General features: G+C 50.3%; 53 protein-coding genes, 2 tRNA genes, 1 other RNA gene and 1 pseudogene (1 of these 57 cut by a window edge). 28 read left to right on the forward strand and 29 right to left on the reverse strand.

Annotated features, from left to right (window positions below; genetic code table 11):
• The first annotated feature begins 240 nt into the window (after nt 1-240).
• From B3K89_RS11280 to murJ, 13 genes are all read left to right on the forward strand, one after another.
• On the forward strand, nt 241-705 hold the full coding sequence (locus B3K89_RS11280) for a ribosome assembly cofactor RimP (RefSeq protein ID WP_293895076.1): 465 nt from the start codon (nt 241-243) through the stop codon (nt 703-705).
• Entirely contained in the window at nt 695-2,188 is a 1,494-nt protein-coding gene (gene nusA, locus B3K89_RS11285) for a transcription termination factor NusA (RefSeq protein WP_293895079.1), read from the forward strand. The genes B3K89_RS11280 and nusA overlap by 11 nt, the downstream gene beginning before the upstream one ends.
• Before the next feature lie 19 nt (nt 2,189-2,207).
• Nucleotides 2,208-5,069 carry a translation initiation factor IF-2 gene (infB, locus tag B3K89_RS11290; protein ID WP_293895082.1) on the forward strand — a complete coding sequence of 954 codons (2,862 nt, stop codon included), beginning with the start codon at nt 2,208-2,210 and terminating at the stop codon, nt 5,067-5,069.
• The gene (gene rbfA, locus B3K89_RS11295; protein WP_293895085.1) at nt 5,066-5,428 is read left to right on the forward strand and encodes a 30S ribosome-binding factor RbfA; all 363 of its coding nucleotides are present in this window, start codon (nt 5,066-5,068) and stop codon (nt 5,426-5,428) included. Before infB ends, rbfA begins: the two co-directional genes overlap by 4 nt.
• Entirely contained in the window at nt 5,412-6,308 is an 897-nt protein-coding gene (gene truB / locus B3K89_RS11300) for a tRNA pseudouridine(55) synthase TruB (RefSeq protein WP_293895087.1), read from the forward strand. Before rbfA ends, truB begins: the two co-directional genes overlap by 17 nt.
• 53 nt (nt 6,309-6,361) lie before the next feature.
• On the forward strand, nt 6,362-7,141 hold the full coding sequence (locus B3K89_RS11305) for an FAD synthetase family protein (protein ID WP_293895089.1): 780 nt from the start codon (nt 6,362-6,364) through the stop codon (nt 7,139-7,141).
• Nucleotides 7,138-7,404: a 30S ribosomal protein S15 gene (gene rpsO, locus B3K89_RS11310; RefSeq protein ID WP_293895091.1), complete on the forward strand. Its 267-nt coding sequence runs from the start codon at nt 7,138-7,140 to the stop codon at nt 7,402-7,404. Before B3K89_RS11305 ends, rpsO begins: the two co-directional genes overlap by 4 nt.
• A gap of 120 nt (nt 7,405-7,524) precedes the next feature.
• Nucleotides 7,525-9,633, forward strand: a complete 2,109-nt coding sequence (gene pnp, locus B3K89_RS11315; protein ID WP_293895093.1) for a polyribonucleotide nucleotidyltransferase — start codon at nt 7,525-7,527, stop codon at nt 9,631-9,633.
• Between the two features lies 1 nt (nt 9,634).
• The gene (dut, locus tag B3K89_RS11320; protein WP_293895095.1) at nt 9,635-10,084 is read left to right on the forward strand and encodes a dUTP diphosphatase; all 450 of its coding nucleotides are present in this window, start codon (nt 9,635-9,637) and stop codon (nt 10,082-10,084) included.
• A gap of 2 nt (nt 10,085-10,086) precedes the next feature.
• A complete protein-coding gene (locus tag B3K89_RS11325) occupies nt 10,087-11,349 on the forward strand; it encodes an LptF/LptG family permease (RefSeq protein WP_293895097.1) in 1,263 nt (420 codons plus the stop codon).
• Nucleotides 11,346-12,431 (forward strand): LptF/LptG family permease, encoded by a 1,086-nt coding sequence (locus B3K89_RS11330; RefSeq protein WP_293895099.1) that lies wholly within the window; start codon nt 11,346-11,348, stop codon nt 12,429-12,431. The genes B3K89_RS11325 and B3K89_RS11330 overlap by 4 nt, the downstream gene beginning before the upstream one ends.
• Before the next feature lie 9 nt (nt 12,432-12,440).
• A complete protein-coding gene (gene tgt, locus B3K89_RS11335; protein ID WP_293895101.1) occupies nt 12,441-13,562 on the forward strand; it encodes a tRNA guanosine(34) transglycosylase Tgt in 1,122 nt (373 codons plus the stop codon).
• Nucleotides 13,563-13,590: 28 nt separating this feature from the next.
• Complete coding sequence (murJ, locus tag B3K89_RS11340) at nt 13,591-15,129, forward strand: murein biosynthesis integral membrane protein MurJ (RefSeq protein WP_345907422.1); 1,539 nt, start codon at nt 13,591-13,593, stop codon at nt 15,127-15,129.
• Here the strand turns inward: murJ and B3K89_RS11345 are convergent.
• Both B3K89_RS11345 and greA read right to left on the reverse strand, forming a co-directional pair.
• Nucleotides 15,064-16,767, reverse strand: coding sequence for a glycoside hydrolase family 2 protein (locus B3K89_RS11345; protein WP_345907423.1), 1,704 nt, complete (start codon nt 16,765-16,767; stop codon nt 15,064-15,066). The genes murJ and B3K89_RS11345 overlap by 66 nt on opposite strands.
• Before the next feature lie 65 nt (nt 16,768-16,832).
• Complete coding sequence (gene greA, locus B3K89_RS11350) at nt 16,833-19,553, reverse strand: transcription elongation factor GreA (protein WP_293893812.1); 2,721 nt, start codon at nt 19,551-19,553, stop codon at nt 16,833-16,835.
• Between the two features lie 227 nt (nt 19,554-19,780).
• Between greA and rpe the strand changes: the two genes are divergently transcribed.
• The 10 genes and pseudogenes from rpe (at nt 19,781) to B3K89_RS11400 (ending at nt 28,377) form a co-directional block, all read left to right on the forward strand.
• A complete protein-coding gene (gene rpe / locus B3K89_RS11355) occupies nt 19,781-20,449 on the forward strand; it encodes a ribulose-phosphate 3-epimerase (protein WP_293893815.1) in 669 nt (222 codons plus the stop codon).
• Nucleotides 20,446-20,883, forward strand: a complete 438-nt coding sequence (dtd, locus tag B3K89_RS11360) for a D-aminoacyl-tRNA deacylase (protein ID WP_293893818.1) — start codon at nt 20,446-20,448, stop codon at nt 20,881-20,883. Before rpe ends, dtd begins: the two co-directional genes overlap by 4 nt.
• 68 nt (nt 20,884-20,951) lie before the next feature.
• Nucleotides 20,952-22,027 (forward strand): annotated as a pseudogene (recA, locus tag B3K89_RS11365) (recombinase RecA).
• Nucleotides 22,028-22,089: 62 nt separating this feature from the next.
• Nucleotides 22,090-23,049, forward strand: coding sequence for a segregation and condensation protein A (locus tag B3K89_RS11370; RefSeq protein ID WP_345907424.1), 960 nt, complete (start codon nt 22,090-22,092; stop codon nt 23,047-23,049).
• A gap of 11 nt (nt 23,050-23,060) precedes the next feature.
• Complete coding sequence (gene scpB, locus B3K89_RS11375; protein WP_293893827.1) at nt 23,061-23,666, forward strand: SMC-Scp complex subunit ScpB; 606 nt, start codon at nt 23,061-23,063, stop codon at nt 23,664-23,666.
• Nucleotides 23,663-24,415 (forward strand): pseudouridine synthase, encoded by a 753-nt coding sequence (locus tag B3K89_RS11380; RefSeq protein ID WP_293893830.1) that lies wholly within the window; start codon nt 23,663-23,665, stop codon nt 24,413-24,415. Before scpB ends, B3K89_RS11380 begins: the two co-directional genes overlap by 4 nt.
• The gene (gene cmk / locus B3K89_RS11385; protein WP_293893832.1) at nt 24,409-25,053 is read left to right on the forward strand and encodes a (d)CMP kinase; all 645 of its coding nucleotides are present in this window, start codon (nt 24,409-24,411) and stop codon (nt 25,051-25,053) included. The genes B3K89_RS11380 and cmk overlap by 7 nt, the downstream gene beginning before the upstream one ends.
• 30 nt (nt 25,054-25,083) lie before the next feature.
• Nucleotides 25,084-26,799 carry a S1 RNA-binding domain-containing protein gene (locus B3K89_RS11390; protein WP_293893834.1) on the forward strand — a complete coding sequence of 572 codons (1,716 nt, stop codon included), beginning with the start codon at nt 25,084-25,086 and terminating at the stop codon, nt 26,797-26,799.
• 70 nt (nt 26,800-26,869) lie between these two features.
• On the forward strand, nt 26,870-27,559 hold the full coding sequence (locus tag B3K89_RS11395; protein WP_293893836.1) for a tetratricopeptide repeat protein: 690 nt from the start codon (nt 26,870-26,872) through the stop codon (nt 27,557-27,559).
• 53 nt (nt 27,560-27,612) lie between these two features.
• Nucleotides 27,613-28,377, forward strand: coding sequence for a hypothetical protein (locus B3K89_RS11400; RefSeq protein ID WP_293893839.1), 765 nt, complete (start codon nt 27,613-27,615; stop codon nt 28,375-28,377).
• A gap of 112 nt (nt 28,378-28,489) precedes the next feature.
• Here the strand turns inward: B3K89_RS11400 and glmS are convergent, their stop codons facing one another.
• From glmS to B3K89_RS11420, 4 genes are all read right to left on the reverse strand, one after another.
• Nucleotides 28,490-30,289 carry a glutamine--fructose-6-phosphate transaminase (isomerizing) gene (gene glmS, locus B3K89_RS11405; protein WP_293893842.1) on the reverse strand — a complete coding sequence of 600 codons (1,800 nt, stop codon included), beginning with the start codon at nt 30,287-30,289 and terminating at the stop codon, nt 28,490-28,492.
• A gap of 72 nt (nt 30,290-30,361) precedes the next feature.
• Entirely contained in the window at nt 30,362-30,970 is a 609-nt protein-coding gene (locus B3K89_RS11410) for an ABC-2 transporter permease (protein ID WP_293893845.1), read from the reverse strand.
• Nucleotides 30,967-31,818, reverse strand: a complete 852-nt coding sequence (locus B3K89_RS11415) for an ABC transporter ATP-binding protein (RefSeq protein WP_293893848.1) — start codon at nt 31,816-31,818, stop codon at nt 30,967-30,969. Before B3K89_RS11415 ends, B3K89_RS11410 begins: the two co-directional genes overlap by 4 nt.
• Before the next feature lies 1 nt (nt 31,819).
• The gene (locus B3K89_RS11420; RefSeq protein WP_293893851.1) at nt 31,820-32,197 is read right to left on the reverse strand and encodes a GntR family transcriptional regulator; all 378 of its coding nucleotides are present in this window, start codon (nt 32,195-32,197) and stop codon (nt 31,820-31,822) included.
• 105 nt (nt 32,198-32,302) lie between these two features.
• Between B3K89_RS11420 and mazG the strand changes: the two genes are divergently transcribed.
• Nucleotides 32,303-33,121: a nucleoside triphosphate pyrophosphohydrolase gene (mazG, locus tag B3K89_RS11425; protein ID WP_293893854.1), complete on the forward strand. Its 819-nt coding sequence runs from the start codon at nt 32,303-32,305 to the stop codon at nt 33,119-33,121.
• A gap of 3 nt (nt 33,122-33,124) precedes the next feature.
• A complete protein-coding gene (locus B3K89_RS11430; protein ID WP_293893856.1) occupies nt 33,125-33,772 on the forward strand; it encodes a TrkA C-terminal domain-containing protein in 648 nt (215 codons plus the stop codon).
• Here B3K89_RS11430 and B3K89_RS11435 read toward each other — a convergent pair.
• From B3K89_RS11435 to B3K89_RS11470, 8 genes are all read right to left on the reverse strand, one after another.
• Entirely contained in the window at nt 33,761-36,220 is a 2,460-nt protein-coding gene (locus B3K89_RS11435) for a TIGR03936 family radical SAM-associated protein (RefSeq protein WP_345907425.1), read from the reverse strand. The genes B3K89_RS11430 and B3K89_RS11435 overlap by 12 nt on opposite strands.
• 14 nt (nt 36,221-36,234) lie before the next feature.
• A complete protein-coding gene (locus B3K89_RS11440; protein WP_345907426.1) occupies nt 36,235-37,002 on the reverse strand; it encodes a hypothetical protein in 768 nt (255 codons plus the stop codon).
• A 25-nt stretch (nt 37,003-37,027) separates the two neighbouring features.
• Nucleotides 37,028-37,368, reverse strand: an RNA gene (gene rnpB, locus B3K89_RS11445) — RNase P RNA component class A.
• A gap of 8 nt (nt 37,369-37,376) precedes the next feature.
• The gene (locus B3K89_RS11450; RefSeq protein WP_293893863.1) at nt 37,377-38,195 is read right to left on the reverse strand and encodes a zinc ribbon domain-containing protein; all 819 of its coding nucleotides are present in this window, start codon (nt 38,193-38,195) and stop codon (nt 37,377-37,379) included.
• A 17-nt stretch (nt 38,196-38,212) separates the two neighbouring features.
• Entirely contained in the window at nt 38,213-40,270 is a 2,058-nt protein-coding gene (rpoD, locus tag B3K89_RS11455) for an RNA polymerase sigma factor RpoD (RefSeq protein WP_293893865.1), read from the reverse strand.
• A 22-nt stretch (nt 40,271-40,292) separates the two neighbouring features.
• A complete protein-coding gene (gene dnaG, locus B3K89_RS11460) occupies nt 40,293-42,089 on the reverse strand; it encodes a DNA primase (RefSeq protein ID WP_293893867.1) in 1,797 nt (598 codons plus the stop codon).
• A gap of 8 nt (nt 42,090-42,097) precedes the next feature.
• Nucleotides 42,098-42,556 (reverse strand): YkgJ family cysteine cluster protein, encoded by a 459-nt coding sequence (locus B3K89_RS11465; protein WP_345907427.1) that lies wholly within the window; start codon nt 42,554-42,556, stop codon nt 42,098-42,100.
• Between the two features lie 44 nt (nt 42,557-42,600).
• A tRNA-Tyr gene (locus B3K89_RS11470) sits at nt 42,601-42,682 on the reverse strand.
• A gap of 132 nt (nt 42,683-42,814) precedes the next feature.
• On the opposite strand from B3K89_RS11470, the gene B3K89_RS11475 reads away from it, so the two are divergent.
• Nucleotides 42,815-42,886: transfer RNA gene (locus B3K89_RS11475), tRNA-Thr, on the forward strand.
• 42 nt (nt 42,887-42,928) lie between these two features.
• Here B3K89_RS11475 and B3K89_RS11480 read toward each other — a convergent pair.
• The 5 genes from B3K89_RS11480 to B3K89_RS11500 form a co-directional block, all read right to left on the reverse strand.
• Nucleotides 42,929-43,987, reverse strand: a complete 1,059-nt coding sequence (locus B3K89_RS11480; protein ID WP_293893872.1) for a LacI family DNA-binding transcriptional regulator — start codon at nt 43,985-43,987, stop codon at nt 42,929-42,931.
• Nucleotides 43,984-45,282: a 3-phosphoshikimate 1-carboxyvinyltransferase gene (gene aroA, locus B3K89_RS11485; protein ID WP_293893875.1), complete on the reverse strand. Its 1,299-nt coding sequence runs from the start codon at nt 45,280-45,282 to the stop codon at nt 43,984-43,986. The genes B3K89_RS11480 and aroA overlap by 4 nt, the downstream gene beginning before the upstream one ends.
• Nucleotides 45,283-45,525: 243 nt before the next feature.
• On the reverse strand, nt 45,526-45,894 hold the full coding sequence (gene aroH / locus B3K89_RS11490) for a chorismate mutase (protein WP_293893696.1): 369 nt from the start codon (nt 45,892-45,894) through the stop codon (nt 45,526-45,528).
• 14 nt (nt 45,895-45,908) lie between these two features.
• Nucleotides 45,909-46,250, reverse strand: coding sequence for a hypothetical protein (locus B3K89_RS11495; protein ID WP_293893693.1), 342 nt, complete (start codon nt 46,248-46,250; stop codon nt 45,909-45,911).
• Between the two features lie 16 nt (nt 46,251-46,266).
• Nucleotides 46,267-46,899 carry a thiamine diphosphokinase gene (locus B3K89_RS11500; RefSeq protein WP_293893690.1) on the reverse strand — a complete coding sequence of 211 codons (633 nt, stop codon included), beginning with the start codon at nt 46,897-46,899 and terminating at the stop codon, nt 46,267-46,269.
• Between the two features lie 78 nt (nt 46,900-46,977).
• Between B3K89_RS11500 and B3K89_RS11505 the strand changes: the two genes are divergently transcribed.
• The gene (locus B3K89_RS11505; RefSeq protein ID WP_345907428.1) at nt 46,978-48,297 is read left to right on the forward strand and encodes a DUF1015 domain-containing protein; all 1,320 of its coding nucleotides are present in this window, start codon (nt 46,978-46,980) and stop codon (nt 48,295-48,297) included.
• On the opposite strand, the gene B3K89_RS11510 is transcribed toward B3K89_RS11505, so the two are convergent.
• Nucleotides 48,288-48,863, reverse strand: a complete 576-nt coding sequence (locus B3K89_RS11510) for an L-threonylcarbamoyladenylate synthase (protein WP_293893702.1) — start codon at nt 48,861-48,863, stop codon at nt 48,288-48,290. The genes B3K89_RS11505 and B3K89_RS11510 overlap by 10 nt on opposite strands.
• A complete protein-coding gene (locus tag B3K89_RS11515; RefSeq protein WP_293893684.1) occupies nt 48,856-49,308 on the reverse strand; it encodes an FtsB family cell division protein in 453 nt (150 codons plus the stop codon). The genes B3K89_RS11510 and B3K89_RS11515 overlap by 8 nt, the downstream gene beginning before the upstream one ends.
• Before the next feature lie 75 nt (nt 49,309-49,383).
• Between B3K89_RS11515 and B3K89_RS11520 the strand changes: the two genes are divergently transcribed.
• A complete protein-coding gene (locus B3K89_RS11520) occupies nt 49,384-50,274 on the forward strand; it encodes a hypothetical protein (protein WP_293911404.1) in 891 nt (296 codons plus the stop codon).
• Here the strand turns inward: B3K89_RS11520 and B3K89_RS11525 are convergent.
• From B3K89_RS11525 to prfB, 8 genes are all read right to left on the reverse strand, one after another.
• Nucleotides 50,271-51,194 (reverse strand): ribonuclease Z, encoded by a 924-nt coding sequence (locus B3K89_RS11525; RefSeq protein WP_293893678.1) that lies wholly within the window; start codon nt 51,192-51,194, stop codon nt 50,271-50,273. The genes B3K89_RS11520 and B3K89_RS11525 overlap by 4 nt on opposite strands.
• Nucleotides 51,195-51,220: 26 nt before the next feature.
• Nucleotides 51,221-52,393 (reverse strand): ABC transporter permease, encoded by a 1,173-nt coding sequence (locus B3K89_RS11530; RefSeq protein WP_293893675.1) that lies wholly within the window; start codon nt 52,391-52,393, stop codon nt 51,221-51,223.
• The gene (locus B3K89_RS11535) at nt 52,390-53,088 is read right to left on the reverse strand and encodes an ABC transporter ATP-binding protein (protein ID WP_293893673.1); all 699 of its coding nucleotides are present in this window, start codon (nt 53,086-53,088) and stop codon (nt 52,390-52,392) included. Before B3K89_RS11535 ends, B3K89_RS11530 begins: the two co-directional genes overlap by 4 nt.
• Nucleotides 53,072-54,301, reverse strand: coding sequence for an ABC transporter permease (locus tag B3K89_RS11540; protein ID WP_345907429.1), 1,230 nt, complete (start codon nt 54,299-54,301; stop codon nt 53,072-53,074). The genes B3K89_RS11535 and B3K89_RS11540 overlap by 17 nt, the downstream gene beginning before the upstream one ends.
• Complete coding sequence (locus B3K89_RS11545) at nt 54,243-55,205, reverse strand: hypothetical protein (protein WP_345907430.1); 963 nt, start codon at nt 55,203-55,205, stop codon at nt 54,243-54,245. The genes B3K89_RS11540 and B3K89_RS11545 overlap by 59 nt, the downstream gene beginning before the upstream one ends.
• A gap of 1 nt (nt 55,206) precedes the next feature.
• Nucleotides 55,207-56,082, reverse strand: coding sequence for a signal recognition particle-docking protein FtsY (ftsY, locus tag B3K89_RS11550; protein ID WP_293893664.1), 876 nt, complete (start codon nt 56,080-56,082; stop codon nt 55,207-55,209).
• 20 nt (nt 56,083-56,102) lie between these two features.
• Complete coding sequence (locus B3K89_RS11555) at nt 56,103-57,359, reverse strand: hypothetical protein (protein WP_293893661.1); 1,257 nt, start codon at nt 57,357-57,359, stop codon at nt 56,103-56,105.
• 3 nt (nt 57,360-57,362) lie between these two features.
• Nucleotides 57,363-57,671, reverse strand: a protein-coding gene (gene prfB, locus B3K89_RS11560) for a peptide chain release factor 2 (RefSeq protein WP_293893658.1); it runs 796 nt beyond the window's last position. Within the gene, nt 57,363-57,671 belong to an annotated coding region that runs on past the window's edge; the region does not span the whole gene.

Here is a 57,671-nt window from a genome sequence, read left to right on the forward strand (position 1 = left end):
TTCCCGTCTTGCTTTTCTCTTTGAATGGCAACTAGTTGCTATTCATTTATAGTCGTTTGATGCGTAACTCCTATTAAGGCAATCTTCCATGGTTGTTCGGTTGACAAACATCAAGCAAGTGCTTACTATGCTAATCAGGATGTGTTTGATTATTGGGGGATCGCCGGTTGGCGCATCCCTTTTTTATGAATTTTTAGGAATGGTATGTTAGCAACAGGAATACAAAAAACAAATTTGTTCATGGAGTATGAGCCACTGCTCAATGCGATGGGAATCGCTCTGGTGGACATCAATCGGGTTGAACGGGGAAAAAACGTCGCCGTTACCATGGTGATACTCGCAAAAGATGATGAGGTGAGCGTCGACCACTGTGCAAAGGTGTACCGTCTTGTCTATCCCCGCATGGAGTTGCAGCTCGGTGAACGTGATTTGCAACTTGAAGTGAGTACACCTGGTCTGCAGCGCAACTTCAAGGACGTATATGAGTTCAGCTTGTTTACGGGCAAGCGAGTAAGAGTATATGATACGAGCAAGGATGCGTGGGTCAGTGGAATCATAGCACAGGCCGACCCAACGTCTGTACAGCTCACCCAGGTATATATCGAGGATGCAAAAGAGATGATTGAGACTATGTCTGTAGCTTATGCTGATATTCAGAAGGCGAAGCTTGACTATAGATGGGAGGACGATTCACATGGCAACTGAAATAGGTGACGCTATCCGGAGTATGGTAGCGGAAAAGAACATTTCCGAAGAGCTGGTCATCAGCACCATCGAGGACATACTTCGCGCAGCGTATAAGCGTAAATTCGGTACCGATGAGAATGCAGTCATTGAGTTCAGCGAGGACTACATGACGGTCGAGCTATCCAGCCGCAGGAAGATTGTGGATGACGATAATTGGTATAATGAAGTTACTGAGATTCCTCTCAGTGAAGCCAAGGAGATCCATGAGGAGTGTGAGATCGGCGACGAACTGCTTATTCCGGTGGATCTCAAAGAGTTTGACCGCATCAGCGTCCAAAGCGCCAAGCAACGCGCCCATCAGAGCTTCAGAGACATCCAGAAGGATACGCTGTACAGTGAGTACAAGGCCAAGGAAGGCCAGCTGATCATCGGATACTATCGCCGTCAGCTTCCCAACGGTGATATCTATGTGGATATAGGCACAACCGAAGGGTTGCTTCCCAGACGAAACCAATCCAGCCGTGAAAGTTATGGCAGCAATGACAAGATCAAATGCTATGTCGAAAAGGTTGAGAAAGCTGAACGCGGACTTCGTGTTGTTCTCTCCAGAACCAGCCCTGAGTTGATTCGCAAGCTTTTTGAAGTCGAGGTTCCCGAAATTGCACAGAACCAGATCGACATCATCAAGATTGTTCGAGAGGCCGGGTATCGGACAAAGGTGGCCGTTGCCAGCCGCAACGACGATATTGATCCGGTTGGAGCTTGTGTCGGGTTGAAGGGAAATCGAATTCAGACTATCATGAGCGAGATCGAGGGAGAGAAGATCGATATTCTGCGCTATGACACGAATCCAGCCAACTATATCCGCAATGCCCTGTCACCAGCCCAGGTCAAGGATGTCGTGATAATCGACAAGAATATTTATCATGCAGTAGCCATTGTCGAGGATAGTCAGCTCTCCCTGGCAATTGGAAAACAAGGTCTTAATGTCCGATTGGCAAACAAGCTGGTTGACTGGATGATTGATGTAAAAACACAAGCCCAGTTCGATGAGATGGATATCGCAAAGGAAGCCAGATCCAGGGCTGAAAGCATCTTCAGTACCGATGAGCCCATGTTTGAGCCACAGATTGCCCAGTCGGAGTTTGAGGAGCATGAAGTTGCTGTTGAGTCGGAAGTCGCGGGCTTTGTCGATGAGGACGAGATTGCACTTTCTGAACTTCCCCTTGATTCCATGCTGCTCAGAAAGCTTCAATTCCACGATGTATATAGTGTTGAAGAGTTCATCAACCTCAGTGATGAGGAGCTGGCCGGATTCGGCGACCTGAGTGAAGAGGAGATCATTGCGATCAAGGACACAATCAACGAGTATGTCGATATCGTTGAGAACGAAGAAGATGGAGAGACCGAATATGTCTGCCCCAATTGCGGTGGCTCCATCACCATGGATATGACCGTGTGCCCCAGCTGTGGAACAGGTCTGGCATTTGAGGTAGAGTAAAACCATCCAAGAGGAAATAATGACGGAAGAGAATAATAAGCCTAAAGCAACGTTGATCAAACATGTAGTAACTCCCTCAGGGCAGAAGGAAGAGAACAAGAGCCCCGCCAAGGAACAAGATACAAAACCCAAAGTTACGGAAAAACGCCGGGTGGTGGTGGTAAAAAAGAAAGTGGTTGTGGTCAAGCCCCAACCCAAGAGTGACTCTGAGCAGGTTGAATCGGAAAGTGTTGTTGAAACACCCAAAGTGGATGAAAGTCCCAAGTCTCATGAAAAACAAGGCACCCAGCAACGCCTCGGTGGTGTGCGCAGAACTCAGCGTCCTGCTTCAGACAAGCTTTCCGCTTCCCCTCTGCATAATGGTCCGGTTGTAATCAGACCGACCAATCTTCCGCCGGTGCCGAATCAGGGACTTACCGTCAAGGACCACGCCGAACTGCAAAATCGTGGACCGGAGAGCGTCAGCGCCCAACAGGCTCCCGTGCCTTCCAGTGGACCGCGTATTGCAGGTACGGTAGGCGGGAGACCTGCTCCAGGAACCAGACCTCCGTATCAGGGCAATAGGCCTGCATCCGGCTATCAGGGACAGAATCCCCGGTATCAAGGCCAAGGTGGCGCACCTTCAGGCCAGGGCTACCAAGGTCAGAATCCCCGTTACCAAGGACAAGGTTATCAGGGACAAAATCCCCGTTATCAGGGCCAGGGTGCTCCTTCCGGTCAGGGCTATCAGGGTCAGAATCCCCGTCCTTCAACTCCTTATCAAGGAACACAGCCTCCCCGTCAGGGTGGTTATCAGAGTCGGCCTCCGTATCAGGGACGTCCTGCCGGCGGTGCACCCGGACAAAGGCCTGCCGGTCAAGGCGGCTTCAGGGGGCAAGGTGCCGGTGGGGCGAGACCTCCCTTCGGACAGCGCCCCGGTGCCGGTCAACGACCCGGCTCAGCTCCCGGATCGCAGGATATGGACACGCTGAATCAGCGCACACCCAAGAAGACCTTTACCAAAAAGAAGGACCAGGCTTCCTATAAGAAGCGGAATGCCGAGGAAGAGAAGGAATTCCAGATCCAGAGAAGGAAGGAACAGGCTGCAGCAAAGCTGGCATCCGTTCCCAAGACCATTGATATGATGGAAGTCATCACAGTCAGTGACCTTGCCAAGAAAATGAATCTGAAAGCGAGTGAAATCATTGCCAAGCTGTTCAAGATGGGAATGATGGTCACCATAAACCAACAAATCGACTTCGAGACTGCTGAAATCATCTGCAGTGAGTACAACTGCAAGGTTCATCTTGTTTCGTTGTACGATGAGACGTTGATCGCCAGTGAACCGGATAGTGAAGAGAATTTGGTTGATCGCGCCCCCATCGTTACCGTCATGGGTCACGTTGACCATGGAAAGACCAAGCTGCTTGATGCCATCCGTTCCACCAAGGTGGCGGAAGGGGAGTTCGGAGGAATCACCCAGCACATTGGTGCATACAAGGTCAACCTTCCGGGCAAGGGAGAAGTGGTGTTCCTCGATACTCCTGGTCACGCTGCATTCTCCATGATGCGTGCCCGCGGTGCACAGGTTACCGATATCGTCATCCTGGTGGTTGCCGCCAATGACGGTGTCATGCCCCAGACCCGTGAAGCCATCGACCATGCAAGAGCTGCAAATGTTCCCATCATTGTAGCGATAAACAAGTGCGACCTTCCCGAGGCAAAACCTGAGCGCGTTATGCAGCAGCTCTCGGATCTCGGATTGATGCCTGAAGAGTGGGGCGGCCAGACGTTGTATTGCCAGATTTCTGCATTGAAGAAACAGGGAATCGATGAACTGCTGGATACCGTTCTACTTCAAGCCGAGATGCTTGAACTGAAAGCCAATGCTGATTGCAGGGCTGAAGGCAAGATCATCGAAAGTCGAATCGACCAAGGACGCGGTATTGTCGCCTCTGTCTTGATCGAGAGGGGAACCTTGAGGCAGGGCGACTACTATGTCGCCGGCATATACCCTGGCAGGGTGCGGGCGATGTTCGACGACAAAGGCCGCAAGATCGAGGAAGCCGGTCCGTCCACACCTGTCGAGATCATCGGCTTGAGTGACATCCCCGGCGCCGGCGATCCGTTCCAGGTAACCGAAGATGAGCGTCAGGCCCGTCAGGTTGGTGCAAAACGACAGGAACTGGAACGCCTGGGAGACAGCCGCAATGTGAAGAAGGTCACCCTTGACAACCTCTATTCGAAGATCAAGGAAGGAGCCATACAGGAGTTCAACGTCATCATCAAGGGTGACGTCCAGGGTTCCGTCGAAGCGTTGCAGGGTTCTCTTGAGAAACTTTCCAATGAAGAGATCCACCTCAATGTCATCCGTGCAAGCGCCGGTGCAATCATCGAGAGTGATGTCACCTTGGCCAGCGCCTCTGATGCATTGATCATCGGTTTCAACGTAAGGCCTACGCCCCGTGCACAGGCTTTGGCCGACCAGGAAAAGATTGAGATCCGCAAGTACAACATCATCTATGATGTGGTGGATGATATCCGCTTGGCAATGGAAGGCATGCTGAGTCCTGAAGTACGGGAGGTTGAGATTGGAACCGTTGAGGTCCGCGACACCTTCAAGGTACCCAAGGTGGGAACCATTGCCGGTTGTATGGTTACCAAGGGCAAGATCAAGCGCAACAGTCTGGTCAGGGTCATCCGTGATTCCATCCAGATCAACAGCGAGATGATCAGGATTTCGAGCTTGAAGCGTTTCAAGGACGATGCCAAGGAAGTAGCTGAAGGCTTCGAATGTGGCGTTGGTCTTGAGAACTTCAACGACCTGCATGTAGGTGATATTCTTGAGGTTGTCGAAACCGAGGAAATAGCCCGCAAGCTGGAGAGCAATGAAAGAATATGAGTGAATACAGTCAGAAACGCATAGAAGCAAGACTCTCCGAGGCGATCAGCACGCTGATCGTCACCGGGGAGATCAAGTCTCCCATGGTGAGCACCTTGTGCTCGGTCAGCAGGGTGCAACTTTCGGTGGATAATGCATTTGCCACCGTCTATATCTCGAGTGTCCTGGATGATGATTCTTTGCAGGCAAGTGTTGAAGCCCTGCAAAAGGCAAGTGGATTCATCCAAAAACGGGTAGGGGCCTTTCTGAAGACCAGGAATACCCCGGTATTGACGTTCAAGGCCGATGTCTCCCTCAAGGAGGGGCAGAAAATCAATGCCCTGATTGATACACTGGTGGAAGATGGGAACAAACGCTAGCATTCTTCTCATCAACAAGAAACCTGGCATTACCAGTTTTTCGTCCCTCAATGATATCAAGCGTACCATCGAAGCCAAAGTGGGCCACGCCGGTACGCTTGATAAGTTTGCCCAGGGACTCTTGATAGTTTTGACGGGAAGCATGACGAGATTGAATGTGTTGTTCTCCTCAATGGACAAGACATATCGGGCAAAGATTGCCTTCGGCTCGGAGACCGACACCCTCGATCCGGAGGGACAAGTCATCGCCGTCGCCGATGTTCCCGGGTATGAGCGGATACAGAAGTCGATTCCCTCTTTCATCGGCAGCCTCGAGCAACAACCCCCACAGTACAGTGCGCTGCATATCAACGGGAAAAGGGCGAGCGATCTGGCCCGCAGGGGCCATGAGGTGCAGATGGCCAAGCGTCCCATCACCGTCTACAGCTTTGAACCGGTTTCTTATGAACAGGGAATACTTGTTGCCGACATCCATGTATCGAAAGGCACCTATATTCGTTCACTGGCCCGCGATTTAGGCTTGGCAGCAGGCAGCCGGGCTCATCTTGTCGGCCTTACGCGCACCGCAATCGGTCCGTTCCACCTCAGTGAGGCGGTGGACGCCAAACAGAGGGAAAGCCTTCTTGCCTCGATGGGGCAAACCGATGCATTGTTGAAACGTGTAGCATCGGTGAGTATCTTTGAAGTAGAGGATGAGCAGGAGCTCTTCCGCCTTGCAAATGGTTCTTTTCCTCGCGCTGTCAAGGTGATTCGCCAAAGTGATGAGGAAACCTATGGCGCCCTGTATAGCACAGATGGAGTGCTTCGGGCCGTTGCAGATATGAAAGAAGGACGGATTATTGCTCAAATCCATCCATATCGCAAGGAGATAGTAGGGTGAAACGATACGATTTCATGCATCTTTCAGCTCATCCCGTACTGTGGCAGCAGAACATGTCTGTATGCATCGGCGTGTTCGATGGGCTACACAGAGGCCATCAGGCAATCATCAAGCGTTGTGTCGAACTTGCCAAAGTCCAGGACTATCAAAGCATGGTAATTACCTTCAATAAGAATCCAAAGATGCTTATGAAATCCCAACCCTACCATTCCAAGCTGGCAAGTGATGCCCAAATTGAGGAATTACTTGAAAATATCGGGGTTGATCACCTTGTTGTCATTGACTTTTCTGCTGATTTCAGTAAACTCACAGCTGAGGAGTTCCTCACTTTGGTTTGTGCGTTTTGCCAAGTCAAAGTGATGGTTGTCGGTGAGGATTTCCGCTGCGGTGCCCCGGCTTCAAGTGCCGGACCTGTTCAGCTGCAGGAATATCTATCCCGATTGTCGCCTGGGGCATATGTTGAGATTCCACCGTTTGTATTGAATGCAGATGGAGAAATCACCTCAAGCACCATGGTGCGTAAAAAACTTCTTGAGGGCGCTTTGGAAGAGGTCCAAAGTATGCTCGGCAGGCCTTATGAATTGGATTTAGTGGCGTATCCCTCTAAGTTCACTGAAGAAGGCTTGCTGTACAGAACTGCATCCTTCATGCAACTGTTGCCTCCGGCCGGTGTGTATGATGCCTTGCTTTCGCTTTCAGACGGGTCTGTCGTAGAGGTTCATGCACACCTTGGTGAGGATGACTTGTTGATAGTACCGGCAAAAGCGATGTGGGATTGGCTTGCTGTTCGTACAAAAAGACTTAGCTTTCAGGCTAAGGGGAGTATTTCATGATTTCCAAGGAACAGAAACAAGAGATCATTGCCAAGTTTGGCGGTGATGAGAAGAACACCGGTTCGACCAAGGCTCAGATTGCCCTGCTTACCGCCCGCATCAATGACCTGCAGCCGCACTTCAAGAAGAATCCGAAGGACCATGCAGGAACCAGAGGCTTGCTTCTGATGGTCGGTCAGCGCAGACGGTTGCTCAAGTATTTGAGGAATACCGATATCGAAGCCTACCGTTCTCTGATTGCCGAACTCGGCCTGAGAAAGTAGTCGTGGTGTTGCATTCGTAAAAATGTATGAATAGCTCCGATGGCTTTTCAGGCCGTTGGAGCTATTTTATTTCAATAGTGTCTAAGAAAGAACGTAAAGAACAAAGAAAGGAACAAGAAGATGGAAGTAAAAAAAGTATCTGTACGGATAGGTGATTCCGATCTGGTGTTTGAAACCGGAAAAATCGCCAAACAGACCAGTGGTACCGTGTATGCCCATTATGAGGGTAGTGCCGTTATTGCAACTGTATGCTGCGGGAAAGAGCCGAATGAAGCTCTGGATTATGTCCCCTTGAGTGTTGAATATAATGAGAAATACTATGCCGCCGGCAAAATCCCCGGTGGGTTCCTCAAGCGGGAAGCCCGCCCCAAGGATAAGGAAATATTGGTTAGCCGCCTCATCGACCGCCCGATGCGCCCTCTCTTTGACAAGGCGTTCGGCCGTGAGATCCAGGTGGTTCCCACCGTCGTCTCCTCCGATATGAACAACACCCCTGATATCATTGCCATCAATGCTGCCAGCGCTGCGGTTACCATCAGTGACATTCCCTTCAACGGGCCCATCGCTGCAGTTCGCATCTCCATGGTGGATGGTGCTTATGTTGTCAACCCTACCTTCAGCCAGATTGAGCGTGCAACCCTGGACATCGTCGTAGCTGGTACACGCGATGGTATTACCATGGTTGAAGGCGGAGCGAAGGAAGTGAGCGAGGAAGTGATGCTTGCAGCAATTGCCGCCGCACAACCGGTCATCACCAAGCTCTGCGATGCACAGCTTGAGCTTCGCAAGATTGCAGGCAAGGAAAAACTCCCTGTCCTGACCCCCACTGTCGATCTCTCCTGGATCGAGCCGGTTCGCCACTATGCGTATCCCTTGATCAAGGAAGCCTCTTTCGTAAAAGGAAAAATGGAACGCTATGCCGCTCTTGCCAAGGTTCAGGCTGAAGTACGGGAGAAGTTCCAAGACCTGATTGATGAGGATTCCAAGCGCGATGGTCAGCTCGCAACCCTGTTCGAGGACCTTGAGTACGAAATTCTTCGCTCCTCGATCCTCAACGACGGCAAGAGAACCGACGGACGCAAAGTCGATCAGATCAGACCCATCAGCTGCGAGGTAGGGGTACTGGAACGAACCCATGGTTCCGCCCTATTCACCCGTGGAGAGACTCAGGCATTGGCAGTAACCACCCTCGGTACCGCAAGTGACGAGCAGATGTTCGATACCATCGATGGTGAGAAGAGTTACAGCTCCTTCATGCTGCATTACAACTTTCCTCCGTACAGTGTCGGTGAGTGTGGAAGGTTGAGCACCGGAAGGCGTGAAATCGGTCACGGTCACTTGGCCCAGCGTGCACTGGAAGCAATCGTTCCCACCAAGGAGTCCTTTCCCTATACCATTCGGGTAGTCAGTGAGATCTTGGAATCCAACGGATCCTCCTCCATGGCATCGGTTTGCGGTGGTTGTCTCTCCCTGATGGATGCAGGTGTTCCCATCAAGAAGCCGGTGGCAGGCATTGCCATGGGTCTTATCACCGAAGGTGCAGATTACTCCAAGTATGTCGTTCTCAGCGATATTCTGGGTGAAGAAGACCATCTCGGCGACATGGACTTCAAGGTTGCAGGCAGCCGTGACGGCATCACCGCTTTCCAGATGGACATCAAGATTGCAGGAGTAACCCCTGAAATCATGAAGAAAGCTCTTGAGCAGGCCAAGCAGGGCAGAATGCACATTCTTTCCATTATGGAAGGAGCTCTGGCCACTTCCCGGGAGGAAATCAGCGAATATGCTCCCAAGATCCTTACCATGAAGGTGGATGAAGAGAAGATTGGAGCTGTCATCGGAACCGGTGGAAAGACGATCAAGGCCATCGCCAGCCAGAGCGGTGCCGAGGTCAATATTGCAGATGACGGAACCATCACCATCTATGGCAGGAACAATGCTTCCGCCCAGTTGGCGAAGGAACTGGTCAAGTCAATCGTTGAGGAACCGGAAGTCGGCCGTATTTATGAGGGAACCGTGAAGCGGATCATGGACTTCGGTGCCTTTATTGAAATCCTGCCTGGCAAGGAAGGACTTTGTCATATTTCCAAGCTTGCGAAGACTCGTGTGCAGAATGTAGAGGATGTACTGAAAGTAGGCCAGGTTGTTCCGGTGAAGCTCATTGAGATTGACCGTCAGAACCGTCTGAACCTCAGCTACATCGATGCCATCGAGGCAAAGTCGAAGTAAGATGGAAATTGTTTCGATCACGGTGCCTGTAGTCAAGCTACGACCGGAAGCACTGCTTCCGGTCTATGGGACTGCAAACAGCGCCGGTGCCGACCTTTCCGCCTGCCTTGATGAGGATGTAGTGATTTGCAGCGGCTGCTATGCCAAGATCCCCACAGGCCTGAGCATTCAGCTGCCGACCGGGTACGAGGCTCAGGTGAGACCGCGAAGCGGGCTGGCTGCCAAGCATGGCTTGACTGTGCTGAACAGTCCCGGCACCATTGATGCTGATTACCGTGGTGAAGTCTGTGTACTTCTTATCAACCATGGAAAGCAGGACGTACGCATTCATCACGGCGATCGTATCGCCCAGATGATCATCGCACGATGTGAACAAGCTTCCTTCACTGAAACGATCAGCTTGGATGTAACAGAGCGGGGAAGTGGAGGTTTTGGTTCGACGGGAGTATAGCTTTGGCTTCATCCGCTCGTTTTTCACTTGTATATCGCCACGTTGGAAGAGAGTATGTGCTCTCTTTTGTCGTGGCGTTCTTTTTCTTCTTTTTCATTTTTTTCATCAACCAGATTCTCTTGATCGCCCAAAGGATCCTGCTCAAGCAAGTAGATTATCTTGCGGTGTTTCAGCTGGTGTTGCTCTCCATTCCCCAATTTCTTTTGTACACCTTTCCGTTCAGCTCGTTGACTGCCAGCAGCATGGTCATCGGCGACCTCTCAGGAAATAATGAAATCTTGGCGATCCGAAGCAGCGGCATCTCCCTCAAACATGTATTCTTCCCGATCATTGTCATCTCCCTAGTGTTTTCCCTTTTGACATTTCTTACCGCCGATAAAGCCCTTCCTTGGAGCACCAAGAAGTATCGTGAGCTCTACACCGACCTGATGCGCGACCTTCCCACCCTCGAGCTTCGGGCGAACAGCACAAATACCATTGCCGATACCGTGATGGTCAACAAGCAGGTGGAGGGGAATATTGTACATGACGTTGTTCTCTTCGAAACCTCATCATCCAGGGAAGGACAAATCATCAGTTCTCCAAAGGCGGAGGTCTCCCTGTATGACCTGCAGTCCTTCATCTACCAGCTCAAGCTGGATGAACCGATAATTCTGAAAAGCGAATCGAACCAGGGTTGGGCTCTTTCAAAAGCCGAATCTGCCCAGTTCTACCTGAATTTCTCCAATCAGATTGCCAGTATTGCATCGGCTTTGCCTTCCCAGCTTTCCATCAAGGAGCTGCAACAGAATATCGAGATACACAAGGCTGCATTTCTTGAAGAAAAAAAACGGTATGAAGAGAAGATCAGGGCACTCGAGCTCTCGCTTTCTCTCTTGCTTGAAGAGACAAAAACTGATGCAAACGTGGATGTCTCGCAGATGGAAAAAGTGCAGGAGGAGCTGAAACAGCTCAAAGCGCAAAAGCCGATCAATTTTTATTACCAATATTACCGGGCTGAACTGCATAAAAAGTATGCACTCAGCGCTGCTTGTTTCATGCTTGTTTTTCTTACCTTCTCGCTCTCCTTCTTCCGCGTCAAGCATGGACGGCTCATAGGATTCGGCTTATCCATGCTGGTTGCAGTCCTGTACTGGTACCTGTTGTTCTTCGCACAGATGCAAATATTCTCCCTTTCCATTACACCGGCCATCCTGATCTGGTCACCGAACCTCATCATGTTCATCAGCGGCCTTGTGCTTTTGCTGCATGCGAGGCGCCTATGAAGCTGATAGACCGACACATCATCAGCAGTATCACCATGGTCGCTTTTGCAACCTTGCTGCTCTGCACACTGATGCTGCTCAGCGTTGACTTGTTCGCAAATCTCGACTCCTACCTTACCCGTAGCATCTCTTATCCGGTAATAGCAAAACTCACCCTGCTTTATGCCCCGGAGGCTGTTCTCTTCGCCCTCGGACCTTCATTGTTGTTCTCGGCATCGTTCTTTCTATCACAGATGCAAGCCAACAACGAAATGATCTGCCTTTTGGGCAGCGGTCACTCATACCGAAGAATCGTCGTCCCCATCCTGGCACTCGGCCTGGTATTTTCTGGGATGCAATTCTTCTTTTCCGAGTATGTCCACATACCGCTCAGCAAAGAGCGGGAAGCTTTGGAAGACTCGCTGTTTGGACTACGCAGCACCTACGATAATCGAAACATCACCTTGCGTGACCCGGAGGGTTCCTATGTGGTTCATGCCCTTCAATACAGTGAAAAGGAGAAGCGTCTGGCCCAGGTAATGCTGGTTCTTATCGATGAAAATGGCTCGCTGAAGACCCGAATCGATGCTGTATGGGCATATTGGGAGGAGGAACAGGGCATTTGGAGATTGGAACAGGTGCGAGAGCAGGAGATAGACACTGCAACCATGGTAGTCAACCAAACCGAGAACCCTACGATGTATGTACCGAGTTTCACGCTTCAGCCATCGTACTTCAGAAACCTTTCCAACGACATCAAGACCATGGAATTAAGGACAGCCATGCACTACCTTGCCAGAATCAAGGAGCTGGACCCCAATCGGTATCCTGAACTCGCCACCGATTTTGCCAAACGGCTCATGGAGTCTCTGACTCCCTTGGTGATGCTGTTCATCGCCTGTGCCATCAGCTACAAATACAAGAAAAATGTGCTGCTGTTCTCCATCATCACCAGCCTTGGCCTGGCGGTCATCTATTATGTCGTGCAAATGGTGACCTTGATCATGGCAAAGCAAGCGGTGATCGGCCCGTTTTGGGGTATGGCAATCCCCATGATTGTGATAGTATGCATAGCACTGGCGGAACGAGTCGCTATACGATAGAGGATACCAATGAAGATATTTCAGCAGTTGCACCAGGATACCACCAGTAAAGCCCGTCTCGGTCTCTTGACGCTCGGCCATGGTCAGGTGGAAACCCCTGTTTTCATGCCTGTCGGTACCAATGGTACGGTCAAGGGCATGTTTCATGAAGATGTCGAAAAAATCGGGTACAATTTGATTCTCGGCAATACCTACCACCTGTATTTGCGTCCTGGACTCGAGGTTCTTTCCCAATTCGGAGGGTTGCACTCCTTCTCCAACTGGAGCGGAAACCTGTTGACCGACAGTGGAGGCTTTCAGGTATTCAGCCTTTCAGGGCTCAGGAAGATCGGGGAGAAGGGGGTGACCTTCCAGAGCCATGTTGATGGATCGAAGCATGTATTCACGCCCGAAAGTGTCGTCGACACCCAAAAAATCATCGGCTCAGACATAGCCATGTGCCTGGATGTATGCACTCCGCCACAGATCGACCACCGTGCCGCGACCGAAGCAATGCATATCACCCATGCCTGGGCGAAACGGGCGTGGGAACATCGGCTTCTTTTGGGTGAAGCATTCAAGGGGAATTTGTTCGGCATCGTGCAGGGCAATTTTTATGAGGACTTGCGAAAACAGAGTGCAGAGTTCTTCAACGAGATGGACTTCCCCGGTATTGCAATCGGAGGCCTCAGCGTAGGGGAGACTGCAGAGCAGTTCGTACACTATCTGCAGTACACTGCGGATTTGGTCACCCGTGACAAGCCCAGGTATGTAATGGGCATCGGAAGCCCCGACTACATCCTGGAGGCTGTTGAGAACGGCATCGATATGTTCGACTGCGTCCTGGCGACCAGGATGGCCCGCAACGGTGCCGTATTTACCGATGATGGGGTGGTGACGCTGAAAAAGGCGATCCATAAGTTCGACCAACGTCCCATCGAGGAGGGATGTACCTGCCGCGCATGTACCCAGTACAGCCGGGCATACATGCACCATATGGTCAAGACCGGTGAGATGCTCGGGGGCATGCTTGCAACCCAGCACAACCTCACGTATTTCTACCGCCTCATGCAGCAAGTCAGGCAGGCCATCAGGGAGAACAGATTTGCATCCTTCAAGAGAGACTACCTTGCACGATTCTACACAAAGTAGCAGGACAGCAAGAAACAGCCTGTTGATCATGGTCTGCACATTGCTCAGCAGGCTGCTGGGCATTGTCAAGGCACGGGTGATCGGCTCGGTATTTGGCGCCACCGGCGTTGCCGATGTGATCAACTTCACCTTCAACATCCCCAACAACTTTCGCAAGCTCTTTGCCGAAGGCACAGTCAATGCAGCCCTGATCCCTGCATTTTCATCGCTGTTGGGCCGAAACGAGAAGCAACGCTCATTCCATCTCTTTGCCCTCTTGTGCACGTTCCAGAGCATACTCCTCATCCCCCTGGTGGTGGTCTCATACTGCTATGGAGAGCCATTGATCGCGTTTCTCAGCGACTTCGATGCCGATCAAATCCGATTGGGTGGACAATTGCTGCCATTCTTCATGGTCTATCTCGCCACCATCAGCCTGGCTTCCATATTCAACGGGGTCCTGCAAGCGCATCAGAATTTTTTGCATGCCTACCTCTCTCCCTTGTTTTTTTCCCTGTGCGTCATATTCGGGGTATGGTTTTTGTCAGAGCGTTTCCAAGCGATGAGCATGGCGTATTCTGTGCTTGCCGGAGGGCTGTTGCAAGGCAGTTACTCCTACTTGATGGTCAGGCGATACGGGTATCGGTTCAAACCGACCCTGCGGACCCGGAACGCCCCCTTCAAGGAGGTTTTTGGTGCATGGGCATTGGTTTCGTTGGGCATGGGGATGCAGATTGTCACCCAGATGGTGAGTTTCCTGTTCGCCTCGCATTTGAGCGAGGGGAGTGTGACGGCTTTCAGCAATTCCACGATTTTCTACCAGACACCGTATGGCATTTTCTTCAATGCAATCGCTGCAGTGAGCCTGCCTTTGATGAGCAGGGCATCTGCAGCACACGATGTGCCTGCATTGAGAACCTATACCCGCAACGCACTGCTCAGCTTGCTGGCACTGTTGCTCCCCAGTTCCATACTCCTGTTCTTTCTCAGCCAGGAGAGCGTCAGTGTGGTGCTGCAGACCGGAAACTATACGTTGGAGGATGCACACCTGACTGCCTTGGTACTCAGGCCGTATCTGGTTTTCATGGTATTCAGCGCTTGGTACGCCCTTTTATTGCGACTCGGGTACAGTGCCAACCGCCATGCACTGATGACTCGCATCGTATTCTTGCAGAACCTGCTCGATATCGTCTTGATGTGGATATTCCTCAAACTTGGCTTGGACATCGTTTCCCTTCCGCTTGCAAACGGAATCTCCTACACCATTGGTGTATGCGTCCTGCTCTTCCTCCTCAGGGACCTCTACCCATTGACAAAGGATGCACAGTTATTCAAAGGTCTTTTCACAATCATTCTTGCCAATGTCCCGATTCTGGCATTCTGCGTTTTCTACCACAACCTCGGATTGACCTGGCATGAGCGTGGTTCAAATCTTGTAAATCTGGCCTATCTTGTTCTTATCGGAGTTGCAGCTCTCTGCATTCTCCTGCTCTCCTACAAAGCTGCGCGGATTCCCTTGTTTTCACTCTTGCGTACCAAGAAGAAGGGCGGCGACCTGCAGGGCGACAACCTCATCAACCTTGACTGAGAGCCGGTCGAATGTCACCAGTCCGTTGAGTTCCTGCTGTACATCGGAAAACTGAGTGTACACGGAAGCTGCAAGTCCTTTTTTCTTTGCCGGCACCACCTGGTCGGCGTACAGGTTGAAGAAAGCGTCAGCGAATGTTTTGCGGTCGGTGAATTTTTTGTAGCCAAAGATTTTTGTTTGGTCATCGTGTCCGTCCTCCCGATAGGCATACCCGCCGAACTCAGAGAGGATGACCACCCTGCCCAAAGGGTCGGGGGTGTGCCGATAGGCTTTGAAGTAGACATGTCGCGAACTGAAGCTGCCGATTTTCTGGTCATACCATCCGCTTGTTGGATCGATGGTACGGCTGCCGTCCAGCGACTGGACCAGGCTCAGCATGCGTTGTGTGTCGAATTGCCCCCAACCTTCATTGAAAATCACCCACATCGCGATGCTCGTACAATTGGACAAGGTTTGAATCATCTGTGTCAATTGTTCCTCAAAATCCTTGCGATACTGTTCATCCTGACTGCCGAGCAGCGTGTAGCAAGAATCGGGGACGGAAAATCCTTTGAGAAAGAGAGGGCCGCTCATGATCGGCTGGAATGGCTTTCTTCCCCCGCTTACCATATCCTGCCAAACAAGCAGGCCGAGCCGGTCACAGTGATGGTACCAGCGCAGGTTTTCCACTTTGGCATGCTTGCGAACCATGTTGAAACCAAGCTTCTTGATCAGCAAGAGATCGTCGATCATGGCTTGGTCGGTAGGAGGAGTGTAGAGGCTGTACGGCCAGTAACCCTGGTCGAGAATGCCGTGATGGTAGTAGGGCTTGCCATTCAGGCACAACTTCCCGTCCTCGACACAGAAGCTGCGGATTCCTACATAACTCTCTACTACATCCTCACCAAGGGTTACGGTGAAAGGGTAGAGATAGGGGTCTTCAGGAAGCCAGGGATGCACCTCGTCGACTTGGCAATGGAGTCTTTGGCCGCTCAGGCCCTTGACCTTTCTTTTCCCGTCGAGGTAGGAAATCACGACTTCCAAGCCGTCTTCGTCGGCTTCTACGGTTACATGCCAGCACCGCTGCTCGAGGTTGCTTGCAATAATCAAACGCTTGATATAGTGCTGGCTCACCTGTTCCAGCCAAACACTCTGGTATATTCCGCTTTGTCCGCTGTAGAAAATTCCACTAGCCGTTCGAGCTTGTTTTCCTCGGATGATGCTTTGACTGTCACAAGGATCCTGAACTTGGACGATCAGCTCATTTTCCTGTTTGACCGCGTCGCTGATATCAAATGAAAAGGGAAGGTATCCGCCCCGGTGGCTGCCGATGCACATCCCATTAAGATATACGATACAGAAGTGATCCACCGCCTCGAAGTGCAAAATGGTTCGTTTCCCGCTATCAAGGGGGATGGTGAACGTCCGTCGGTAACTTATGGTCTGGTCGATTCCGACACGCTTCTCCAATCCGGAAAGTTTGGTTTCCGGGGAGAAGGGCACTACGATTGAATATGGATAGAGGTCGGGAAGGCTCGGGTCGTTGGCGATGGCACACTCCCAAATGCCATTGAGGGAGAAGTAGGAGGAGCGTACCATTTGCGGGCGGGGATACTCCGGCAATATCTGATCGGCATCGATTGGATAACGGTTTTGCATGCAATCATACTACCATGGACAATACGAAGGCCCCAGTCTTTTTTGCAACCGGGGCCTTGCTTCACTTAAAAGTCCAAAACAGTGAGTTCCTTGACAGTGAAATCGTAGTTCTGCTCGTTGAGCACAAACGCAAAGCGTTCTCCTTTCTGATGGTTGAGCAACGCTCTTCCAAACGGAGCCGAGAGATTGATGATGTTCTCATCGGGGTTCGATTCCCAAGGACCCATGATGGTATAGACTACCTCCTGCTCCTTTATGTGGTCGAACAGAACAACCTTGGTGCCGAAGCCGATTTTGTCAGGGTCGACCTTGTCCTTGGTGATGACGGTTGCCCGGTCAATTTCTTCAGCAAGGCGGCGAAGCGTGTTGTTCAAAAGGCTTTGCTTCTCCTTGCCGTACTTATACTCGCTGTTCTCCCGAAGGTCTCCCATCTCACGAGCCATTCCAATCTCACGGGCGACTTCCGGCAGTTCTACATGCTGGATGTGCTCCAGCTCCTTCTTCTTGGCTTCCAAGGAAGCTGCTGTGCAGAAGAGCCCGGTGGGAACAACCGATTCCTTATCGATGGGCATCACCTCATCAAAGAACTTGAAGGACGGAAACTTCTCACTGATGGCATGCTTGATCTCGATCTTCTTGCCCCCGGGCAGGTCGAACACGTTTGCCACAAGACTGTAAATTTTTTGGGCGTTTTCTTCCTTTCCTTGCTCGATGTACTTGAAAATGTCATTCTCATCGAAGAGCAATCCCATCAAGGTTTTTGCGTTCTTGCGGTTCTCCTGCACATCCTTCCTGTTGTCGATGCAACGATTGGTATAGTCGAGCATTTGCAGTTTGGTGAAGAGCAACTGTTCTTCGCTGATCCCGGCCTTGGCCCATAACTTCGGTTCGCCATTCTTCAACAGATAGAGCAGGGTGTTGCCTTTCTCCTTGAAATTCTCGACGGCATCCTTATAGACTTTCACAAAATCATTGGTCTTTTTGTTTTGTCTGAAGATATCGGGGATGTAACCAGTCAGGTAATAGGGGAACAACTGTACCAAAACCTTCGGCCAATTGTCGATTTCCTCCACTACATGGTCGATGAAGCTCTTCTTCAGCTCGGAATCCTTGATGGCGGCAAAACAAGTCTCGATATTGTCGGCTCTCTCATAGAGCAGGGAAAATGTCAGGCTTTCAGGCATGTTTATAAAATTCATGTTCTGTTTCTTCACCAAGTCTTCAAGCAACAGGAAGGAGCTGAAAGTGATGTCGGTGGCCGTTACGATCGGCTTTGGGGATCCATTCTCCTCAAGGAAAATATCCCTGAAGTATTTGACCATCTCGAAAAAGAAGTCGCTTTCAACATCACCCTTGCTTGCGATGAAATCCTTAAGGCTCTTGATCTTATCATAGAAGTCTTTCTCTCCTCTGAAGACAGAGAGCTGCTTCTCCTCGTAACTGACGGGAGTGGACCGAAGCAAATATGTGTCAGTCTCATTGTTAGAAAGATCGAAAAGAGGATTGTTCATCAGTTCTTTCTTGGCTTGATTGAGCCAGGGAGTCCACTCCTTGGCATCAAGGATGGAAGGAACCAACTCATTCTTCATCTCCTTGAGACTGATTTTTCCGCCATTGCTGGACATCAGGGTGTTCAACGTCCAGGTAACGTCTTCTTGTACTTTCTTATTAAGCTTCTCACGGGGGAGGACGCTCTTGAGAACCCAGATATGACTCTTGGGCAGGGCCTGCAGACTCTTGAAAGCCATGGAGGTGGATAGCCTTGATCCCTCCTTGGTACTCTGGCCGGCAAAATCGACAATTACATCATTCTCATCGATGGATCTGATGCGGCCGATGCGGTTGGTGCTGTTTTGAAAGACAAAGGTACCCTTGTCAAAAGCGATGTTCGTCTCAAAATCTTCGATGCTGTGCAGCACATCCCGGGTGAAATTGCTGGTCAGGGCGCTGCTTTCCAGACAATTCTTCAATCTGGAATGGGTCTTGTACTTGGTTTTATAGCTTCTGATCAGATTCTCACGGGCAAAGGAATCCTCGCGGTCGAGAAACAACATTTTCTTCTGGCATTCGATCTGGCGATCGATGTCTTCCTTGTTTGCAAGCTCAAGATCACGCAACAAGGCGATTGCGGTACTTTTACTGACGAGTGCCACTTGGTCCGCCACCGACATGAAGTAGCCGAAATTTTCTCCTTCAAGCTCGAGCATGGCGAGAAACAGACTGCGGATTGAAGAAACGTCCTTGCGCTTTATCAAGCGATGCACGGCTTTCTTGTAGAACCCAATCGCCTTGTCCTTGAATCCCTTCTGGTTCGCATGCACGGCAAGGGAGCGGACGATGTCCACCTCCTCATAATCGACCTTGACCAATCGTTCCCACATGGCGAACTTCTCATCCTCCCTGCCGGTCTGTTCATAGCAGGAAGAGAGCAGGCGAAGGGCATGCTTGTTTTCACTGCGGCTCAAAATCTTGTTGCAGAGCATCTCAACGACATTCCACTTCTTGTTCTCCATAAACATCTCAATGAGATTGAGAAGCTGGAGATAGTCATCCGCACCTTTTCGTTCCAATTGAATGGAACCACTGAGGTACATTGCAATGATACTGTTGCGCTCTCGCTCAGCGAGGTGCTTGTCACATAGGTTTTTTACCTCGGTCTTCTGCTCCTCATCCAACTCCTTGATTTGTTCATCAAGAGTCTGAAAGCTGTTGACCGTATAGGTTTGCACCGTAGTTCTTGTCCACTGCTCTTCTTTCAGTAAGTTCTCAATCTCATGGAATCCCATGGCTTCCTCCAACTATATTTATCCATATTCTCAGACGTAAAAGAAACCGGGCAGACCGGGTCATAGTCTGCTCGGGTTTGTCATCACAAGCTACTGTGTTCACTATACCACGCTTTGAAAAAACTAGCAATTGATTTTCAGAAAGGCCTAAAACATATTAACAAATATATAGTATTATTGCGATAAATGACATTGCAAAACCTCTTTCTACCTGCTATAACTGGAGTATGGAAAAAACTTCTCTCATCATCGCACCAAGCATGCTTTCCTCTGATTTTTCCCGTACTGCCGAGGAAGTGGAAAGTATCAAAGCAAGTGGTGCGCAGTGGGTTCATCTCGATGTCATGGATGGCAGGTTTGTGCCCAATATCACCTTCGGTCCCAAATTCATCAAGGACTTGCGCCCTCATTCCGACTTGGTGTTCGATACACACCTGATGGTTGATGAACCTGAGCGTTTTATCACCCATTTTGCGCAGAGCGGCAGTGATCACATCACAGTCCATGCAGAAGCTACCGTACACCTGCACAGAACCCTGCAAATGATCAGGGACTGCGGATGCAAAGCAGGTGTTTCCCTCATCCCGTCTTCGTCTGTTTCGTCAATCCTTCCCATCCTGGATATGGTTGACCTGATCCTCATCATGACGGTGAATCCCGGATTCGGCGGACAGAGCCTTATTCCCTCTACGCTTGAGAAGATCGGTGAGCTGGCTTCAATCAGAGAGAAGAAAGGATACAAATATTTGATCAGCGTAGACGGGGGCATAAACCTGTCAACAGTTGCAACCATTGCAAAGCTGGGCGCCGATGTTGCAGTCTGCGGCAGTGCATTTTTTTGCGAACAAGATCGTCCTGCTTTTGTTCGGGCGATGAAGGAACAAGCAAAGGCATGAAAGCGGTAATCCAACGGGTACGTCGGGCTCAAGTTGCCGTTGATCAAGAGGTAGTGGGCAGCATCGAGCACGGCTTGTTGGTGTACCTTGGGATTGGAAAGGGAGATTCGTATCAAAACCTCACTTGGTTGTGCCAAAAAATTGTCAAGCTTCGCGTCTTTGCCGATGATGCGGGTAAGATGAACAAGGCCTTGGGTGAGGTTGGGGGGCAGCTGTTGGTGGTAAGCCAGTTTACTTTGCTGGCAAACCTGCATAAGGGGAATCGCCCTTCGTATGATGATGCGGCAGATCCCAAGGAGGCAGAGGTCTTGTATGAGGCCGCCTTGGATCTTTTCCGTTCGATGGGTTTTGTTGTGGCCGGCGGACGCTTTGGAGCGCATATGGATGTTTCGTATACGAATGACGGACCGGTCACCTTTGTACTGGAAGCTTGATGTGAAGCAAATACGACCTGAGCGCCTCTTTGTAGGGCAAAGGGCTTGGAAAGCCTGAGGAGCATACTATGGCAAAAAATAAAGAATCGACGTTTCCTACCGACCTCAACCAAAAACGAGAGGCACTGGAAGCCGCAAGAATCCAGATCGACAAGCAGTTCGGCAAGGGTTCCTTGATGAAGTTGGGTGACAGCGAGGAGTCCTTGGACATCGGTTACATCCCCTCAGGCTCATTGTTGCTTGATGAGGCGCTCGGTATTGGTGGGTATCCAAAAGGCAGGGTCATTGAAATCTATGGTCCTGAAAGCAGCGGCAAGACAACGTTGGCTTTGCATGCGATTGCCGAGAGCCAAAAAGCCGGAGGCATCGCTGCATTCATCGATGCCGAACACGCAATGGATCCCAGTTATGCAAAGAAGCTGGGGGTGAACATTGACGAATTGTGGATAAGCCAGCCGGACAGCGGTGAGCAAGCCCTTGAGATTGCCGAGTCACTGGTCCGCAGTGGAGCGGTGGATGTCATAGTAGTGGACTCGGNNCCCCCCAGGCGGAAATCGACGGGGATATGGGCGACAGCCACATGGGATTGCAGGCTCGTCTGATGAGCCAGGCGCTCAGAAAGTTGACCGGTCTGCTTTCCAAGAGCAATACCACCATCATTTTCATCAATCAGATCCGTATGAAGATCGGTGTCATGTTCGGAAATCCCGAGACAACCACCGGTGGCAATGCCTTGAAGTTTTATGCTTCGGTACGTATCGAGGTCCGCAAGATAGAATCCCTGAGCAAGGGAGCCGATGATATAATCGGCAACAGGATCCGCATCAAGGTCGTCAAGAACAAGGTTTCTCCTCCCTTCAAGAAGGTTGAACTCGATCTTATGTTCGGCGAGGGGATCAGCTACATTTCCAGCGTGCTCGATGCCGCACTCAAGTACGAGATGCTGGAGAAGAGCGGTTCGTGGTACTCCTACAACGGTGAGAAGATCGGGCAGGGCAGGGACAAGACCCTGGATTTCCTCAAGGACAATCCCGATATTGTAGCGGATTTGGATGCCAAGCTGCGCGCTCTCATGTTCCCCAAAAAAGTACGGGAACCAAAAACTGGAAAGGATGAGGCCAAAGCACCGCCTTCACTTGACTAGCGAGCGCTTCCTTGTCAACAAGCCATTGCTTGGGTATACTCATTCCATGGGTGACGGCAGTGATGAATCAAGATAAGCAATACGTTGAATCCGGGGGTGGGAAAACTTTTCATACCCCCATTTTTGACGGTCCCCTGGACCTCCTTCTTTTTTTGATTCAAAAGAGCGAAATCAACATTTATGACATTCCCATCAGTGCGATAACCGACCAGTTTCTTGCGTACCTGAGACAGGAAGAGATCACCGAACTCTCCGATTTGACCCAATTCTACAAAATGGCTGCCGACCTTCTGTATATCAAGAGCAGGATGTTGCTCCCTGTTGATTTGGAGTTTGATGAGGAGTACGAGGATCCAAGGCAGGAGTTGGTCGAGCGCTTGCTGGAGTACCAAAAATTTAGGAAATATACGGAACTGTTGACCAATACATCCGGCTCAGGGGAACTTTTCATCAGTCGCAAGAGCTCGCAGTTCAGGTTGCCTTTTGGGGATGAGGAGTTGTTTTGTGATGTTACGCTGCAGGATTTGCTTGCAACTTTCTCCCGGTTGATGACAACCATTACACCGAACAAGGTGTTCAATGTGTATGAATCCGTTACCGTCAACGAGAAGATTGCCCTGATGCAGGAGTTGTTTGAAACCAAGGAATATATCAGTATCGAGGATCTTATCATCCATCTCGGTTCACCCTTGCACATCATCTGTTCCTTCATGGCGATTCTGGATGCTTGCAAGCTTCGTATGATCACCTTGGTGCAGACAGAACCCTATGGACCGATCTTGATCCGTCGCCGTGACGAGGCTTTCGCTCTTGATTTCAACCAGTTTTATGATGACGATGACGACCTTGAGCTACAGGGGTTTCCCGATAATCCGATAACAGAAGAGGAAGAGCAGGAATTTTTAGCAGAAGATTCTGCGCAAGATGCAGAATCTGATCGTGCAACTACTGACGCTGGTCGGGTTTTTCTGTATGATGATGAGAGTGAGGTTGAGCAAATCTTCCTCGACGATGATGAATAGGAGCGTTGGTGGTGGATAAGAAGAGGCAAACCGGCGATGTGATGCCGGGTCAAGGCCCCCTCTTGAGTACAGAGGCCCGTTTGTTGGAAGTAATTCTCTTCTTGGAGAATGAGCCGGTGAGCTTGGAAAAGCTGATGAAAATGACATCCTTCACTGCAGAGACAGCCACGGCTGCCCTTGCAGAAATCAAGGAGCATTACGCACTCTTTCTCCATGGGCTTGATCTTGTTGAAAGCCAAGGTTCCTATCACTTTCTCCCTTCTTCCGATTTGCACGACAAATTGCGTTCCTGTTACGGCAAACGTGTCGACAGGCGCCTATCCCGTGCTGCTCTGGAAACGCTCTCCATAGTTGCCTACAGCCAACCGATCACCCGCAGGGAGATCGACAATATCCGCGGTGTAGCCAGCGACACCATCATCAGGTTGCTCAGGGAGCGGGAGTATATCAAAGTGGTTGGCCGAAAGGACGTTCCCGGCCATCCTTGTTTGTATGGAACGTCAAGAAAATTCCTCTTCGAATTCAACTTGAGCAGTATAAGTGCTCTACCCAAGCTTTCGGATATTGACCGTTTGCGGTTTGAAACGGAGACGACACAGGAGATTGAGACAGAATGAAATTGGAATATCCGATTCGCCTGCAGGCCTATATGGCAAAGAGCGGTTGCGGTTCACGGAGGTTTTGCGAAACCCTGATCACCGCCGGAAGAGTGACGATCAATACCAAACGGGTGACCGAGCTTGGTACCAAGGTCAATGAGGAAGATGTCGTCATGGTCGATGACCAACTCATCGAGCCTGCAGACAGGACCTACTACTACGCCCTGTATAAACCACGAGGGTATGTCTGCACGAACTACGACCCCAATGAGAAGCTCTACGCCCGCGACCTGATCGACATCGCCGACAAGAATCTGCTGTTCCATATCGGCAGGCTCGACAAGGAGTCCACCGGCTTGATTCTCTTCACCAATGACGGTGATGTAGCCCAGAAGGTGATGCATCCTTCCCGCGAGATTGAGAAGGAGTACCTGGTCAGCTGTTCCACCGAGGTAAGAAGGGAAGACCTTGAGGAAGCTTTGAAAGGTGTCTACATCGATATCCCCCAGCCGTATCGTATCAAGCGTTTTGAGATTCTTTCCAAGAAGTGGGTAAAGATCATCCTCACCGAAGGCAAGAATCGTGAAATTCGGAAGATTTTCAGTTACTTCGGATACGATGTGAAACAGCTCGTACGCATAAGAATCGGGTGCATCGAACTTGGAGACATGCAGCCCGGCCAGTACCGCCCGGTGTACCCTTCGGAAATCGAGGCTATGCTCAAAGGTGAGACTGAGCCGGTGAAGAAGAGGAAAGTCTCATGGTAGTTGCAATCGACGGACCGGCCGGGGTGGGCAAGAGCACCATTGCAAAAATGATTGCTCAGTCCTGCAACTTCTATTATCTGAATTCAGGCTCTTTCTATCGTGCCTATACCTTCCTGCATATCCAAGAGGGCAAAGACCCCATGGATTTTCCCTCGGTGCTTGAGACCGCCAGACAGCATGTCCTCGCAGTCGATGGTGGCCGTATCTGCGTGGAAGGTGAGGATATCGAGGACAAGCTCCATACCAGTGAGGTCGATCGCTTTGTTGCCAAGATTTCTGCGTATCCTCCACTGCGCGAGCATGTGAACGAGCAGCTGAGAAGAATTTCAAAGGATATGGATGTCGTGGTTGAGGGCAGGGATGTCACTACGGTTGTCTTCCCCGATGCCGATCTTAAGTGTTATTTCGATGCAAAACCGGAGGTACGGGCCGAGCGCAGGTTCAAGCAGCATCCCGACGGGCCGGACTATGAGACGGTGCTCAAAGAGATACAGGAGCGCGACCATATCGACAGGACTAAGCCTGTAGGGGCTTTGCAAGTGGCCGATGGAGCCCTCTATATCGATACCTCGCACTTGACTATGGTGCAAGTTTGTGAGAAAGTGTTATCTGCTATTTTTACGCTTAAAGCGAAGTAAATAGGTAAATTTAGGATCAGGAGAAATCAAGTGGCTGAAGAACAAGAAATGGATGAAAAGAAGACCAAAATGCAGGATATGCTGCAGGAGGAGTATCTTAAATCTCTTGATGGAATCGAAGACGGTCAACTCGTGGCCGGTACTGTTGTCCAGGTAAACAACGAGTATGTATTCGTGGATGTCGGTTACAAGAGCGAGGGTCGCATCTCTCGTGATGAGTTCGCATCTATTCCTGAAGTTGGTGAAGAAGTGAAAGTCGTCATCATCAATAAGGAAGGGAAGGGCGGTCAGATCGTCGTTTCCAAGAAGCGTGCCGATTTCAAGGAACGCACTGATGAGCTGAAGGCTGCTGCTGAAAGCAGATCTCCCGTTTTGGGCAAATTTGAGAAAGTAATCAAGGGTGGCTTCGAGATCGATCTCGGAGGCGAGTACAAGGGGTTCTGCCCCCTCTCCAAGGCTGACGTAGTTCGTGTCGAGGAACCGGAGACTTTGATCGGAGTAACTGATTACTTCATCATCGACAAGTTCCATGGCGGCACCAAGCTCAAGAGCGTGGTGAACAGACGTGAGTACCTTGACCAGAAAATCAAAGAAAATAAAGAGAAGTTCTTCTCCACCGTTCAGATCGGTGACGTTGTCGAAGGTGTGGTCAAATCCTTTACCTCCTTCGGTGCCTTCATTGACCTTGGCGGTTTTGATGGACTGTTGCATATCAATGACATGAGCTGGGGCCATGTCACCCGTCCGAAGGATTTCGTGAAGAAGGGACAGGTTGTACAGCTCAGGCTTATCAACATCGATCCCGAAACCCAGAAGATCAACCTGTCACTGAAGCACATGCAGGAAGATCCCTGGACCACCTTTGAACAGAAGTACAATGTCGGTGACACCATCAAGGCACCGGTGACCAAAATCACCACCTTCGGTGCATTCATCGAGATCGAGCCCGGCATCGAGGGTCTTGCCCATATCTCCGAGCTGTCCTGGACCAAGCGGGTCAACAACCCCAAGGAAGTCCTGGATGTCGGTGATGTCGTCGAGGCAAAGATTCTCGGGTATGACTTGGACAAGAAGCGTGTCTCTTTGGGCCTCAAACAGCTTGAGGAAAATCCCTGGGATACCATTGTGGAGCGTTATCCTGTCGGCATGACACTTTCCAAGCCGGTTGTGAAAATCACCAATAGCGGCGCTTTCGTCAACCTCGAGGAAGGCATCGACGGCTTTCTGCACATCGATGACATTTCCTGGACCAAGAAGGTCAAGAATATGTCTTCCTTCTGCGCAGAAGGTGATGTGATCGACGTTGTGGTCATCCGTGTCGAGCCCGACAACCGCCGGATCCGCCTTGGCGTGAAACAGCTTGAAGGCAATCCTTGGCAAACCCTGCGCCACGACTATCCGAAGTTCAGCACCATCAGCGGTGTCATCACCAATGTGACTGACTTTGGCGTATTTGTGAAAGTTCTGGGTGACATCGAAGGCCTGATCAGCAAGTACAACCTGGTCGGACCTGATGAAGAGTATACCGATGAGGTCCTCAAGAAGTTCAAGGTTGGCGATCCCATCACCGCCATGGTTGTTGAATGCAATCCGACCACCCAGAAGCTGTCTCTCTCCATCAAGGAGCTGGTAAAGCGTTCCCAGCAGTCGGAAATTGCAAAATACATCCATGAGGATGATGACAGCGATACTTTCTCCCTTGCAGACATGATGCGTTACAAGGATGAGGATAGGGAAGACAACTAAGGTTGTGTTCCACCATACTAGGCGGCACACAGCCGCCTGTGTTTTATACCCTTGATAACGGAGATGTAGCATGAGTAATAAAAAGAAGGATTCTGCTGAACTAACCTTGACTGAAAGAATCGAAGGATCATTGAATAGCTTTTTGGCCCGTAACAAGAAGGCAGCCATTATTGTCTTGGCAGTTGTAGTTATCGGTCTGATTACGCTTGGCATCGTTACTTCGGTCAACAACAAGAACCTGCAAGCGCAGTTCAACTCGATTGATTTGCTGGAGACCGCCTATTCCGAGCTGCAGGCTCTGGGAACCGAGGATGAAGGGTATCAGGCCAAATATGATGAACTCGTAGCCGGCTTGAACGACTTGGCTGCAAAGGGAAACAAATACCCCAGCCTCAAGGCTCAATACCTCCTGGGTATGATAGCTTTTGAGAAAGAGGAGTATCAGAAGGCTCTTGACAGCTTCATCGCTACGTACTCGAATGCAGGTAAGAACTACCTTGCTTCGCTTGCGCTGACCAACGCTGCAGTAAGTGCGGAAGAGCTTGGCAATGACTCGTTGGCTCTTGAATACTATACCAAGGTCATTGATGAATTCGGATTGTCAGCCGCCGAGGCTCCGAAAGCCTTGTTCGGACAGGCAAGACTTCAGGAAAAGAAAGGCAACCTAGAACTTGCCAAAGCAACGTTCCAGCAGCTCGCCGATCAATTCCCGACCTCTGAGTTTGCCAAGATTGCAACCAATAGACTTGCCTTTCTGTAGGTAAACGGGGTAGGGTGGACTAAACCCAACCGTGAAGAGAGGAGACAGATGCCATGAAGATGAGAAATCACATTCTTCGTATGGTGTCTGTCTTTTTTCTTGTCCTGGTGCTGGGTGGGTGTGGGATGGCGGTAATTTTCTATATCGATTCTTATATCGATGTTACAGATAATGATACTGAGACCACCCTGTCTGGATCCTATGTAGTAAGAAATGATGAATTCAATAACCTAGCACTCATCGAGGATGATACAGGACCTTCACTTTGGATCGGTTACATGGTAAGTGATTCATCCACAATATCTTCAAGCAGCAGTATCATCAATCTATTTGCTTATACATACGGTAAAAAGCCGAATGGGCGTACAATCGATAAAATTTCGTTATCAAATCCAGCAGTAGTCAGCGCAAGCGATGGATCATATGCATTATTTCAATTCTCTGGCATAAATAGTTCAAATGATTATGCCGCGCCTTTGTACCATGCCACAGCAGTCGATCATACCAGTCCCGAAGACACATTCACTATCACAAAAACAGATGTCAATTCTACGCATGTTGAGTTTACCCTTGCTTTTGATAACGCAAAATTTGTCAGTCATATAGATGGTGGAATACTTCGTAGATATGATGGTACCCAATTTCCCAACGATGTACCGTACAGTGAAAAAGGGGCTTTTCCTGATTACTTTTATTCTACAAATCCTTCGAACGAATTATATTGCCATATTTTCGCTGCCATGAATGTAACTGAAGGCTCATTCTCCAATATTTACTGGACAAGTTTGGCTTATCTAGGGTATCTTCAATTAGATTAACATAAAAAGGGGACCTTCCCTTCTACAATAGTAATTTTGTATAATCTATAAATAATATATATTCTGTTAACTAGAAACCATTCCAAACATATTTGTTTTGATGGTCCATCAATTACTCGACAGTAACCGACTTGGCCAGGTTTCTCGGCTTGTCAGGATCATTTCCCTTCAGAACTGCACAGTAGTATGCATAGAGCTGGCTGACAATCACACTGAGAATCGGGCTGAACAAAGGATGCGTCTGTGGAAGCCTGAAGATTGCATCGGCTGTATCATCAAACGTATGCACATCCTCAAACGTAATAACCAATGCCGTTGCACCCCTGGCTTTTACTTCCTTGATGTTGGAGTCCATCTTTGCGTACAAGGACGGTTGCGTGCACAGGGCAACCACCAAGGTTGAAGTATCGACCAAGGCAATCGGCCCATGTTTCAGCTCTCCTGCTGCAAAGGCCTCACTGTGCGTATAGCTGATCTCCTTGAGCTTGAGGGCACTTTCCAGACTGATTGCGAAATCAACGAGCCGCCCCATGAAGAACACTTTGGTTTTGTTGAATTGGCTGGCTGCAAACCGTTGGATGTCCTCCTGCCGGTCGATGAGCAACTGGGTTTTTCCCGGCAACTGTCCCAGTGCTTCAAGCAGCACCGAGCGTTCCTGCTTTGCAATCAATGCAGCAATGGTGAAGAGACTCAAGAGTTGCGTTGTAAAGGCCTTTGTTGAGGCTACAGCGATTTCTGGACCGGCCTGGGTATACAGGACCCAATCGGCTTCACGGCTGAGCGTACAGCCCACCACATTGGTCAGGGCAATGGTCGGAATCCCAAGCTCCTTCAAGAGCCTGAGGGATGCTATGGTATCGGCGGTTTCACCGCTTTGGCTGATGAGCAGACACACTTCGCCCTCTTTCTGGATATGTCTTCGATATCTGAGCTCACTGGCTACGAGGACTTCGACAGGAAGACCGGCAACCTGTTCAATTACATAGGAGGCTACCATGGCCGCATGGTAGGCGGTCCCGCAGCCGGTGATCAGCAGGTGTTTGCAGTTTTCCAAAAGGTTTTCTATTTGGGTGGGAAACGCCAATACGCCATCCTTGCATCTCGAATGCAACGTGTCACGCAGAGCCTTGGGCTGCTCGCAGATCTCCTTGAGCATGAAGTGTTCGAATCCGCACTTCTCTGCTGCTTCCATATCCCATTCGATGGTCTGGATTTCCCGCTCGATCTCATCCCCATCGAGGTTGTAGATATGCACCTCATTCTGCGTAAGAGTGGCAACCTCCAAATCCTCCAGGTATTGGACTTTCCTGGTATGGCTCAAAAGCGGCGGCACATCGCTGGCCAGCATGGTGGCATGCTCGCTTCTTCCGATGACCAAGGGACTGTCCTTTCGTGCAACCACCAACACCTCGGGGTGTTGACTGCAGGCAACTGCGATGGCATAGGAGCCTTCCAGGCGCTTGACCGTCTCCGTGACGGCCTGCAGGAGATCGCCGTTGTAGTGGAAGTCGATCAAGTGGGCGATGACCTCGCTGTCGGTTTGGCTCACGAACTTCACTTGATGCTTTTCAAGCCATGACCGCAGCTGGGCATGGTTTTCTATGATTCCGTTGTGGACCACGGCAATGTTCTGTGAAACATCGGTATGGGGATGGCTGTTCAGGTCAGACGGTTCGCCATGAGTCGCCCAACGGGTATGTGCGATACCGCATTTTCCGGTAATCGGTTTTTGCTGGACCAAAAGCTCCAAATTGGAAAGTCGTCCCTTGATCTTGCGTATCTGAAGGTTGTTTTTCTCATCAACCAAGGCGATACCGGCAGAATCATATCCGCGGTATTCAAGCTTGCGAAGAGCTTCAAGGAGAAGGGAGGAAGCTTCCTCTGTTCCGACATATCCAACAATTCCACACATGCAACACCCCTTAAAAGGTCCGGTTACAGGTGTAGTAGCATGATTCGTGCTGTTTTTACTAGAGTTTTGACATCATGAACCGGAAAATTCCTTCTTTTTCATGATGGAACAGGAGAGAAGGTAACTTGCAGTGAAGCAGCAAATCGATGCAATCGGCAACAAAACCAGGATGAATGCAGGCATGGAAGCACTTTGCAGCAACGAGGCAAGTACTGATCCGATGCTCATCAGCGCAACCATGACCAAAATATAGTACAACCTGCTTTTTTCAAAACCAAACTTGAAAATCAAAGGATAGTTTATCGAAACAAAGAATGCACCAAACACAAATTGGGTGACGGCGTTTGAAAAAACAGTGTGTATTTCCCATCTGGATGCAAGAAGCCCAATGACCAAAACCAGAAATATGGAAAGCAGTATGCAACCAAGAGCCAATACATATTTGCTTTGTACTACAAGCTTCCGAGAAAACGGAAGCGCACAAGCATAGGCCTCCCACCCGTCATTCTGGTCGTAAGCCAAGGTGGTGAAGCCAAGCATCAAAGGCATCATCGTGGCCATTACTGTATTGACCAGCCCACCCTGCACTCCAGAGAGAAATACAAATATCGCAATGGCGAGCAACATGATGCCGCTGCGCCTTCGCATCAGAAACACATCCTTGAGCAACAACGCCATCATACTGCACTCCTTCCTTTTGACAAGAAAATGATCAATTCCTCCAGGCTGAGCCTTCGGGATTCAAGAAACGAAGGAACATCCTCTGTCCTCAGCAACAGTTCCACCTGAAAAGACCCCTCACGTTTTGCGATAATCGAATCGCTGTCGATATCGGCTACCATCTGATGAGAGACAATGCCCAACCGATATGTTTCAAGCAACTCATCTTTTTCCTCCGTGAATCGGATGCATCCCTCTTCCAGGAATGTTACATAGTCGCAGAGTTTCTCCAAATCGCTGGTGATATGGCTGCTGATCAGAATCGTATGGTTTTCATCCTTACTGAATTCAGAAAGAATGGAGATGATCTCATCCCTGGCCAATGGATCCAGGCCGCTCGTGGGTTCATCGAGGATCAGAAGGGAGGCATGATGGCTGAGAGCGACGGCCAACTGAAGCTTCACCTTCATCCCCTTGGAGTACTTTCGATACTGCTTCTTTGGATCAATCTGGAACTGCCTCAGATACATCTCATACTGCCCCTGATCCCAATGTTGATAACACCGCCTCAATACTGCGGCAAGCTCATTCGCAGTCACAAGGCTGGGAACCGATGCATCATCGACAATGAATCCGATATGCTGGCGAGTCTCGGCTTCATTGCTGATCCGGCTGGAACCAAGCACCGACAGCTCTCCCGAATCCGGGAACAACAGGCCGAGCAGCAGCTTGATCGTAGTAGTCTTGCCTGAACCGTTTGCTCCGATCAAGCCATGTACGGTACCAGTAGCAACTTTGAAATCCTCGATATCGAGGGTAAACGATCCGTAGGTTTTCTTCATTTTCCTGCAGAGAATTGCACTTTCCATCTCACCGTTCTCCTTCTGCAAGCAACTGATACATCATGGCAAGCTCCTCTTCACTGAGTCCGACAAACTGGGCAAGCAAATGAATCGAGCGCATGTGATCCTCGATTTTTCGCAAATACTCTTCCTTGAGCTGTTCATGGCTTCGAGCCGCTACATAACTCCCTTTCGCTGCAATGGTCTGGATATACCCTTCCCGCTCCAGTTCGTCATAGGCACGCTTGGTGGTTATCACGCTGATGCGCAATTCCTTGGCCAGGGCGCGGATTGAAGGCAGCAACTCACCTTCCTTGAGAATGCCTGAGACTATCTGGGCGCGCATCTGTTGGGCGATTTGCTCATATATCGGGTCTGGATTGGCATTTGAGAGGATGATATCCACAACATGCTCCTTCTGTATATGTACAGTATATACAGTAATAACATCATGTCAAGAGCCTTTCTTTTCCTGTTCTCAAGATTGCAGCAAACCAGTATACTCATAACCATGATCGACTTCACCTATGAAAAGAAAACCACCATCTCCGAAGCATTGATGCAACTTTTTACCATCGTCAGGCTGCTTCGCAGCGACCAAGGCTGTCCTTGGGACAGGGAGCAGGGCCCGAAGCAAGTCTCGACCCATCTCATTGATGAGACATATGAGTATCTGGATGCAGTACTCTGTGAAGACAAGGAGGGCCAGAGCGAAGAGCTGGGCGATGTAATGTTGAATGCGATGATGCTGTTGGAAATGCATCAGGAAACCGATGCGTTGGCGAGTATCGAAGCCCTGAACCTTGTATGTGAGAAACTAATACGCAGACATCCCCATGTCTTTTCCGACCAGAAAGTTGCAAACAGCAGTGAAGTCATCGATGTATGGAATGCCATCAAAGTGAATGTAGAAGGAAAGACGCATCAAAAGGATGACTTTTTCAGTCGTGTCCCCCCTTCCCTTCCCCCGTTGGAAATGGCCAATGAAATCCAAAAGAAAATCCGCAAGGTCGGCTTTGACTGGCCCGAATCCCGAGGTGTATTTGACAAAGTACAGGAAGAGCTTGAGGAAGTCGCTACTGCGTATAAGAACCCTGAGGACAAGCAAGAGGACCTTGAGATGGAGTTGGGGGACCTGCTGTTTGCTGCAGTGAATCTGTGCCGCTATCTGGGGTACAACCCTTCTTTGGCCCTGCATCGTTCCAATCAGAAAATGAGAAGACGCTTCAATGCACTCTACCAGCGTGCTTCGGCGGAGGGCATTGTACTGAGCCGGGAGAACCTCGCTTACATGGACCGGCTCTGGGAAACGATCAAGGAGGAGGAGTGAGCCATGGCCGCCGAACCACTCCAACCCAATCGTGCAGTCAAGCATGAAAAGAGCGCCATCTATGAGCGAATCGCCGTGGACATAGCCAAGCGTATTGCAAATGAGGAACTTGCCGAAGGGATCAAACTATCGGGAAGAACAATTCTCAGCGGTGAATACGGGGTATCGCCGGAGACCATCCGCCGTTCGTTCGCCATCCTGGAAGAACAAGGGGTGGTTGCAGTAATGCAAAACAGCGGTGTAGTGGTGAAAAGCCGCCTAAAGGCCAAAGCTTTCATGGAAGCCTATGAGAAGCACGATGAATCGAAGCATCTGCTTCATCGCATGCGCACGCTTTTGGAAGAGCACGAGGCTTTGGACCGCGAATTCTTCTCGCTTGCAAAACAGCTGTTCACCATAAACTCGCGATTCGCTGAGGCAAACCCATTCCCCATCATCAGCCAAACAGTTTCGCAAGCAAGCAAGGTCATCGGCAGGTCCTTGGGTGAATTGCGTTTTTGGCAGGAAACCGGAGCCACCGTGGTGGCGGTACGAAGAGAGGGTGCGATCACCCTATCCCCCGGTCCGTATTTTTGTCTGCAGGCTGAGGACATCCTGATGATGGTAGGCCCCCAGGATTCCCTGCCGCGCATCGAGAACTTACTGCAGTGATGCAAAGAATTGCGGGTACGAAACACCCCAGGAACCGGCGTAGAGCGCTTTTCTGGTGATGCGCAGGCGGCTGGCAAGTGCAAACTTGTCAGTGTCATTGCCGAAGAGCGATTTGACCAGGTTCTTCTCCCCTTCCAAACGGACGGAGAACAAACCCTCCGACTCCTTGTGCACCACCACATCCTTCAACTCTTGATCGCAGAATGATTCGAGCAGCGTTCGGCTCTTCTCGTCCTCCCTGGTCTCAATGGTGTACAGACTTCCTTTGAGATACTTGGCCAACGTCTGTTTCTTGTCGAGCCTGAGGAACAGCACTTGGACGATCTCATAGCCGTCATTCAGGGCCGAACCCAATTTCTCTTTCACTTCTTGTTCCGTCAGATTCTCACTATCGATCAACTCGGCGAGCATCACTTCCTCATCACCGGCAATGCCCACAGAGAGCGGATTGACAAACTCTAGCTTGGGTTTGGGATTGAAGCCCTGGGTGAACTGCACCCCTACTTTCGATCGCTGGAATGCCATCTCAAAATTGCGCATCGCATGGATGTGGCTGATATACAGCGAACGACCGAACCTGCGATAGGTTATCAGGGCTTGGACAGTCTTTGATATGGGTTCCTCCTTCGGTTCAATCACCAAGGTTTTGTCTCTCACTTGTTCAAGAATCGGATCCTTGTGCGTTGTATCGATGACTTCGGTCACTTTCGAGCAGACACCGCAGAGATGGCTGCACGACTCAAAACATCGCTCGGTCAACAAGAGGTTCTTAGCCTTCTCATACTCGTCCTTGAGAAACTTCTTGCTGACCCGCATGCTCACCGAATCCCAGGGAAGCTCTTCGTCAAGGCCGTACGGTTCGAAGATGCAGGTATCAGGATTGTAAGAAGCCTCCCCGATCGCCTCCAGCCACAAATCAGATTTCAGGTATTCGTCCCATGCATCAAGCCGGCAACCCTTGCGGTAGGCTGACTCGATGACAGCTGCATAGCGCTCATCACCACGGCTGATCAGCCCTTCCAGATAACTGATGTTGGGCTCATGATAACTAACCTTGCAACCTCTGATGCGCTCATTGATGGCTTTCTTCAGGGAAGAGAGCTGTTCATAAGACTGGGTCGGTGTAAGTTGGCTGCACCACTGGAATGGAGTATGGGCCTTTGGAATGAAGGTTCCGATGTTGATATTCATCGAGAGGCGGGTGGCATCGTAAATGGCCCCTACATAATCGACGATGGCCTGGTTCTCGACCTGCCGATCGACGAAAGGCAATCCCACCATGAAGTAGAATTTTGCCAGTTTCCATCCCCTGCTCTTCGCCTCACGGGCTATCTCGATGACCTGCTCAAGGGGGACTTCCTTGTTCATGGCCCGCTGCCAGGCTTCCTTGGGTGTTTCGATGGCAAAGGTCAATCCGCTTTTTCGTACCTCCGAAAGCTGCTCGAGGATTCCCAGGGAAAACGAGTTCACCTTCAGGCTGGGCAGGGAGAAGGAGACATGCCTGTGCGAATACTCTGCGTTGAGCGTCTCGATCAACTCCTTGATGTACGGATGGTCCCCGCTTGAAAGCGAGGAAAGCGTAATCTCGCGATAGCCGAAGTCGCTGACATGCTGCTCAACCTGGGCTGCCATGGTGCTGTACAGCTTCTGTCGATACGGCTTGTAGTATTGGCCTGCATGACAGAATCTGCAGCTGTTCGGACAGCCGCGCATGATTTCCACCACCCCATTATCCTGGGCCACCTTGAAGTTGGGAACCACATAATGGCGGTAGGTATGAGATTCAGGAGTGGCAAAGTTGGTATCGATGAAGCGCAAAGCCAACTTCTTGCCTGTGTACCAGAGATAGGGAAGGCTTTGCAGCAAGGCAAGTTTCTCGCTTCTGGACTTCTGCTGTTTTTTCGCATCGATCAGAATCCGGGCAACCTCCTGCAGACCTTCCTCGGCTTCCCCGATGTACACGAAGTCCATGAACGGAGCGAATGGAAGAGGGTTGGTGACGGCAGGGCCTCCACAGATTACTATCGGATGCTCATCGGTCCGGTCACAGGCATGCAGGGGAATCCCTCCAAGGTCCAGGACCTGAAGGATGTTTGTTGCACCCAGTTCGTATCCGATGGAAATTCCCAGCATATCGAGTTCGGAAAGCGGTTTTTGAAGATCAAGGGTATAGAGGGGAAGCTGTTTTTCCCTGAGCAGCTGTTCAAAGTCCGGGGCTACCGAAAAGACACGGTCGCAATAAACCTCCTCCATGCTGTTGAGCAAGTCATAGAGAATACGTACGGCGTTGTTGCTCATGCCGATTTCATACAAATCAGGAAAGCAAATTGCTGTATGAAAATACACCTTTGCAAGGTCTTTGGTTCCATAGTGGAACTCTCCGCCTGTATATCGGGCTGGATTTTGAATCATCAACAAGTCATCGGCGATCATATCTACAATCTGCATGGCATCATCCTATTTCATGGTATGGTATTTGCCAAGCTTTGGTATTTGTTTGCCTGAACGCGCTGATCGGCTTGGCTTGCGAATCGGGCAAGGGCAGTATACAGGTTTTTCTTCATCGTGGCATCAAGCACCTTGCTCTCAAAGGTAGCAGCGTATGAGAAGTAGTCATAGGCGCTTTGAACGTCATGTTGCAACAGGCTTGCAAAGAGAAGCAGGTTCACTGCTTGTTCATCCGTCAAGGAAGTGAATGCTTCCTTGATGAGGGAGAAAGAGGTATTGGACTCAACCAATACCTTGGCATAGGCCAGGCCGTCCAAGGAACCCTGCAAATAGGTGGTGAAGATCCTATGGGCATCCTCGGTTCGTTTGGCGCCAAGCAATGCTTGATACAGCTCCTTGGCGGTTGCCTCGTCCAAGGCCTTTTGCTCTTCCAGCAACAGGCCCATTTCAATAACCAGAGCGCCATCCGCCACCCTGTTTCCCAGCAGGACAGCAAGCTTTGCCGCTGAAACCGATGTACCCTGCCTGCCTGCCATCGCCACATACAAGCGCAGGCTCGCATGTGCTTCCTCAATTTTGCCAAGTCGCTCCTGGGCCAACGCCACATAGTACAGGGAACCCTTTTGATAGGTATGGGAAAAGTCCTCTCTTGCAACGCGTTCAAGCCTCTCATAGTCGCCCTGCATTGCAAGTTGGTCGAGCGAAGGCTCGCCTTTGCGGCATCCGGCGAGAAGCAAACAAAAAGAGAACAGAAGAAGGGTGCAATAACGCGGTCTCATCATCTTCTGTTCTCCTATCACTATCAAAAAAACAAGGCAGGCAATAAGCCGGGTTCTGTATCAGATGATCATCTATCTACGCCTCCTGTTACCAGGATGCTGTAGCAACCGACCCGCAGGCTCAAGACGGACAACCCAACCTGCTGCTTGATTTTGCTCCTGACGAGGCTTACCCTGCCACTGTTGTTGCCAGCAGTGCGGTGGGCTCTTACCCCACCATTTCACCCTTGCCGATTGCTCGGCGGTATATTTTCTGTGGTGCTCTCTATAGCGTCGCCGCTCCCGGGTGTTACCCGGCGTCATGTCCTATGGAGCCCGGACTTTCCTCAAGCTGCCTTACGGCCGCCCGCGATCATCTCGCCTACCTTGTAAAAATCCTAGAGCAGGTCGTCGAATTCGCTTGAATCGACAAAGTCGGCAAGGCCGCCTTCCTCAATCTCAACATCCTCGATTCTCTTGCGGAACTGCTCATCCGCACCCTCAACCTCTTCATAGTAGAGGATTCGGCTGCAGTACGGGCAGAACTCAATATCCTTGGCTGAACGAACAACATTGACGAACTGGATGGGAAGTACAATGTGGCATCCCTGGCAAACCAACCCATGGATGGGAACAATCCCCTTGCCCTTCTTGTTCTTCACAATGTTGCAGAACTTATTGTACAGGTCCTCGGTGATGTCGCCGGCGATGTATTGCTCGCATTTGGTCTCAAGTTTTGCAAGCTGTTCTCTCTTATCGGAGAGCAGGGCTTCAATCTTGCTTGCTTCGTTATCCACTTCCTGCTTCTGCAGCATCATCAACTGCTCTTTTTCGGTGAGGCGGTCACTGAATTCATGGACCTGCTTCTCCTTGACGTGCAGTTGCTTGAGCAGACTTTGTTCTTTTGCAGAAGCATCCTTGATTTCCTTCTCAAGCGCTTCGAACTCACGCTGGGTGGAGATCAATTCCATCTGCTTTTCGGAGTTCTCACGGGCATGCACTGCATCATCGTACTGGATGCGCAGGCTTCTGAGGTCATCCTTTGCTGTTTCACTTCTGGCATGTTCATCAATATATTCCAAATTGATCTTGTCCAGCAGCTCCTGCTTGACTTTCAGATCTCTGGGCAACTTGACAATCTCATCCTCAAGGGCAAACCGTAAGGTCAGGTCTTCCTGCAATTGGCTGAGTTTTGCAAATACTTCTGCTTCTTCCATCATCTTCTCCCTGTATCTCAAATGAAATCCTTCAATTTCCTACTGCGCTTGGGATGCCTGAGCCTTCTGAGTGCCTTGGCCTCAATCTGGCGGATTCGTTCCCTGGTCACCTCAAAATACAATCCAACTTCCTCAAGTGTCAATGAATATCCATCCTCCAGGCCGAATCTCATCTTCAGGACCTCCTGCTCGCGGGCAGGAAGGGTTGCCAGAACATCCTTGAGCTGTTCCTGAAGCAGCGAATACGCGGTCTGGGTGGCAGGATTCTCCACCTCCTTGTCCTCGATGAAGTCGGAGAGCAAAGAGTCTTCCTCCTCGCCTACCGGTGTCTCCAAACTAATCGGTTCACGGGCAACATTCTTGACCGCCTTTACCTTGCTCTCGGTCCATCCAAGCTTCTCAGCCACTTCCTCATCGGTTGGTTCCCGACCCAGCGACTGCATGAGCATCCTCGACTCCCTGACCACCTTGTTGATCTGCTCGATCATGTGCACAGGAACACGGATGGTACGGGCCTGGTCGGAAATCGACCGGGTGATAGCCTGCCGAATCCACCACGTTGCATAAGTGGAGAACTTGAATCCCTTGCGGTACTCAAACTTCTCGACAGCCTTGATCAAGCCGATGTTGCCTTCCTGAACCAGATCAAAGAAGTGCAACCCCCGATTGGTATATTTTTTTGCGATGGATACCACGAGCCTTAGGTTGGCGCGGATCAAGCGGTCCTTGGCATCCTTCATCATCTTCTGGCCGTACTTGATCTTCGTGGAGTGCAACAAGATATTATCGCAGGTGTCTTCGAACTGGTACTCTATCTGCCTCAGATCCTTCTCCGTCAATTGGAGTTCCCGGATAAGGTCCTTGATCGTATCACTGGACAGGTGGAGTTCTTCTTCGATTTTTGCACTCCTGGACTGGGTTGCAAGGTCTCGCCCGAGCTGTCTCAACTCCTTGGCTGAAGAGATGTGAAGCTTATTCTCAAGCTGCTGTTTCTTTTCCTTGTAGGAGCGGATCCTGTTCTCGGCATCCACGAAATCGTGGGTGAACGAGGTGATCTCCTCGGGCTGCAAATCAACTTTTGCAAGTTTCTTCAACAGCGTCATCCGGGTCTTGATCAATGCCTCATCATGCAGCACATCCTCGCCGCTGCTGATCATCTGCTCTTTCTTTCCGATATAGTTTTTCAGGCCCGCCTGCACATCCTTCAGCTGTTCCTTGTAAAATTGGGTGAACCGCTTCTGGTTGGTGACAAGCTCCTTATAGTCCTTTGCGTTGTACTCTTCTTCCTGACCTTCAATCTTGGTGTTGAGCGTTTTGATGATCTCATGGAACCGGGTGATCATAACCCCGCTTTCCTGGATGACATCCTTGATGATCAAGGCACCGTCTTCCATCTTCTTGCTGAGCTCAACCTCCTGATCGGCGGTCAGCAGGCTCTCCTTGCCGATTTCCCTCAGATAAAGACGGATCGGATCATCGCCGCTGGAGTCGCTCTTGTCGGTTCCCAGGATGGTGTTGTGACGGATGTGTTCAATATCACCTTCATGGTCGTCAAGACTGGAAATATCGACAAAATGATCACTTCCACCAACCGCATCATCATCGGTTCCCATGCCGCTCCAGGCATGTTTCATCGAGGCAGGATGCTCGTCCTCATCATCAAGTACTGCATCTTCTTCTTCCTCCTCCTCATCACTTTCCCGGCTGCCGTTCTTTTTAGCTTCCGGCTTGTCTTCGTGATGTTCGGAAAAATCATTTATCAGCGCATCGACGGAAAGGTCATCCTCAAGATCATCCTCAAGCAGGTCGACATCATCCGGTTCCTCTTCCAGGTCGGTATCGATTTCATCCTCGGACGGACCTTCGGAAAAAAGACCTGCAGCAGGAGCCTCATCACTTTCTGTGACGATGATCTCCAACTCACTGAGGGTCTGCATGATTTCATCGACAGCCTCATCCGTGGCATTCTGTGGACCAAGAGCCTTTCTGATATCCTCTTTTGTCACATGTCCGGTCTCTGCTGAACGCGCCACCATATCCTTGACTATGGCCTGCGAAATGTTTTCATCAAGCATCTGTATTATCTACCTACCCTGTTTAAATATCCTGCTCGAGAGTCTTCCTGAGTCTGGCAATCTTTGCGTCAATCTCCGTCTTCTCCCGAAGCAATTCCTCGATTCCTTCATCCCCGGTACCGTCTAGCAGACTGATATCCAAGAGCCGTTTATTACTCAATCGCTTTTTCTCATACGTCCTCAATTGAATTCGGTTCACAGCTTCATTGAGCACTCTTTGCGGAGCAAGCTTGAACTCCTCCATAGTGAACGATGCAGCGACATCACTGCGAAGTTGCTCATCATCAATCATCTGCAGGATATACTCATCATGCTTGCCGACTTCCTCTCTTGCAGCTTCCTCCAATACGTTATACAGTGCTTCTGCTTCTGCATCCTCCAAGTCTTCAACAGCGATCTTGTACCTTGTTTGCAGATACAACTCCCTATTGTTGACCAAAGTCAACATCGCATACAAATCCACGGAAATTGTTGCAGGATTCAGTGGCTTTACCCCCATCTCTCCTGCTGCCGCCACCGGTTTTGCTACGGGTGGGGCGTTCCGTGAATAATCGTCAAGTATCGACGATTCGTCAACATTCAGCACTGCCGCCAGTCCCTTGATCAGGTCCTGCTTCTCAATAGACGACGCAGTGGCGTCCAAATATGGTCTCACAGCGTTAAATACTGCGGTTTTGCCTTTGGGCGTTAGTATATCATACTGGTTTACCGCATTGTTTACAAGATAACGAAACCCTTGCTGTGACTGTTGTAACGCTCTTTTCAGAGCCTGTTCCCCTTCATGTTGGACGAGCTCCGAAGCATCCTTCGCCGACTCCAAGGTCAGAACCGAATTCTCCATGCCGATATTTTGTGCGATCACCAACGCCTTTGCCGTGGCGCTCTGTCCTGCCCGGTCATTGTCGAAGAGTATCTCCACGGATGTGCAATAGCGTCTGAGCAGCTTTGCCTGTTCCTCGGTAAAACTGGTTCCCAAGGGAGCCATGGCATTAGTGAAGCCGCTCTGATGCAATGCAACCACGTCGAAGTTTCCTTCGCACAGGATTGCCTTCTGCTCCTTCTTGATCGTATCGAGCGACTCGTAAAGCCCGAACAAATGGTGCTTCTTGCTATAAATCGCCGTTTCAGGGGAGTTGATGTATTTGGCTTTTGATGTGAAGGTGAGGTCCCGGCCACCGAAGGCTACCGTCTTTCCCTGCCAGCTTCGAATGGGAAACATCAATCTGTCGCGAAACAAGGGATAGGTGGGATTGTTCTGGCTGAACAAGCCGCTTTTAGCCAGCAATTCTTCACTGTAGTGACGCTTTGCAAGAAATGAGTACAACCAGGAGCCATCCTGCGGGGCATAGCCGAGATTGAACTTCTCCCACATCGCCTCGGATACATTGCGTTCACGCAGGTATGCCCTTGCATGCTCGCCTTGAGCGGAGGATGTAAGCAAAAAATGAAAGGAGCCTGCAATCTTGTCATACAGGTCGTAGAGTGTTTCGTTCAAATCCCTTGATCTTTTATCCTCGGGACTCTCCTCCTCGAGCTCGACTCCCGCCTTCTTTGCAAGAATCTTCACTGATTCAATGAAAGAGACCTTCTCCATCTCCATGACGAAGTCAAACATCGACCCGCCCTTTTTGCAGCTGAAGCAGTAGTAGAAACCCTGTTCATCGACCACTGAGAAGGAAGCTGTTTTTTCTTGATGGAACGGACACAAGCCCCATAACCTGCCGCCTCTTGAGGAGAGCGTTACATAGTCCGAGACGACTTCACTGATGGGAATACGCGCCTTGATCTGCTCAAGGACCGATTCAGACACTTTTGCCATACGCTATCCTACACACGAATGATCGGCTCTTGTCCGGTCTGCCGGCGAAGAATCTCATCGATCTCCTCTTTCCTATAGACCTTTCCTTGTCCGATTCCCGGGCATGATGCCTTCTCTGCTTCCCAACTCTCTTCGTTTTCCATTACGCTCCTCCAGAAAGGATAGGTGCGACATTGCCTGGGTCTTGCATGGTAGACCGAGCAACCCTGTTTCGTAAGGAAAATACAGTCGTAATTCTCTTTCTCCAGCAAACTGACCATGCTGAATGAACCCATATCCACCAATCGGCAATAGGTGCGGATGAAGCGGTCCTCATCCATTGAAGTGTAGGCACAAAGCCTCTGTAGATCTTCTTGAGAAAGGAATACATATCCAGGTTCGCAACTGCAGCAATAGTTGCAGCCGGGAACACAGGTAAAAGCCAACCCTTTCTCATAAAAACAATGCATCGGCACCTCTTTCATCATAGAGAACGGAAAAAAGGCCTTCCTCAAAGAAGAAGGCCTCCAAGTGGAGAGAGAAGGATTCGAACCTTCGAAGGTGTAACCAACAGATTTACAGTCTGCCCCCTTTGGCCGCTCGGGAACCTCTCCATGCCAAAAGACAAACGTACATTACAAACTATTGTAGCTTTTGTCAACCGCTGTTGAGAAAAATCTCGTACCAGGGAGTTTTTCACACGTCTTGACAGAGAGTTTTTCTGCCGGTATATTGCAACAGTCCAAGCCGACTTAGCTCAGCGGTAGAGCACGTGACTTGTAATCTCGGGGTCGTCAGTTCAATCCTGACAGTCGGCTCACAAGCATATCAGATATCCTGGTATGCTTTTTTTATTTGGCTCAAGGAATTTCACGCATTCGAGACGAGCTGCGGATCTTCAGGCTGGGTTGCAGGATGGTATCCTCGCATCGTTTTCCGCCAATGATATCCTCCAGCTGTTCAAAAGCCTTTTCGCCCAACATGTGGGGATCTTGATGAATGCTGCTCAACGAAGGCCGGGCGATTTCCGAAAGAAAGGAATCATCGTAGCCAAGGATGGAAACCTGTTGGGGAACGGCGATGTGCTGTTCATCCAACGCCTGCAAAACCCCTGCTGCTACTGCATCGTTGCAGCAAATGACGGCATCGAAATCACGCAGCCTTGAGAGAAACTCCTTTGCCGTTGCATATCCACTGGAAAAATCGTAGCCGGTCATGCAGATCAGCGAGGGGTCAAGAGGGAGAGAGAACTCCGACAGTGCCCGCCTGTATCCTTCGAGCCGGTCCAAAGAAGAGTAGCTGCCGCGGTTTTGTTGGTCCAAATAGGCAAGCATCTGCTCTATACTCTCACTCGGCCGTTGCCAGAAGCTTGCAAAAAAGGCGATATGCCGATGATTGCCCCTGAGCAAATATTTTGCAGCCAGATATCCACCCTCCACATTGTTGTAATAGATGTGGCTTGCACCCTTCAGGTAGTCTCTTCGATAGACGATCAGCAGCGGGAAATCAGGTGGAAAGAGATTCGCAAGCACGAGAGAGGACGTATCGGCCAGCGGGCAGAACAGCAACGAGGAAACACCCAGGGAAGATGCCTGTACAAGACAGCGCACTTCCTGCTCGGCGCTTCCATTTGCAGAGTAGAGGGCAACATGACACCCTGCCTGGTTTGCCTGTCTCATCACACCCTCAACGACCGAAGAAAAAAAGTGATTCTCCAGACTCGGTACGATCAAGGCCATGACGGAGAACTTCTGTTTCTTCACTGCGGGCACATACCCGAGCTTTTGCATCGCCTTGCGAATGGCCTTCTCAGATTCAGGATCGACGTTGCGAGCATGATTGATCACCCGCGAGACGGTGGCGATGGACAGTCCTGCCTCCTTGGCTACATCGGTAATGGTTACTTTCTTGGTATTCAATCCGAGGCCTCCACAATGGAAAGATCTGCTTTGCATGCTGCAAGCTTGGAGAAGAAACCAGGAAATGAAACATCGGCACATTGGGCGTCGGTCACGACAACCTCCCCTTCCGATGCCAGGCCTGCGGCCACCAACGCCATGGCAATGCGATGATCAAATGCCGATGAGACAGTCCCCCCCTGTATCGGGGTCGGTCCATCCACCACCAGACAGTCCCGCTCCATATGCAAAGAGCACCCGAGCGAATTCAGTTTTGCAGTCATTTCCGCCACTCGGTCGGTCTCTTTCTGCCTGACATGCTCCAAGTTTGTGAATACCGTCCGACCCTCGGCCTGGGTAGCCAAGACAGACAAGGCAGGCAGGGCATCCGGGATATCCGATAGGTCGATGGTCAATCCCCCTTGCAACTTCTCACCTCCGACGATGTGCAACCGGTCATCGCCCTGCCTATGGATGCATGCGCCGAATTTACCCAGGATGTCCACCACCTGCTTGTCTCCCTGGGAATCGGAGAAATCAAGGCCGGTGAGCACCACATCCGAATCTGTTATTGCAGCACCCACCAACGGGAAAGCGACGGCAGACCAGTCGGCTGGTATGCTGAAGCTGCCACCGTGGTAGCGCTGCCCGTCTTCAACGACAAAGCGGGAAAAATCCGAGGGGTTCGCAATCTCGACTCCCATACGTTTCATCCAATCAAGAGTCATTTGCACATAGGGTTTTTCCAAGGCATTGACCACCTGGATTGTGGTCGTACGCTTTGCCAGGGGGGCTGAAAGCAACAGGCTGGAGACATACTGGCTGTTCCTGCCTTCAATGGTCACGTTTCCTCCCTCAAGCAATCCTCGTACCACCACCGGAGGGCAACCTTGACCGCCCCTGGTAAGAAAGGCTGTGGCACCCAGGCAGTTGAGTGCGTTCACCAAGGGGAGAATCGGCCTGCGCCGGATCTGCTCATCACCGGTTATGACCGTATAGCCATCGACCAGGGAAGCCACCGAAGTAAACAAGCAGGTGGTGGTTCCCGAGTTTCCCGTATCCACCACATTTTGGGGCACTACAAGATCGCCTCCCCTTCCCTGCACAATCCAACGATGCTCTTCCTGTTGGACAATGGCTCCAAAAGCCCGTGCTGCGGCGAGGGCACTCAACCCGTCACCACTGGCCAGCGGGTTTTCGATGCAAGTCTGGCCATCGGCAAGGGTTGCCAGAAGAATTGACCGGATTGTATGGCTTTTGGATCCAGGCACCTGGAGCTCCCCTTTCAAAGAACCGGGTTTTACGTGAACATTCATGATTGTTTCCTTCTGGGTTTGCTGTAGGAAAGGATGATCGGCCTTTCAATATATACCATGTAAATTACCATATAGTATGCTGTGTATTGAATATTTGTGCAATATTATTCGTTAATAATCACTTTGTGTTCTCTAATTTATACTCATGCAACAAAAAAGAAAGCAAGGTTTTTACCCTATAAAATGTAAATTTACATATTCTCCTAATAAAAAAGCCTCATACGTAGGCAGTTTTCTCAATTCTTATTTCATCAGGTCGGGACGAAGGCGTTCAGCTCCATCCATGTAGACCGGCTTGGTATGCTCGGTGTGGAAGTTGAGGATGAGAAGCATGCGGATGACACGCTCAAGCATGCCATCGATTTCAAGCTCCTGCATGCAGAACAAGGGGGTCTTGTTGCAATAACCGCCTTTGCGCAAACCGTTTGCCGGATTTCGGCTTTTCAGATCACTGGTCTGGGTGATCAATACACTTGCAATATGTGCTTCTTCAAGGCTGTTTTGCTCAAGCAGCGTCCGGTAGAGCTTGCAGGCGGCCTCTTCAATACGCTGCGGTTCATCCCGCTCTACACAAATGGCTCCGCGGATTGCGCAAATGGTTGGTTTATGCATGATACTCCTTTTTTTCAGCTGACTACCAGACCCTTCTCGAACAATGTCTCCAACAAGGCTACCACGAATCCCAAGGCAAGGATGCACATCATTCTTGCGATGGTAAGGAGCACCGGGGAAAGGGGAAATACCCGATCACCGGCCCACACGATGCAGGAGAACACCAAGATCCAGACACCGAACAGCAGACTGGTCCAGCTGATCAGATACAGAAAAAATTGCAGCAACTCGACGAAATCCTCGGTTACGGAAAAGAAACTGCCGAGCAGATACACGAGAAAGAAAAATATGTACAAAAGCAACGTGTAGGTATGCACCCTGCTGGAGAACGCCAGCAATCGTCTTGTCTGCAACATGATCAGAGAATACCATCTACCGTAGCTTGTCTGCAACCGGGAAGCTGACAAAGAGCAAACCGCCCTGTTTTGCGAACACATCCAGAAAGGAATCGGTTGTCCTATTGGAGAGCGAGAGGCTGTCCATCGACAAGCGGTAATTCTCCAAAGGCCATTGCAGCTGCTTTGCGGTGATATACGCATCCCGGGAGAAGCTGGCGGGAAAAAAACTGACCTGCCTGCCGGCTTTCAAGGACTCGAACCGATGATACCCTCGGACAAGATGCACCATCTCATACGCTGTATACCAGAGCTCCGGGGGACCGTATTGCTCGAACAGGGAGAAGGTTGCAAACAGGTGATCCATGCGGAATCCTCCGCCGCCGATGATGCAATAGGACGCATAGCCCAGGCTCACCGCCTTTTTGATCGCCAACTCAGTATCGCTCTCATCCTTGTCCCTGGGACTTCGCTCATGCACCAGCTGTTGTATTTCCTGCGAAAAAAGCGTCGAGTCATAATCACCGACCCAAAGATGTACTGGTATGCCGAGTCTCTTTGCGGTATCATACCCGCTGTCGGCTGCGATGACAAAATCATCTTTTTCCACGAAGCCCGACGGGATTGAAGACGGGGCTCCGCCACCTGTACAGATAATTGCTTTGCTCATATTTTCTCACTTTATGTTGCGTATCTATCAATATTGGAATAGTATATTACCACATCCATAAATCAAAGAGGTTATAGCATGTCCAACGTTGCTCAACACTTGGCCCAGTATGCACTCAAATGTGCCGATATCATGATTCCCAAACCAGGTACCGACCTGACCAAATGGGCCGTCGTCGCTTGCGACCAGTATACGTCAGAACCCGAGTATTGGGAACAAGTCGCCGACTATGTCAAAGATGCTCCATCGACTCTGAACCTGATTTATCCAGAAGTCTATCTTGAGGAAGCCGATCCACAGAAACGTATCAAATCCATCAACAAGACCATGCAAGCGTATATCAAGCAAGGCATTTTCACAACCTACCCGAATTGCTTCTTCCTTGTCCATCGAACGACCGACAACTGCCCCGGCGGCAGGTGGGGGCTCCTGGTCACCCTTGATTTGGAACACTACGACTATGCCAAAGATTCCAGAACCTTGATCAGGGCCACCGAAGGAACCATCCTGAGCCGGATTCCCCCAAGAAAGGAAATCAGGCGCAATGCCCCTCTTGAACTGCCCCATATCATGGTATTGATCAACGACGCAAAACGCTCGGTCATCGAACCGTTGGCGAACAAAAACGATACACTGGAAAAGGTCTACGATACCGAGCTGATGGCAAACGGCGGACACCTCAGCGCATGGAAGGTCGACCGGCAAGAGGATCTACAAGCCATAGCCCTTGCTGTTGAGGCGATGCACGCAGAGCTGGATCCTTCCAACCCCCTGCTCTTTGCCATGGGGGATGGAAACCACAGCCTCGCCACCGCCAAAAGCTGCTGGGAGGATATCAAGCAAGGGTTGAGTGAAGATGGGCGGAAAAATCATCCGGCACGATATGCACTTGTGGAATTGGAGAACATCTTCGACCCGGGGCTTGCGTTCGAACCCATCCACCGGGTGCTTTTCAATATCTCAAGGCAGACCTTTCTTGAGGAGATTGCCAAGGTTTGTGAGTCGTATGTTGTAAGCAAGGCCTCAAGCAAGGAAGAGGTGTTGCAGCAGATCAAGGTGAATGACGGCCTGCAGAAGTTCGGGTACTGCGACGCCGAAGGTTTCTTGGTGATAGGAATGAGAGAGAGCAAAGCATCCATTGCTGCAGGTACGCTGCAATTGGTGATCGACTCCCTGCTCGCACAGAAGCTGGCAACCGTAGATTACATCCACGGTGTGGAAGTTGCTGCCAATCTGGGCAAAAAGAAGGGCAACATCGCCCTCATCCTTCCCGATGTCTCCAAGGCAACCTTCTTCGATACCATCATCAAGGACAATGCGCTCCCGCGCAAAACATTTTCCATGGGAGAAGCGCATGAAAAACGGTATTACATGGAAGCTCGTCGAATTCAGCCTTGAGAAAGCAACTCTGATGCGTCGTAGGCACCGCAGCGGATGAGTTCATACGGATCTTTCGTACAATCGATCAGGGTGGAGGGAGTATCCCTGCCTCTATCCGGGTCGATGACAATCGCCTGGACTTTCTGTTTATACGTGAAAATGATATCGGTGATATTGGTAATGGCAAATCCCGCATCATTGACGCTTGTGGAGTAGATGGGAGTGCCAAGTTTGGTCAGGATGGCCTGGATGAATGCATCATCGGGAACCCGTATTGCAGTACTACCCTCTCCCTCCCTGTTTTCCAGGATGACGGTAAGTGCACAAGGCCAGTGCTTTTTTAGCACTGGGGGCACGATGCAAAGCTGATGAGCCGATTCTAGGGTGGCGAGCACGATGAAATGGTGTTGCCCGATAGGCTTCTTCAAGGCACACAATTTCTCGTAAGTCGTTGCATATTGACCGCTCAGACCATAAATTGTATCACAGGGAAGGACCAAAAGTTGTTCTTCCCTCAATAGTTGCACTACTTGATCCACAGTGGAATCCACCGTCTTGTATAGCAGCTGTGCTTCCTCAACCATCCGACCCACGATTCTTTCTCCGTTTGCCCACAAGCAGTATATAGCATACCGCAAGAAGAGTTGAGAATGCTAGTGCCAGTAAAAAAACAAGAGTGGTGGATAAGCCGGCAAAGGAAGGAATGGCTGCCTGCGTACCCGTCGTGGCCGGAGCAGGCAAGGATGCATCGTCCTCTTCGAGGTCGAAATAGAATACTTGCTCACCCTCGCTCTGGTACCCGTATTTGAAGGCCGCATCCTGGATGGCATCGCGCTCGCCCATGCGATCTCGTTGGTTTTTCAAGGAATCCACCTGCAACGAAAGCAATTGTTGTGAATATCGCAGTGTCTCAATTTCCCTGCGTAGCGCCTGGTTATGCAGAAATCCACCTTCACCGAAAACTGAAAGCATCAGCGGAAAGGATAAAACCAGGCTTATAGCGAATACAAACAGGAATTTTCTTGTCATGCCATCCTACAATCTATATAATAATTATGATACTATGGTTAGAGTATCGGTGTAAAGTTTGCGTGGAGGTTGGCGATGTCTGAAAACAAACACTATGGACGGCAAATCTTTCTAAGCTTGTTTCTTACTGTTTTTCTGTTGCTTGCAGTCCTCTATCTGGCATCCCGTTTCCTCCTGCCGCTGTACGACATCAACCAAGAGATGCTGTACGGGCTTTTGGTAAAACTATTTCCCCTGCTCATCGGGTTGGTGATGATAGAAATTGGCGTGCTGGTGGCTCATCGCAGGGATGAAGATTATGCCGACCAGGTGGACAAACTCCCACCCAATGCCTATGACAAGCCGTTTTACAAGCTTCCCAACGACGATCCTACACATGTGCATAGTGAGCAACTCGCTTATGGACAACAGAAAGTTGAGGCGGCGCAACAACAAAGAGTACAGCCGGTTGAAATTCAGGAAGAAAAACTAGAGATGGAACCGGTCATCAAGCCGATGGTTTCTGTTCCTCCGGTTGTTCGATATGATAAAGAACCTGAAGTCCAGAAAATCGTTGAAGTTGAGGAACCGGTAAAACCGATAGCTGAAGAGGTTGTTTACAGCACTGATTTCGACACCATTCTCTCGATGGAGCTGGAAAACTCAAAGGATATGGATTACGACCTGACATTGGTCTTGATTGAAGTCACCGAAGGGCCCGCCTCCCTCATAGCCAACAAGCTGATGATGCAAAGCGGCGAGCTGGCTTACAGCTTCTCCCTCGAAGGCGGCAAAATAGCCATGGTCCTTCCCTTCTACAATGCCGACGAAGCGCGGTCATTCACCCTTGGCATGATTGAGAGTTGCAAGAAAGAGTTTTCAGGCTCTTCCCTGCAAATAGGGTTTGCGTCACGAAACGGCAGGATGATCGACAGCAGCCAACTGCTTCATGAAGCGGAAGCTGCCTGCAACGTTCAGGAAGACTAATTTTTCAACGGAATATCAAAACACATGCGGTCTTTGGTCAGAATCGTCGGGCCAAAGACTTTTTTTGCATCCTTGAGCAGGTACTTCAGTTCGCGATCGCTGTACCGAGGGCTGTAGTGCAAGAGACCCAGCTGGGTTACCTCTGCCTCCTTGGCGATTCTAGCAGCATGCTCGGCTGTCATATGCTTCTTTTCAAAGGCGGTTTCGGCCATGTCGGCTGTAAACATTCCTTCACACAGCAGCAAGTCGCTGTTTCGCACATGGTCTGCTATAGTGGGAAGATACACCGAATCGGTTACATAACTGAATTTCCGCCCTTGACGCTTCTGTCCCATCACCTGATGACTTTCAATGACGGTGCCATCGGCCAAGGTGACGGAGAGTCCTTTTTGCAATTTTCCCCACATCGGACCCATGGGAATTCCCAATTGCCGGGCAAGGTCGGGATGGAATTCGCCGGGTCGATTCTTTTCCTGCATGACATACCCCACACAAGGCTTGGTATGATGCAGATCAAAAGCGGAAACCGTAAAATCCTCGGTTTCGAGAATAACCCCACTCTCTGCAATTTTTACTATGATCTCATAATTGATGTACATATCCAGGATACGTCGATTGGCATCGATGTACTCTTTGAGTTTTGCAGGACCGTAAATGGTCAATGGCTCGTTGCGATCGACCTGGCTGGAGAGCATCAGGATTCCTGGTAGCCCGGTGACGTGGTCTGCATGCATGTGACTGATGAAAATGGAGTGGATTTTCTTCCATTTGAGATTCAACATCTTCAGCGAAACCTGAGTCCCTTCCCCACAGTCAAAGAGAAAGAGCTCCCCGTCCCGACGAACCATCGCGCTGGTGAGATACCTATTGGGAAGAGGCATCATGCCGCTGGTCCCCAGAACAAACACTTCAAAATTCATGCGGTCAGTATAGCTGAAAACCACACTTAGTCAAAGTGTGTACAGGCCAGGGGTTCAATTACCTTGACCATCCTGAGGCTCCAGCGAACCGAGACCATGCTTACCAAGGCCAACACCACAATGATCAATAGGATATCAAGCACAGGTATCACAATGACAAAATCCAACAGGTAATACGCAAGGGATGGAATCGATTGATCGGCAATGTACGCAAGCACCGGCCCAAGGTTGTTTGCAAGCACCATGCCCGCCAGGGTTCCCGCACCTACCGAAATCATGGTAACCAACATGACTGTAGTAAAATACACCTTGCGGATGAAGACTTTCCTGGCACCAAGGAGGGTCAACATGGCAATCTTATGCTTGTCATCCTCGACGAGCTCCCGTGAAAGCTCACTGATGAAATAGCCGCACAGTATTGCAACGGCAACCATGACACCCAGCACCGCCTGTCGGCTGGTGTTGAGATTGGTCGCCACACTGTAGTTCTCCTCATCCCAGGATGTCACCGAATATCCTTTTGCAGCAAGTTCCTGCTTGATGATTTTCATCCGTGATTGCTCGACCAATAGCTCATAATAGGTCTCTTCCTTGCCCCCGAAGAGTCGATGCATCAGATCGTAGTCGCAGAATACCAGGTTGCCATCCAACTCCTGGTACCCGGAATCATACAAGTTGCGGATGACGCACAGCTGCGGCCGTATGCTGCTCTGACTGACCAGCATGAGTGCCACCCGATCGTTGACCTCTACTTCCAATTCCTCTGCCAAGGTGGTGCTCAGCAGTATCTGGGGAAGATTGGTCTCTTCGCTCGTTTCTTGGGCTCCCATGGTGAGCTGGGAAAGACGCATCTCATTGAAATAATCGGAACCCACCCCCTTGAGCCGAACCATCTTATTTGCTTGGGGACTATAGATGAGCGCATAACTCTGCGCTACCAGCTGGGTATCCAGGATCCCCTGTATCGGTTCAAGATCAAGTTCACCTGTCTCATGAACCTGCAAATGCCCGTTGCCCAACAGTGCGTACTTATCGGCAATCCCGCGACTCATGGATATGACGAAAATCTGGGCGAAAACCAAGGAAGCCACAACCAAGCTGATCAACAGGATGTTGAACAGTATTCGTTTTTTTGCTGCCCGACTGCCTCGATAGCCCAGTTTCCTGAGCACCATGAGGCGCAAAAGGGAATGTTTCAAGCATCCACCTCCAGCTTCTTGTCATGCAAATGGTAGACGATGTCGCAGCGGCTGGCAAACGCATTGTTGTGGGTGATCAGCATCAACGACACCTTCCGCTCGCTTACCAGGTTGAACAACAGGTCTTCGACCAACTGGGCATTGCGCTCATCAAGGGAACCGGTAGGTTCATCGGCAAAGATTACAGCCGGTTCATTCACCAAGGCCCTGGCGATGGCGACACGCTGACGCTCACCACCGGACAGTTGGTCACTGGTATGATAGAGCCGGTCTGCAAGTCCGACGGTTTGCAACAATTCCAAGGCTCGTTTCCGGGCCTGCTTTTCCGAACTGCCTGCGATCATGGCGGGAATCTGTACATTTTCCAAAGCGTTGAAATCATCAAGCAGGAGGCTGCTCTGGAAAATAAAGCCCATTCGTTTACATCGCAGCATGCTCAATTTCACATCATCAAGGGTGGAAATCTGCTGGTTCTCGAATATCACCTGACCGCTGTCGCAACCCAGCAGACCTGCACTGATTTGCAGCAGCGTTGACTTTCCGCTTCCGCTTCTGCCGGTGATGGCGATACTGGTGGAAGATGCAAGCGAGAGAGAGACCTGCTGTAAAATCTGGATCGGCTGGCCTCCCCTCAGCGTTGCAGGAAAGCTTTTGGAAACTTGCTTCAGGGATAACACTTCAGCTGACTTCATCATGTGAAAACATCTCCATAATGTCGGCTTTCAGGATTCTATGCGTCCCCTGGAAGGAGGCAAGCATACTGAAAACCAAGATCAAGACCACCAAAAAAACAACCTCATACGTTCTGATCTCCAGAACCAGGTGGACACCCATGGATTGGTATACGACATGGGAGAGCATCGGATAGAGGGCTATGGCCGAATAGGACAGGACAAGACCCAACACACACCCGATGAGGGTGACGAGAATGGACTGCATTACGAACAAGGCTTGGACCTTTTTCTTGGTCAACCCCATCGACCTGAGCATTGCTATCTCCCGTTGTTTGGCTAAAAGCAAACGACGGCTGCTGTTTCTGATATGGACCAAAATAACGATCACCATCAGAAAAAGCATGAGAGTCATCATCTTCTGCTCAAGCTCCATGGCACCATACAGGGAGGCATTCACTTCCTTGTACGTGGCGACATCCTCATACCCGAGTTTCAAAACCTGCTGCTTGACTGCAAGCACGTCGTCCCGGGTGAAGATTCCTATTCTCAGACGGGCATCGGGATTCAAGGAAAGCAGGGTATCGACATCGCAAAGAAAGGTCGCCCTGTCAAAATCATAACTGCTTGTATAGTAGAGCGAACCGATCACCATGCTTTTCTGGCTCGGTATCACGGTTGCCTGCCTGCCTTTCTTAAGCAAGGTTACCTTGACCTCATCCTTGAGGGCGTGAGTCACGCTGTTTGAATAGGATGAAGCAAGCATTCCCGGCACAAAGAGCTCGCCCCGGTAACTGTTGAGTTGGGAGAGAAACCTCCCCTCGGCTTCCATTCCCCTGATTCTTCCCGCCACCGTCCCTCCGTTTGAAGCTTGGGTGATGACGGGAATATCGGCATAGATGAAAGCTGCATCAACGCTGCTCAAGGCTTCAATCTCTTGTGCTGCCTTTTGGGCCGCCATCTTGTCACTCGTTGCAAGATCGACCTGCAGATCGAAGGATTCAAAGGTACGAATATCATCAAATTGGTCCCGCTGCAGCGCCTGCATGAAGGCCAGAACCGCGATGATGGCAAATAAACAGAGAGCCAGACCGATGGTGATGCGGATACTGGTCCCCCGATGCTTGTTCTGCTTGGAGAAAGCATACCGGGTGCAGAGGAGAAGAAGAGTCCGCATTTCAATAGTAGGTGATGGAAAGGACCCGCTTCCCATCAACGGCATAGGTGACATCAGCATATCGCCTCCCCTCGGTGTAGAGAGTTTGTACGCTGCTTCCATCTTCATTGTATCGGGTGCTTTGTACCACGCGTCCCCCTGCTTCCTCAGTCGATTCGACAAGCTTTCCCTCTTCATACTTTTTGCTTGTCATCTTGCCGCCCGCTTCGATAATCCGCTCTTCTATGAGCACTCGGTTTTCATTATACCTGTATTCAACGAGATAGGAAGGGTATTTGGAAGAAACCAATAGACCGGAAGCATCATACTGCTGGAGGATCTCTTCATCGCCCCGCTTTCGAAGGATGGAGAAAGCACCGTCCTCATACGTGGTTACCGAAAGTTTCTCCTGCTTCTGCTCGCCTATCCAATATTCTCCGATGGTCCTTCCCTTGGCAAAGGTGGTGAACAACTGCCCCCCTTCTGCATCGGAATAGGCATAGTAGGCATGGTCCTTGAACATCCCGAAGGTACGTAGATTGCTCTGGCCATCCGAAACTGTCAGAATTGTGGCAAGTGCTGCCTTGTGGTAGCCATAGAGTCTTGCCTCTTGAAGCCGTCCATCGATTACGTGTGTCGTCTGGACAAGCAGACCATCCGCGGAATACTGATAATACGTTATTGCAGATCCGCTTTGGCGGCGCACCAAGAATGCATCCTGATAGACTTCAATCAGGTCGGCTCTGCCATCGGCATACCTGGTCACCACTGTTTGTTCCTGCTCCCCGTCGAACATCTGCTTGACCCATACCAGTCCGTCCGGACCATGGAGCTGCGTCTGATTGGGAAGCTGGACCAAATAATACTGGTCATCATGCAGCCACTCACCCCTATCTTGTCCGATGCTGTTGGATGATCGCATCGTCGCACCCAACAGGGCTGCAAGACAAAAGAACATGGTGCAGGACAACAACAGGCGTTTCATGTTATTCGGCAAGCCCCACCAAGGTATCGAGGAACTCATCCTTGTCGAAGGGATGCATGTCCTTGTATGTCTCACCGGTGCCGACAAAGGCAATGGGAATATTCTGTTTCTCGCCGATTTGCACCAGGGCGCCGCCTTTGGCAAGACTGTCATATTTGGTGAGAATCAAAGCATCCAACCGGACAGCCTGATTGAAGAGTTCTGCCTGGCTGATGCCATTCTGCCCGGTTGTCGAGTCGATGACCAAAAACTTTTTGTAATGAACATCATCGATTCCCCTGCCCTTTACGATTTTGTCGATTTTCGAAAGTTCCCGCAACAGATTCTCCTTGTTGTGCATTCTCCCTGCAGTATCCACCAAAATTAGGTCCTCTCCTCTGGCTTGGGCTGAGGTGATGGCGTCAAACACCACCGAGCCTGGGTCGCTGCCGCTTTTCTGCTTGACTATCCGGCAACCAAGACGCTGTGCATGCACCTCCAGTTGATCGATCGCAGCTGCACGGAACGTATCGGCTGCAGCGAGGAGCACCTGCTTGCCCTGCTGTTTATAATACTGGGCGAGCTTTGCAATCGACGTGGTTTTGCCGACGCCGTTGACTCCAAGGATCAAGAATACTGTCAAACTTCCTGCTTCAAGATTTGGATTGAAAACCCGGATCTTGTCTGAGAGCAAACGCTTGACCAAAAGCTGCAGATCCCTCTGTGTCTTTGGTTTCTCACTCTTGGCCAACTTGCGGACTTCGTCCGAGATATCCATTGCCAGCTTGGCTCCCAAGTCTCCCTCGATCAGAAAATCCTCAAGGTTCTCAAAGTACTGTTCATCAAAAGTATTCATCCCGAAGAGCGCTTTTAATTTCGCTCCAAATCCTTTCAGCATATATAACTCCTAAAATAATATCACAAATGCGAGCCTGCCCGGGCTGCATATGAAGCGAGTTCCATCACCAGTGCAACACTGCCTACCAAAGCCAGCGAACTGGTTGCAACCATACCGACCTGCCAGAGAGGCTGGCTGGTCTGGTAAGTCTTTGACAAGGCAATGCATCCTACATAGCCTCCGAATACCAAGATAGTGTTTCTCAGGCGTTTATAGAAGTCTCTTTGACTGTCCAAAACCAGCACCTCGTTTGAGAGCTCGACAGGGGTGAATGATACCTCCAAAGTCTCCAAAGGAGTGTCCAGTTGCAGGATGCGGCTCTCAAATCCTTCCTTGGTGCCGGATAGCAGCATTGGATACGATGGTTCGAGCAGGGAAATGGAAAGGCCTGTGCCCAATAGCCTGCCATCTGCAAACCAGGTTGCACTTCCACTTTGCGAGCTGATTTGCAACGCAGGATGCTGGATTTTGGTCAAGCTCACGGTGATGTACTGGATTGCTTTCGACCTTACGGTCACCGTCATGTGCTTGTCTTCATAGCCGAGGGATGTACATACCAGCTCATGCTCTCCGACTGGAAGAAAAAGGGGGGCGTCCGGCGCGGTATGTTCAAAGCCGTCAACAAAGACCGTGAAAGCCGTATTTCCCTGCTCGAAACACAAGGCTCCCTGATCGGGGGAGCCCAACAGACGGAACATGTGTGCATCCAGCTCCTTGGAAAGGCTTCGGTACGAGCCATATTGTACCAAACGATCAAGCAAAGTCGTGCGTTCGATGAACAGAAAGTCGACAAGTATTCGGTTCAGATCCCCCATGGCTTGGGATTGCAGGATGAAAAGGCCGTCGTATTGACTATGCTGCATATACCAATCCAATGCATCCTTGCCTGAACGAAGCAGCGTTGCAAGCTCGCTTTGATACGGTTCAACGGTATAGTTGCAATCAAGGACCCGGCTGATCTCTCCAAAGACCTGCTCCTGCTGCAGCGCAGCCACTGTTGCGGCATCCTGTTTCATGTAGGCAGCATGCAATGCATCGATTCTTTCCTGCTCGAGGTGTAGGTTTTGTTTTTCCAGCATCACCTGATGCTGCCGATCATCGAGGTGAATACGCGGACCATAGGCTTTGGCCGAAGCGGCTACCACCTCGGCCATATCTTCCAGACCGGCATCGAGAGAAACAATGCCGACACGAAAAGAGGGGCCGGCTTTTTCAACACCGAACAAGGGGAACAAGAGAACAAGAAGGAGTGTCAGCAAGGCTGAGCGCCTGGCCATAGGCTACTCCTCCTTCTGGGCCCATTGGAGATAGCCTTCAATGAAATCCCCGATTTCCCCGTCCATGACTGCTTGGATATTGCCTACGGTCACCCCTGTCCGATGATCCTTGACCATTGTGTAAGGCTGGAATACATATGATCGAATCTGGCTTCCCCAGGTGATTTCCTTTTTTTCAATGGCGTCCTTCTGATGCTCCTTCTCCTTCTCTTCACGATAGTACTCGTACAGTCGGCTCTTGAGCATCTTGAATGCGACATCCTTGTTCATGACTTGGCTGCGTTCATTCTGGCATTGAACGACAATGCCGGT

It is taken from the genome of Sphaerochaeta sp. UBA5849, from assembly GCA_002432715.1.
Lineage (GTDB): Bacteria > Spirochaetota > Spirochaetia > Sphaerochaetales > Sphaerochaetaceae > Sphaerochaeta.

What these genes read in the sequence shown, in the direction of transcription:
- B3K89_RS11280 (WP_293895076.1), top strand. Translation starts at nt 241, where the DNA reads ATGGAGTATGAGCCACTGCTCAATGCGATGGGAATCGCTCTGGTGGAC.
- nusA (WP_293895079.1), top strand. Translation starts at nt 695, where the DNA reads ATGGCAACTGAAATAGGTGACGCTATCCGGAGTATGGTAGCGGAAAAG.
- infB (WP_293895082.1), top strand. Translation starts at nt 2,208, where the DNA reads ATGACGGAAGAGAATAATAAGCCTAAAGCAACGTTGATCAAACATGTA.
- rbfA (WP_293895085.1), top strand. Translation starts at nt 5,066, where the DNA reads ATGAGTGAATACAGTCAGAAACGCATAGAAGCAAGACTCTCCGAGGCG.
- truB (WP_293895087.1), top strand. Translation starts at nt 5,412, where the DNA reads ATGGGAACAAACGCTAGCATTCTTCTCATCAACAAGAAACCTGGCATT.
- B3K89_RS11305 (WP_293895089.1), top strand. Translation starts at nt 6,362, where the DNA reads ATGTCTGTATGCATCGGCGTGTTCGATGGGCTACACAGAGGCCATCAG.
- rpsO (WP_293895091.1), top strand. Translation starts at nt 7,138, where the DNA reads ATGATTTCCAAGGAACAGAAACAAGAGATCATTGCCAAGTTTGGCGGT.
- pnp (WP_293895093.1), top strand. Translation starts at nt 7,525, where the DNA reads ATGGAAGTAAAAAAAGTATCTGTACGGATAGGTGATTCCGATCTGGTG.
- dut (WP_293895095.1), top strand. Translation starts at nt 9,635, where the DNA reads ATGGAAATTGTTTCGATCACGGTGCCTGTAGTCAAGCTACGACCGGAA.
- B3K89_RS11330 (WP_293895099.1), top strand. Translation starts at nt 11,346, where the DNA reads ATGAAGCTGATAGACCGACACATCATCAGCAGTATCACCATGGTCGCT.
- tgt (WP_293895101.1), top strand. Translation starts at nt 12,441, where the DNA reads ATGAAGATATTTCAGCAGTTGCACCAGGATACCACCAGTAAAGCCCGT.
- murJ (WP_345907422.1), top strand. Translation starts at nt 13,591, where the DNA reads ATGGTCTGCACATTGCTCAGCAGGCTGCTGGGCATTGTCAAGGCACGG.
- B3K89_RS11345 (WP_345907423.1), bottom strand. Translation starts at nt 16,767, where the DNA reads ATGCAAAACCGTTATCCAATCGATGCCGATCAGATATTGCCGGAGTAT.
- greA (WP_293893812.1), bottom strand. Translation starts at nt 19,553, where the DNA reads ATGGGATTCCATGAGATTGAGAACTTACTGAAAGAAGAGCAGTGGACA.
- rpe (WP_293893815.1), top strand. Translation starts at nt 19,781, where the DNA reads ATGGAAAAAACTTCTCTCATCATCGCACCAAGCATGCTTTCCTCTGAT.
- dtd (WP_293893818.1), top strand. Translation starts at nt 20,446, where the DNA reads ATGAAAGCGGTAATCCAACGGGTACGTCGGGCTCAAGTTGCCGTTGAT.
- B3K89_RS11370 (WP_345907424.1), top strand. Translation starts at nt 22,090, where the DNA reads ATGAATCAAGATAAGCAATACGTTGAATCCGGGGGTGGGAAAACTTTT.
- B3K89_RS11380 (WP_293893830.1), top strand. Translation starts at nt 23,663, where the DNA reads ATGAAATTGGAATATCCGATTCGCCTGCAGGCCTATATGGCAAAGAGC.
- cmk (WP_293893832.1), top strand. Translation starts at nt 24,409, where the DNA reads ATGGTAGTTGCAATCGACGGACCGGCCGGGGTGGGCAAGAGCACCATT.
- B3K89_RS11395 (WP_293893836.1), top strand. Translation starts at nt 26,870, where the DNA reads ATGAGTAATAAAAAGAAGGATTCTGCTGAACTAACCTTGACTGAAAGA.
- B3K89_RS11400 (WP_293893839.1), top strand. Translation starts at nt 27,613, where the DNA reads ATGAAGATGAGAAATCACATTCTTCGTATGGTGTCTGTCTTTTTTCTT.
- glmS (WP_293893842.1), bottom strand. Translation starts at nt 30,289, where the DNA reads ATGTGTGGAATTGTTGGATATGTCGGAACAGAGGAAGCTTCCTCCCTT.
- B3K89_RS11410 (WP_293893845.1), bottom strand. Translation starts at nt 30,970, where the DNA reads ATGATGGCGTTGTTGCTCAAGGATGTGTTTCTGATGCGAAGGCGCAGC.
- B3K89_RS11415 (WP_293893848.1), bottom strand. Translation starts at nt 31,818, where the DNA reads ATGGAAAGTGCAATTCTCTGCAGGAAAATGAAGAAAACCTACGGATCG.
- mazG (WP_293893854.1), top strand. Translation starts at nt 32,303, where the DNA reads ATGATCGACTTCACCTATGAAAAGAAAACCACCATCTCCGAAGCATTG.
- B3K89_RS11430 (WP_293893856.1), top strand. Translation starts at nt 33,125, where the DNA reads ATGGCCGCCGAACCACTCCAACCCAATCGTGCAGTCAAGCATGAAAAG.
- B3K89_RS11435 (WP_345907425.1), bottom strand. Translation starts at nt 36,220, where the DNA reads ATGCAGATTGTAGATATGATCGCCGATGACTTGTTGATGATTCAAAAT.
- B3K89_RS11440 (WP_345907426.1), bottom strand. Translation starts at nt 37,002, where the DNA reads ATGATGAGACCGCGTTATTGCACCCTTCTTCTGTTCTCTTTTTGTTTG.
- B3K89_RS11450 (WP_293893863.1), bottom strand. Translation starts at nt 38,195, where the DNA reads ATGGAAGAAGCAGAAGTATTTGCAAAACTCAGCCAATTGCAGGAAGAC.
- rpoD (WP_293893865.1), bottom strand. Translation starts at nt 40,270, where the DNA reads ATGCTTGATGAAAACATTTCGCAGGCCATAGTCAAGGATATGGTGGCG.
- dnaG (WP_293893867.1), bottom strand. Translation starts at nt 42,089, where the DNA reads ATGGCAAAAGTGTCTGAATCGGTCCTTGAGCAGATCAAGGCGCGTATT.
- B3K89_RS11465 (WP_345907427.1), bottom strand. Translation starts at nt 42,556, where the DNA reads ATGATGAAAGAGGTGCCGATGCATTGTTTTTATGAGAAAGGGTTGGCT.
- aroA (WP_293893875.1), bottom strand. Translation starts at nt 45,282, where the DNA reads ATGAATGTTCACGTAAAACCCGGTTCTTTGAAAGGGGAGCTCCAGGTG.
- aroH (WP_293893696.1), bottom strand. Translation starts at nt 45,894, where the DNA reads ATGCATAAACCAACCATTTGCGCAATCCGCGGAGCCATTTGTGTAGAG.
- B3K89_RS11495 (WP_293893693.1), bottom strand. Translation starts at nt 46,250, where the DNA reads ATGTTGCAGACAAGACGATTGCTGGCGTTCTCCAGCAGGGTGCATACC.
- B3K89_RS11500 (WP_293893690.1), bottom strand. Translation starts at nt 46,899, where the DNA reads ATGAGCAAAGCAATTATCTGTACAGGTGGCGGAGCCCCGTCTTCAATC.
- B3K89_RS11505 (WP_345907428.1), top strand. Translation starts at nt 46,978, where the DNA reads ATGTCCAACGTTGCTCAACACTTGGCCCAGTATGCACTCAAATGTGCC.
- B3K89_RS11510 (WP_293893702.1), bottom strand. Translation starts at nt 48,863, where the DNA reads ATGGTTGAGGAAGCACAGCTGCTATACAAGACGGTGGATTCCACTGTG.
- B3K89_RS11515 (WP_293893684.1), bottom strand. Translation starts at nt 49,308, where the DNA reads ATGACAAGAAAATTCCTGTTTGTATTCGCTATAAGCCTGGTTTTATCC.
- B3K89_RS11520 (WP_293911404.1), top strand. Translation starts at nt 49,384, where the DNA reads ATGTCTGAAAACAAACACTATGGACGGCAAATCTTTCTAAGCTTGTTT.
- B3K89_RS11525 (WP_293893678.1), bottom strand. Translation starts at nt 51,194, where the DNA reads ATGAATTTTGAAGTGTTTGTTCTGGGGACCAGCGGCATGATGCCTCTT.
- B3K89_RS11535 (WP_293893673.1), bottom strand. Translation starts at nt 53,088, where the DNA reads ATGATGAAGTCAGCTGAAGTGTTATCCCTGAAGCAAGTTTCCAAAAGC.
- B3K89_RS11540 (WP_345907429.1), bottom strand. Translation starts at nt 54,301, where the DNA reads ATGCTGATGTCACCTATGCCGTTGATGGGAAGCGGGTCCTTTCCATCA.
- B3K89_RS11545 (WP_345907430.1), bottom strand. Translation starts at nt 55,205, where the DNA reads ATGAAACGCCTGTTGTTGTCCTGCACCATGTTCTTTTGTCTTGCAGCC.
- ftsY (WP_293893664.1), bottom strand. Translation starts at nt 56,082, where the DNA reads ATGCTGAAAGGATTTGGAGCGAAATTAAAAGCGCTCTTCGGGATGAAT.
- B3K89_RS11555 (WP_293893661.1), bottom strand. Translation starts at nt 57,359, where the DNA reads ATGGCCAGGCGCTCAGCCTTGCTGACACTCCTTCTTGTTCTCTTGTTC.